Annotated in this window: 57 protein-coding genes (2 of these 57 only partly in view); 21 read left to right on the top strand and 36 right to left on the bottom strand. The window is 67.4% G+C overall.

Going from position 1 to position 54,878, the window contains the following annotated elements:
• A protein-coding gene (epmA, locus tag ACJ4V0_RS13715) for an EF-P lysine aminoacylase EpmA (protein ID WP_448300146.1) crosses the window boundary here: on the bottom strand, positions 1-232 show its beginning. 827 nt of this gene lie to the left of the window's left edge; 232 of the gene's 1,059 nt are visible here — the first part of the coding sequence; its start codon is at positions 230-232; the stop codon falls past the left edge of the window.
• A 104-nt stretch (positions 233-336) separates the two neighbouring features.
• Here epmA and ACJ4V0_RS13710 point away from each other — a divergent pair, with 104 nt between their 5' ends.
• Positions 337-1,161, top strand: a complete 825-nt coding sequence (locus ACJ4V0_RS13710) for an acyl-CoA thioesterase (RefSeq protein WP_448300145.1) — start codon at positions 337-339, stop codon at positions 1,159-1,161.
• Positions 1,162-1,254: 93 nt separating this feature from the next.
• Positions 1,255-1,824, top strand: coding sequence for an elongation factor P (efp, locus tag ACJ4V0_RS13705; RefSeq protein WP_448300144.1), 570 nt, complete (start codon positions 1,255-1,257; stop codon positions 1,822-1,824).
• Positions 1,825-1,947: 123 nt separating this feature from the next.
• On the opposite strand, the gene ACJ4V0_RS13700 is transcribed toward efp, so the two are convergent.
• From ACJ4V0_RS13700 to ACJ4V0_RS13665, 8 genes are all read right to left on the bottom strand, one after another.
• Complete coding sequence (locus tag ACJ4V0_RS13700; RefSeq protein WP_448300143.1) at positions 1,948-2,343, bottom strand: nuclear transport factor 2 family protein; 396 nt, start codon at positions 2,341-2,343, stop codon at positions 1,948-1,950.
• Between the two features lie 26 nt (positions 2,344-2,369).
• Complete coding sequence (locus tag ACJ4V0_RS13695; protein ID WP_448300142.1) at positions 2,370-3,056, bottom strand: zinc metallopeptidase; 687 nt, start codon at positions 3,054-3,056, stop codon at positions 2,370-2,372.
• 76 nt (positions 3,057-3,132) lie between these two features.
• The gene (locus ACJ4V0_RS13690) at positions 3,133-3,978 is read right to left on the bottom strand and encodes an ABC transporter ATP-binding protein (protein ID WP_448300141.1); all 846 of its coding nucleotides are present in this window, start codon (positions 3,976-3,978) and stop codon (positions 3,133-3,135) included.
• A gap of 105 nt (positions 3,979-4,083) precedes the next feature.
• Positions 4,084-5,421: an ABC transporter substrate-binding protein gene (locus ACJ4V0_RS13685; protein ID WP_448300140.1), complete on the bottom strand. Its 1,338-nt coding sequence runs from the start codon at positions 5,419-5,421 to the stop codon at positions 4,084-4,086.
• Positions 5,422-5,523: 102 nt separating this feature from the next.
• Positions 5,524-6,603 (bottom strand): branched-chain amino acid ABC transporter permease, encoded by a 1,080-nt coding sequence (locus ACJ4V0_RS13680; RefSeq protein ID WP_448300139.1) that lies wholly within the window; start codon positions 6,601-6,603, stop codon positions 5,524-5,526.
• 12 nt (positions 6,604-6,615) lie between these two features.
• Complete coding sequence (locus tag ACJ4V0_RS13675; RefSeq protein ID WP_448300241.1) at positions 6,616-7,554, bottom strand: branched-chain amino acid ABC transporter permease; 939 nt, start codon at positions 7,552-7,554, stop codon at positions 6,616-6,618.
• 178 nt (positions 7,555-7,732) lie between these two features.
• Complete coding sequence (locus tag ACJ4V0_RS13670; RefSeq protein ID WP_448300138.1) at positions 7,733-8,533, bottom strand: ABC transporter ATP-binding protein; 801 nt, start codon at positions 8,531-8,533, stop codon at positions 7,733-7,735.
• Positions 8,530-10,524 (bottom strand): AMP-binding protein, encoded by a 1,995-nt coding sequence (locus ACJ4V0_RS13665; protein WP_448300137.1) that lies wholly within the window; start codon positions 10,522-10,524, stop codon positions 8,530-8,532. The genes ACJ4V0_RS13670 and ACJ4V0_RS13665 overlap by 4 nt, the downstream gene beginning before the upstream one ends.
• Positions 10,525-10,827: 303 nt before the next feature.
• Here ACJ4V0_RS13665 and ACJ4V0_RS13660 point away from each other — a divergent pair, with 303 nt between their 5' ends.
• The 3 genes from ACJ4V0_RS13660 (at position 10,828) to ACJ4V0_RS13650 (ending at position 12,774) form a co-directional block, all read left to right on the top strand.
• On the top strand, positions 10,828-11,694 hold the full coding sequence (locus tag ACJ4V0_RS13660; RefSeq protein ID WP_448300136.1) for an AraC family ligand binding domain-containing protein: 867 nt from the start codon (positions 10,828-10,830) through the stop codon (positions 11,692-11,694).
• A 67-nt stretch (positions 11,695-11,761) separates the two neighbouring features.
• Positions 11,762-12,475 (top strand): AzlC family ABC transporter permease, encoded by a 714-nt coding sequence (locus tag ACJ4V0_RS13655; protein ID WP_448300135.1) that lies wholly within the window; start codon positions 11,762-11,764, stop codon positions 12,473-12,475.
• Complete coding sequence (locus ACJ4V0_RS13650; RefSeq protein ID WP_448300134.1) at positions 12,472-12,774, top strand: branched-chain amino acid transport AzlD family protein; 303 nt, start codon at positions 12,472-12,474, stop codon at positions 12,772-12,774. Before ACJ4V0_RS13655 ends, ACJ4V0_RS13650 begins: the two co-directional genes overlap by 4 nt.
• Here the strand turns inward: ACJ4V0_RS13650 and ACJ4V0_RS13645 are convergent.
• From ACJ4V0_RS13645 to ACJ4V0_RS13635, 3 genes are all read right to left on the bottom strand, one after another.
• Positions 12,740-13,405 carry an alpha/beta hydrolase family protein gene (locus tag ACJ4V0_RS13645; protein WP_448300133.1) on the bottom strand — a complete coding sequence of 222 codons (666 nt, stop codon included), beginning with the start codon at positions 13,403-13,405 and terminating at the stop codon, positions 12,740-12,742. The two genes, ACJ4V0_RS13650 and ACJ4V0_RS13645, sit on opposite strands and share 35 nt — an antisense overlap.
• Before the next feature lie 67 nt (positions 13,406-13,472).
• The gene (locus ACJ4V0_RS13640; RefSeq protein ID WP_448300132.1) at positions 13,473-14,351 is read right to left on the bottom strand and encodes a DMT family transporter; all 879 of its coding nucleotides are present in this window, start codon (positions 14,349-14,351) and stop codon (positions 13,473-13,475) included.
• Positions 14,348-15,331, bottom strand: a complete 984-nt coding sequence (locus ACJ4V0_RS13635) for a KpsF/GutQ family sugar-phosphate isomerase (RefSeq protein ID WP_448300131.1) — start codon at positions 15,329-15,331, stop codon at positions 14,348-14,350. The genes ACJ4V0_RS13640 and ACJ4V0_RS13635 overlap by 4 nt, the downstream gene beginning before the upstream one ends.
• Positions 15,332-15,514: 183 nt before the next feature.
• On the opposite strand from ACJ4V0_RS13635, the gene ACJ4V0_RS13630 reads away from it, so the two are divergent.
• On the top strand, positions 15,515-17,425 hold the full coding sequence (locus ACJ4V0_RS13630) for an outer membrane beta-barrel protein (RefSeq protein WP_448300130.1): 1,911 nt from the start codon (positions 15,515-15,517) through the stop codon (positions 17,423-17,425).
• A 3-nt stretch (positions 17,426-17,428) separates the two neighbouring features.
• Here ACJ4V0_RS13630 and ACJ4V0_RS13625 read toward each other — a convergent pair whose 3' ends face one another.
• The 5 genes from ACJ4V0_RS13625 to mdoH all read right to left on the bottom strand — a co-directional run bounded on the left by ACJ4V0_RS13625 (position 17,429) and on the right by mdoH (position 22,284).
• Positions 17,429-18,313: a UTP--glucose-1-phosphate uridylyltransferase gene (locus ACJ4V0_RS13625; RefSeq protein WP_448300129.1), complete on the bottom strand. Its 885-nt coding sequence runs from the start codon at positions 18,311-18,313 to the stop codon at positions 17,429-17,431.
• A gap of 85 nt (positions 18,314-18,398) precedes the next feature.
• Positions 18,399-18,767: a hypothetical protein gene (locus tag ACJ4V0_RS13620; RefSeq protein WP_448300128.1), complete on the bottom strand. Its 369-nt coding sequence runs from the start codon at positions 18,765-18,767 to the stop codon at positions 18,399-18,401.
• Positions 18,764-19,726 carry a hypothetical protein gene (locus ACJ4V0_RS13615; RefSeq protein WP_448300127.1) on the bottom strand — a complete coding sequence of 321 codons (963 nt, stop codon included), beginning with the start codon at positions 19,724-19,726 and terminating at the stop codon, positions 18,764-18,766. Before ACJ4V0_RS13615 ends, ACJ4V0_RS13620 begins: the two co-directional genes overlap by 4 nt.
• A 3-nt stretch (positions 19,727-19,729) precedes the next feature.
• Entirely contained in the window at positions 19,730-20,491 is a 762-nt protein-coding gene (locus ACJ4V0_RS13610) for an FkbM family methyltransferase (protein ID WP_448300126.1), read from the bottom strand.
• Entirely contained in the window at positions 20,488-22,284 is a 1,797-nt protein-coding gene (gene mdoH, locus ACJ4V0_RS13605; RefSeq protein ID WP_448300125.1) for a glucans biosynthesis glucosyltransferase MdoH, read from the bottom strand. The genes ACJ4V0_RS13610 and mdoH overlap by 4 nt, the downstream gene beginning before the upstream one ends.
• Positions 22,285-22,332: 48 nt before the next feature.
• Here mdoH and ACJ4V0_RS13600 point away from each other — a divergent pair, with 48 nt between their 5' ends.
• The 4 genes from ACJ4V0_RS13600 to ACJ4V0_RS13585 are packed head-to-tail and all read left to right on the top strand — an operon-like array spanning position 22,333 to position 25,681.
• Positions 22,333-23,310, top strand: coding sequence for a zinc-dependent alcohol dehydrogenase (locus ACJ4V0_RS13600; RefSeq protein WP_448300124.1), 978 nt, complete (start codon positions 22,333-22,335; stop codon positions 23,308-23,310).
• Positions 23,311-23,323: 13 nt separating this feature from the next.
• Positions 23,324-23,734 carry a 6-pyruvoyl trahydropterin synthase family protein gene (locus tag ACJ4V0_RS13595; protein ID WP_448300123.1) on the top strand — a complete coding sequence of 137 codons (411 nt, stop codon included), beginning with the start codon at positions 23,324-23,326 and terminating at the stop codon, positions 23,732-23,734.
• 25 nt (positions 23,735-23,759) lie between these two features.
• Positions 23,760-24,848: a glycosyltransferase family 4 protein gene (locus tag ACJ4V0_RS13590; RefSeq protein WP_448300122.1), complete on the top strand. Its 1,089-nt coding sequence runs from the start codon at positions 23,760-23,762 to the stop codon at positions 24,846-24,848.
• A complete protein-coding gene (locus ACJ4V0_RS13585) occupies positions 24,845-25,681 on the top strand; it encodes an SAM-dependent methyltransferase (RefSeq protein ID WP_448300121.1) in 837 nt (278 codons plus the stop codon). The genes ACJ4V0_RS13590 and ACJ4V0_RS13585 overlap by 4 nt, the downstream gene beginning before the upstream one ends.
• A gap of 89 nt (positions 25,682-25,770) precedes the next feature.
• On the opposite strand, the gene ACJ4V0_RS13580 is transcribed toward ACJ4V0_RS13585, so the two are convergent.
• From ACJ4V0_RS13580 to fabA, 4 genes are all read right to left on the bottom strand, one after another.
• Positions 25,771-26,031, bottom strand: coding sequence for a hypothetical protein (locus ACJ4V0_RS13580; protein ID WP_448300120.1), 261 nt, complete (start codon positions 26,029-26,031; stop codon positions 25,771-25,773).
• A 135-nt stretch (positions 26,032-26,166) separates the two neighbouring features.
• On the bottom strand, positions 26,167-27,024 hold the full coding sequence (gene fabI / locus ACJ4V0_RS13575; RefSeq protein ID WP_448300119.1) for an enoyl-ACP reductase FabI: 858 nt from the start codon (positions 27,022-27,024) through the stop codon (positions 26,167-26,169).
• 156 nt (positions 27,025-27,180) lie between these two features.
• Positions 27,181-28,407, bottom strand: a complete 1,227-nt coding sequence (gene fabB, locus ACJ4V0_RS13570) for a beta-ketoacyl-ACP synthase I (protein ID WP_448300118.1) — start codon at positions 28,405-28,407, stop codon at positions 27,181-27,183.
• Between the two features lie 59 nt (positions 28,408-28,466).
• Positions 28,467-28,979 carry a 3-hydroxyacyl-[acyl-carrier-protein] dehydratase FabA gene (fabA, locus tag ACJ4V0_RS13565; protein WP_448300117.1) on the bottom strand — a complete coding sequence of 171 codons (513 nt, stop codon included), beginning with the start codon at positions 28,977-28,979 and terminating at the stop codon, positions 28,467-28,469.
• A 208-nt stretch (positions 28,980-29,187) separates the two neighbouring features.
• Here fabA and irrA point away from each other — a divergent pair, with 208 nt between their 5' ends.
• Entirely contained in the window at positions 29,188-29,706 is a 519-nt protein-coding gene (gene irrA / locus ACJ4V0_RS13560) for an iron response transcriptional regulator IrrA (protein ID WP_448300116.1), read from the top strand.
• An 87-nt stretch (positions 29,707-29,793) separates the two neighbouring features.
• Here the strand turns inward: irrA and ACJ4V0_RS13555 are convergent, their stop codons facing one another.
• From ACJ4V0_RS13555 to ACJ4V0_RS13540, 4 genes are read right to left on the bottom strand one after another with little or no spacing between them, the layout of a single operon-like run.
• Positions 29,794-30,546 (bottom strand): hypothetical protein, encoded by a 753-nt coding sequence (locus tag ACJ4V0_RS13555; RefSeq protein WP_448300115.1) that lies wholly within the window; start codon positions 30,544-30,546, stop codon positions 29,794-29,796.
• Between the two features lie 40 nt (positions 30,547-30,586).
• Entirely contained in the window at positions 30,587-32,143 is a 1,557-nt protein-coding gene (locus ACJ4V0_RS13550) for an acetolactate synthase large subunit (protein ID WP_448300114.1), read from the bottom strand.
• 9 nt (positions 32,144-32,152) lie between these two features.
• Positions 32,153-32,467: an NIPSNAP family protein gene (locus tag ACJ4V0_RS13545; protein ID WP_448300113.1), complete on the bottom strand. Its 315-nt coding sequence runs from the start codon at positions 32,465-32,467 to the stop codon at positions 32,153-32,155.
• Between the two features lie 28 nt (positions 32,468-32,495).
• Positions 32,496-33,272 carry an SDR family NAD(P)-dependent oxidoreductase gene (locus tag ACJ4V0_RS13540; RefSeq protein WP_448300112.1) on the bottom strand — a complete coding sequence of 259 codons (777 nt, stop codon included), beginning with the start codon at positions 33,270-33,272 and terminating at the stop codon, positions 32,496-32,498.
• A gap of 190 nt (positions 33,273-33,462) precedes the next feature.
• Between ACJ4V0_RS13540 and ACJ4V0_RS13535 the strand changes: the two genes are divergently transcribed.
• Positions 33,463-35,061, top strand: coding sequence for an OpgD/OpgG family glucan biosynthesis protein (locus ACJ4V0_RS13535; RefSeq protein WP_448300111.1), 1,599 nt, complete (start codon positions 33,463-33,465; stop codon positions 35,059-35,061).
• A gap of 60 nt (positions 35,062-35,121) precedes the next feature.
• Here the strand turns inward: ACJ4V0_RS13535 and ACJ4V0_RS13530 are convergent, their stop codons facing one another.
• Positions 35,122-35,487 carry a DUF1236 domain-containing protein gene (locus ACJ4V0_RS13530; RefSeq protein WP_448300110.1) on the bottom strand — a complete coding sequence of 122 codons (366 nt, stop codon included), beginning with the start codon at positions 35,485-35,487 and terminating at the stop codon, positions 35,122-35,124.
• Positions 35,488-35,760: 273 nt separating this feature from the next.
• Between ACJ4V0_RS13530 and ACJ4V0_RS13525 the strand changes: the two genes are divergently transcribed.
• A complete protein-coding gene (locus ACJ4V0_RS13525) occupies positions 35,761-36,252 on the top strand; it encodes a hypothetical protein (RefSeq protein ID WP_448300109.1) in 492 nt (163 codons plus the stop codon).
• 39 nt (positions 36,253-36,291) lie between these two features.
• Here ACJ4V0_RS13525 and ACJ4V0_RS13520 read toward each other — a convergent pair whose 3' ends face one another.
• From ACJ4V0_RS13520 to ACJ4V0_RS13490, 7 genes are all read right to left on the bottom strand, one after another.
• Entirely contained in the window at positions 36,292-37,617 is a 1,326-nt protein-coding gene (locus tag ACJ4V0_RS13520) for a methyl-accepting chemotaxis protein (protein WP_448300240.1), read from the bottom strand.
• Positions 37,595-38,116 carry a PAS domain-containing protein gene (locus tag ACJ4V0_RS13515; RefSeq protein WP_448300108.1) on the bottom strand — a complete coding sequence of 174 codons (522 nt, stop codon included), beginning with the start codon at positions 38,114-38,116 and terminating at the stop codon, positions 37,595-37,597. The genes ACJ4V0_RS13520 and ACJ4V0_RS13515 overlap by 23 nt, the downstream gene beginning before the upstream one ends.
• Before the next feature lie 187 nt (positions 38,117-38,303).
• Entirely contained in the window at positions 38,304-39,431 is a 1,128-nt protein-coding gene (locus ACJ4V0_RS13510) for a CobW family GTP-binding protein (protein ID WP_448300107.1), read from the bottom strand.
• A gap of 63 nt (positions 39,432-39,494) precedes the next feature.
• On the bottom strand, positions 39,495-40,421 hold the full coding sequence (locus tag ACJ4V0_RS13505) for a metal ABC transporter solute-binding protein, Zn/Mn family (protein WP_448300106.1): 927 nt from the start codon (positions 40,419-40,421) through the stop codon (positions 39,495-39,497).
• Positions 40,422-40,445: 24 nt separating this feature from the next.
• Positions 40,446-41,312, bottom strand: a complete 867-nt coding sequence (locus ACJ4V0_RS13500) for a metal ABC transporter permease (RefSeq protein WP_448300105.1) — start codon at positions 41,310-41,312, stop codon at positions 40,446-40,448.
• A 12-nt stretch (positions 41,313-41,324) separates the two neighbouring features.
• Positions 41,325-42,062, bottom strand: a complete 738-nt coding sequence (gene aztA / locus ACJ4V0_RS13495; protein ID WP_448300104.1) for a zinc ABC transporter ATP-binding protein AztA — start codon at positions 42,060-42,062, stop codon at positions 41,325-41,327.
• Between the two features lie 8 nt (positions 42,063-42,070).
• The gene (locus tag ACJ4V0_RS13490) at positions 42,071-42,262 is read right to left on the bottom strand and encodes a hypothetical protein (protein ID WP_448300103.1); all 192 of its coding nucleotides are present in this window, start codon (positions 42,260-42,262) and stop codon (positions 42,071-42,073) included.
• 274 nt (positions 42,263-42,536) lie between these two features.
• Between ACJ4V0_RS13490 and ACJ4V0_RS13485 the strand changes: the two genes are divergently transcribed.
• Positions 42,537-43,412, top strand: a complete 876-nt coding sequence (locus ACJ4V0_RS13485) for an alpha/beta hydrolase (protein ID WP_448300102.1) — start codon at positions 42,537-42,539, stop codon at positions 43,410-43,412.
• Between the two features lie 64 nt (positions 43,413-43,476).
• On the top strand, positions 43,477-43,986 hold the full coding sequence (locus ACJ4V0_RS13480; protein ID WP_448300101.1) for a DUF992 domain-containing protein: 510 nt from the start codon (positions 43,477-43,479) through the stop codon (positions 43,984-43,986).
• 65 nt (positions 43,987-44,051) lie between these two features.
• On the opposite strand, the gene sciP is transcribed toward ACJ4V0_RS13480, so the two are convergent.
• The 3 genes from sciP to ACJ4V0_RS13465 form a co-directional block, all read right to left on the bottom strand.
• The gene (gene sciP, locus ACJ4V0_RS13475) at positions 44,052-44,327 is read right to left on the bottom strand and encodes a CtrA inhibitor SciP (protein WP_106749419.1); all 276 of its coding nucleotides are present in this window, start codon (positions 44,325-44,327) and stop codon (positions 44,052-44,054) included.
• A 191-nt stretch (positions 44,328-44,518) separates the two neighbouring features.
• Complete coding sequence (locus ACJ4V0_RS13470) at positions 44,519-45,172, bottom strand: flagellar hook assembly protein FlgD (RefSeq protein ID WP_448300100.1); 654 nt, start codon at positions 45,170-45,172, stop codon at positions 44,519-44,521.
• 14 nt (positions 45,173-45,186) lie between these two features.
• Entirely contained in the window at positions 45,187-46,575 is a 1,389-nt protein-coding gene (locus ACJ4V0_RS13465) for a flagellar hook-length control protein FliK (RefSeq protein WP_448300099.1), read from the bottom strand.
• 210 nt (positions 46,576-46,785) lie between these two features.
• On the opposite strand from ACJ4V0_RS13465, the gene otnK reads away from it, so the two are divergent.
• From otnK to ACJ4V0_RS13435, 6 genes are all read left to right on the top strand, one after another.
• On the top strand, positions 46,786-48,042 hold the full coding sequence (gene otnK, locus ACJ4V0_RS13460; RefSeq protein ID WP_448300098.1) for a 3-oxo-tetronate kinase: 1,257 nt from the start codon (positions 46,786-46,788) through the stop codon (positions 48,040-48,042).
• Positions 48,039-48,683: a 3-oxo-tetronate 4-phosphate decarboxylase gene (otnC, locus tag ACJ4V0_RS13455; RefSeq protein WP_448300097.1), complete on the top strand. Its 645-nt coding sequence runs from the start codon at positions 48,039-48,041 to the stop codon at positions 48,681-48,683. The genes otnK and otnC overlap by 4 nt, the downstream gene beginning before the upstream one ends.
• An 8-nt stretch (positions 48,684-48,691) precedes the next feature.
• Entirely contained in the window at positions 48,692-49,477 is a 786-nt protein-coding gene (locus ACJ4V0_RS13450; RefSeq protein WP_448300096.1) for a hydroxypyruvate isomerase family protein, read from the top strand.
• Between the two features lie 225 nt (positions 49,478-49,702).
• A complete protein-coding gene (locus tag ACJ4V0_RS13445; RefSeq protein ID WP_448300095.1) occupies positions 49,703-53,233 on the top strand; it encodes an indolepyruvate ferredoxin oxidoreductase family protein in 3,531 nt (1,176 codons plus the stop codon).
• A gap of 381 nt (positions 53,234-53,614) precedes the next feature.
• Positions 53,615-54,739, top strand: coding sequence for a serine hydrolase domain-containing protein (locus ACJ4V0_RS13440; RefSeq protein ID WP_448300094.1), 1,125 nt, complete (start codon positions 53,615-53,617; stop codon positions 54,737-54,739).
• Between the two features lie 102 nt (positions 54,740-54,841).
• On the top strand, positions 54,842-54,878 hold the 5' end (the start) of the coding sequence (locus ACJ4V0_RS13435) for a hypothetical protein (protein ID WP_448300093.1). 197 nt of this gene lie beyond the right edge of the window; the window shows 37 of its 234 coding nt (coding positions 1-37); the start codon lies at positions 54,842-54,844; its stop codon lies beyond the right edge, outside the window.

Genomic DNA, 54,878 nt, shown 5'->3' with positions numbered 1-54,878 from the left:
GGAGAAAGAGCGGCGCCCGCCGTCCGTCGATCGTTACCGCCTCCGTGGCGAAGGCGTGCAGGTGAGCCTCGTTGCCAGGCGAGACCTGCAGGATGCCGGCCTCGACCTCGGTGAAGTGCCGTTCCGCGAACCAGCCGCGCAAAGCTACCTTGATCCGCCCGCGCGCCGTCAGGAAAGGCCGGCGGTCGGCGTGGCGGTGAATGTCCCACCAGGGCGATGGCTGCTGGCTCATGCTCGTCCGGTCCCCTGATCGACCCATGACTTTCGGCGTCATTGCGGACGCGCCCTCCCCCTCATAGGCTCCGCCGCGATCAACGCAACCGCCCCCGAGCCCGCATGTCCGACACCGCCGCCCCCCACCCACTCGACGCCGCGATGGTCTTCCGCCGCGAGGCCGACGGCACGCTCGCAGGCCACACCTCGCCCGCCTACTGGAACATGGTGGGCCCCTTCGGTGGCATCACCGCGGCACAGTTGCTGAAGGCGGCGATGGATCATCCCGTGCGCATCGGCGAACCGGTGGCGCAGACGGTGAATTTCTGCGCTCCCATTGCGGAAGGAGCCTTCGCCATCACCGTGAAGGAGGTTCGGTCGGGCCGCTCGGTCCAGCACTTCTATGCCGAGTTGGTCCAGGGCGAGACGATCGCCGCCAATGCGACCATGGTCTTTGCCCGCCGCTCCGAGACCTGGCGCCATCATGCGTCACCCATGCCTGTGGCCCCGCCGGCCGACGCCGTTCCGGTCCTTGCGAAGAAGCCGCCGCTCGCCTGGCTGAACGCCTACGAGTTCCGCTATGTCTCCGGCCTGCCGATCCTCAAGAGCGAGGCCCATGAAACGCCGCAGAGTGCGACCTCGCTGCTCTGGGTCGCCGACCAGCCTCCGCGGCCGCTGGACCACGTCGCGCTCGCCTCCCTCTGCGACATCTTCATCGTCCGCGTCTTTCAGGTTCGCGGCCTCAGGACGCCGGCCGGCACGGTGTCGATGACGTCCTATTTTCATGCGAGTGCCGAGGAGCTGGCCGAGCAGGGGACGAAGCCCGTGCTCGCCAAGGCGGATTCGGTGCGTTTCGGCGACCAGTTCCACGACCAACAGGCCGAGCTCTGGTCGCAGTCGGGACAGCTTCTGGCCACCACCGCGCAGGTCGTGTGGTTCCGCGAATAGCGCCGCAGGGGTGGCGCTTTGCCGCGACTTCGTCTATGCGACGGCGCGACAGATCATGCGGGAACTGACCCGCCAATCCCAAGGACCGCACCCGTGCCGAAGGTCATCGCCTCCTCCGTCCGCAAGGGCAATATTCTCGAAGTCGACGGCAAGCTCTACCTGATCGTCTCCGCCCAGAACATCCACCCCGGCAAGGGCACGCCGGTGACGCAGGTCGACATGCGCCGCCTCTCCGACGGCGTGAAGGTGTCCGAGCGCTGGCGCACCACCGAGATGGTCGAGCGCGCCTATGTCGAGGACCGTCCGCACACCTATCTCTACTCGGATGGCGACGGCAACCACTTCATGAACAAGGAGAACTACGACCAGATCTCCGTGCCCGACGACATCCTCGGCGACGCCAAGCCCTATCTCCAGAGCGAGATGGAAGTGAAGCTGTCTGTTTACGAGGGCAATGCGGTCGGCATCGAACTGCCGCAGCGCGTGACGCTGGACGTGGTCGAGACCGAGCCGGTGACCAAGGGCCAGACGGCGTCCTCCTCCTACAAGCCGGCCATCCTGTCGAACGGCGTGCGCACGCTCGTCCCGCCGCATATCGGCGTCGGCACGCGCATCGTCGTGATGACCGAGGACGGCTCCTATTCCGAACGCGCCAAGGACTGATCCTCCGCGCCGTCAGCGTTTCCGATCCAAAGGCCGGGCCGAAAGCCCGGCCTTTTTCGTGGGAGGGGATCCAGAGGCAGGTACATGCACGACTTCGGGCGAAGGTCCGCAGCCCACAGGCGCTCACGCCTTGGCCAGTGCCTTGGCGAAGGAGTAGCTGTCTGGATAGACCTCGTAGGAGACGACACGATCACCCTCGAAGCGGAAGACGTTGGCGGCGCGAACCTTGAGCTCCTCGCCGCTGGCGCGCACCCGCCAATGCCCCTCGAGGATGGTGACGATGCCGGCATCAGCCTCGATGCGGTTGACGGTGTCGATCGAGACGATCTCCAGATGCTCGGCGACGCGCTTGAAGAAGGTCAGCACCTTGGTGCGCCCCTCCCAGAGCCCCGCCCAGGGAACGATCCCCGGCGGGCCGTTCCAGCGCACGGTGACGTCATCGGTGGTCACCGCGGCGAGCGCTGCGGCGTCACCGGCCTTGAGGGCCGCATACCAGCGGTCGAGAACGGTTTGGCTCATGCCGTCTTCATGCCGGGCTGGAGGCGTCAGCGCAAGACACGGATGATGCGGGTGAGGTCTAGCAGGGTGACGAGCGCCGAGGCGACATAGGTCAGCGCCGCCGCCCGCAGGACGGAGCGCGCCGCCGGAACGTCGTTCTCATGCAGGTAGCCGCCTTTCGACAGCACCGGCAGCGCCTTGCCGAAACTTGCGTCGAACTCCATCGGAAGGGTGACGAGATGCATGGCGAGCCGCGAGCCGAGGAGCGCCAGCGCCACCACGATCTGGAGCACCACGATGACCGGCGACCGGACGAAGACCAGCACGAGCGGCGCCGTGGCGAAGAGCACCGCCGCGGCGATCTCCAGCTTTTGCGCCGCCTCCGCCATCCGGATGCGCCAGAGGAACAGCCGGTCGCCGTCCCGGTGCTGCACGGCATGGCCGACCTCGTGGGCGGCGACCGCCACCGCCGTCACCGAGCGGCCGTCATGAACGTCGTGCGAGAGCCGGACGACCCGGCCGATCGGATCGTAGTGGTCCCCGGCATCGGTCCGCTCGACCTTGACGTCGGCGAGGCCGGCCTGTTCCAGAAGGTGCCCGGCGAGTTCGCCGCCGGTTCCGGGGAAGTCCTCGCGCGCGGCGCCGTGACGCGTCATCTGCGCCTTCACCCACCATTGCGGGCCGAAGATCAGGGCGACGAGGGCGATGACGCCGAGGAGAATGAGAAAGGGCATGACGCCCCTTAAGTCGTCATGCCCTGCCGCGAAGTTCAAGGGGCCGCGGACGAACCGCGACCGATGGCCCCACCCGTCACGCCAGCCAGCGCTTGCGCCGCTTGTAGCTCTTCACGTCCCGGAAGCTCCGCTTGTCGCCCTCGGAAACGCCGAGATAGAATTCCTTGACGTCCTCGTTCTCGCGCAGCGACTTGGCATCGCCGTCCATCACGATACGGCCCGTTTCCATGATGTAGCCGAAGGTGGCATAGCGCAGCGCCATGTTGGTGTTCTGCTCGGCGACGAGGAAGGACACGCCCTCGCGCCCGTTGATGTCGCGGACGATCTCGAAGATCTGCTCGACGATCTGCGGCGCGAGGCCCATCGAAGGCTCGTCGAGGAGGATCATCTTCGGCCGGCTCATCAGCGCCCGCCCGATGGCGCACATCTGCTGCTCGCCGCCCGAGGTGTAGCCGGACATGGAATGGCGGCGATCCTTCAGCCTTGGGAAATAGGCGTAGATTTTCTCGATGTCGTCGCGGATCGCGGCCTTGCCATCGCGGCGCGTGAAGGCGCCGGTGAGCAGGTTCTCCTCGATGGTGAGATGGCCGAAACAGTGCCGGCCCTCCATCACCTGGATGCAGCCGCGCCGCACCAGTTCGTTAGGGGACAAGGCCTGCACCTCCTCGCCCTCGAAGACGATGTGGCCCTTGGTCACCTCGCCGCGTTCGGCGTGCAGGAGATTGGAAATCGCCTTCAGCGTGGTCGTCTTGCCGGCCCCGTTGGCGCCGAGGATCGCGACGATGCCGCCGCGCGGCACGACGAGGGAGACGCCCTTCAGCACCAGGATGACGTGGTCGTAGATGACCTCGATGTTGCTGACGTCGAGGATCAGGTCCTGGGCAGGCGCGGTGGCGATGGTGGCGCTCGTCTGGGCGGTCATGAATCCATCCGGTTACCGGAAAGGCGGAAGGGACCTGCCGCAGGAGACCTTGCGATGCAGGTCGGGAGCCGCGGCTGACCGCGGCCCCCGATGTCGTTCACAGGCTTACGACCGCTGGTCGCAGGCCTCGGTGCGGCGCGGCCAGCCGGCATTGGCTTCCGCGTACTTCTTCGCCGCATCCTCGATCAGCGGGCGGACCAGGTCGCGGATCGGCGCGATCCAGTCGCTGTCGCGCACGTAGCGGGTGCCGTCCCAGCGGGCCACGAAGACGTTGTTGTGGCCGTTATGGTCCGCGCAGGTAATCCGCACGGGCGCCGCGAAGCCCTCCATGCCGATCTCCTTCAACCGCGCCTCGGTGATGTTGAGCGACTCGAAGCCGCGACGCACATCCTCGCCGGTCACCACCTTCTTGCCGGTGAGCTGCTGGGCGGTGCGGATCGCCTCGACCATCAGCATCGAGTTGTAGACACCGCGGTTGTAGAGGTTCTCGCCCACGCGCGAGCGCGCATCGACTCGCGACAGGTTCTTGTCGACCACGTGCTTCAGGATGTCCTGGATCACGGGGAAGTCCGTGCCGGCCTGATGGAAGTTCAGGATGCGGTAGCCGGCCGCCTGGGCGCCACCGGCGCGGGCGTCGTCATCACCGCCGGCCCACCAGACGCCGACGAGGCGGTCGATGGGGAAGTTGTTGCGGATCGCCTCACGCACCGCGGTCGGGTTCATGGCGCCCCAGCCCTGGTTGTAGAGGTAGGTGGGGCGGTCGCGGCGGATGTTGAGCCAGATCGCGCTCTGGTTCTGCATATCGGCGGCGGCCACCGGATAGAGCCTCAGTGTGAAGCCGTATTTCTCGGCCATGGCCTGGAGAACCGGGATCGGCTCCTTGCCATAGGGCGCATCGAGATGGATCAGGCCGAGCGTCTTGCCGCGCAGCTTGTCGAAGCCGCCTTCGCGCTGGGCCATGTAGGAGACCATGACCGAGGCGCCGTCCCAGTAGGTGGCCGGCGGGTTGAAGATCCACGGGAAGGTGTTGCCGTCAGCCGAGGCCGACAGGCCATAGGCCATGGACAGCATCGGCACCTTGTCGACGGCGGCGCGCGGAATGAGCTGCAGCGTGATGCCGGTCGAATAGGGGTTCACGACCACCGGATTGCGCGAGCGCAGCGAGTCGTAGCATTCGACGCCCTTCTTGGTGTCGTAGCCGGTCTCGCATTCCTCGATGACGATCTTGACGCCGTTGATGCCGCCATCGCGCTGGTTGATCATCTCCAGGTAGTCGCGCATGCCGTTGGCGATCGGAATGCCCGACGAGGCGAAGGGTCCCGTGCGGTAGCTGAGCAGCGGGATGAAGATGGTGTCCTGGGCCTGGGCGCTCGCCGGCTGGGGCGCCGCCGAGGCGAGCCCTGCGGCGAAGGCGACGGCCATCGTCCACTTGAAGCCATTCATGGAAGTTCCTCCTTGGAAGTCCGGACGCTTCTGCCCGGGTTGGTCCTGTTGTTCTTGCCCGCCTTGCCGGAGGGTCTCTCGGGTTTGGGCGCTGCCGGCCATTCAGTAGGGGAACGGCCAGACGCGCAGTTTCTGCTTGGCGATCTGCCACAATCGCGCGAGCCCGTGCGGCTCGACGATGAGGAAGATGATGATGAGCGCGCCGACCATGATGTGGGTCAGGTGCTCGGCGACCGCACCCGTCAGCGGGATGCCGATGGCCGGCACGCCGAACTTCAGGATGGTCGGCAGGGTCGAGATGAAGAAGGCGCCGAAGAACGAGCCGATCAGGCTGCCGAGGCCGCCGATGATGACCATGAACAGCACGATGAAGCTCTGGTTGACGTTGAAGGCGTCGTTCGCCTCGCCGCCGCCGTACCACAGGAACATCATGCAGGCCCCGGCGACGCCGCAATAGAAGGACGACACGGCGAAGGCGAGAAGCTTGGTCGGCAGGAGCTTGATGCCCATCAGCTCGGCGGCGATGTCCATGTCGCGCACCGCCATCCAGGAGCGGCCGATGCGGCCATGCACGAGGTTCGAGGCGATCCAGGTGAGGAAGACCACGATGCACAGCAGCACGAGATAGCGCACCTCGGGAGCAGACCTGGCGCCGGTGATGGCGATGCCGAAGAGGGTTCGCTCCGGCACCTCGATCGCGCCCGAGGCGTTGTAGTTGTAGAGCCACGGGATGCGCACGAAGCACCATTGCAGGAAGAACTGCGCGGCAAGCGTCGCGACCGCCAGGTAGAAGCCCTTGATGCGCAGGCTCGGCAGGCCGAAGACGACGCCGATGGCGGCGGAGAAGAAGCCGGACACGATGATCCAGACGATGATGTTCACGCCCGGAAAGATCGTCGTCAGCTTGTAGCAGGCATAGGCGCCGACCCCCATGAAGGCGCCAGTGCCGAGCGAGATCAGGCCGGTATAGCCGGTGAGGATGTTGAGCCCGATCGCGGCGAGCGCGAAGACCAGGAAGGGCACCATCACCGACAGGATGATGAACTCCGAGGCGAACAGCGGTACCGCGATGAAGGCGATGGCGAGGATGGCGATGATGCCGATGCGGTCCTGCAGCAGCGGGAACACCGACATGTCGGCCTTGTAGGAGGTCTTGTACTGGCCGGCTTCACGATAGAACACGGGTGACGCTCCTCAGATCCGCTCGATGATCTTGTCGCCGAACAGGCCCTGCGGCCGGAACATCAGGAAGGCGAGTGCGATGACGTAGGCGAGCCAGCTCTCGATGCCGCTGCCGAACAACGGGCCCCAGTAGAACTCGCCGATCTTCTCGCCGATGCCGATGATGAGGCCGCCGACGATGGCCCCGGGCACCGAGGTGAAGCCGCCGAGGATCAGCACCGGCAGGGCCTTCAGCGCGATGGTCTGCAGGCCGAAGGACACGTCGGAACGCGCGCCCCACATGATGCCCGTGAGCAGCGCGACGATGCCCGCGGTGAACCAGACGATGATCCAGATCTGGTTCAGCGAGATGCCAACCGACAGTGCCGCCTTGTGGCTGTCGGCCACCGCGCGCAGCGCCCGGCCGATGCGGGTGTACTGGAAGAAGAAGGCGAGCACCGCGATCATGAGAATGGCGATGACGGCGGCCGCGATATCGAGCTTCTGAAGGCTGACGCGCCCGCCGAGGATGTTGAGATCGATGGCCCCTGACGGCAGGCCGAGCTGTTCGGCGATCATCACCTTTGGCGAACCGCCGAAGATGGTCTCGCCCAGCCCGATGAGCAGGTAGGTGAGGCCGAAGGTCGCCATGAACAGGATGATGTCGGGCTGGTTGACAAGCGGGCGCAGCACGACGCGCTCCACCGCCACGGCCAGGAGAAACATGACGGCGAGCGCGACGACCAGGGCCGTGTAGGCCGCCAGCATTCCCGTGAAGCCGAAGGCGGCGAACTTCTCGTAGACGCCGACGAGGGTGAGGCCGGCGAAGACGACCATGATGCCCTGGGCGAAGTTGAAGACGCCGGAAGCCTTGAAGATCAGCACGAACCCCAGCGCGATGAGGGCGTAGAGAACGCCGCCGACGAAGCCCTCCCAGATGGTCTGCAAGAAGAGGTCCGGAATGGTCACCATCTCGACGAAAGGACCGATGAGGATGCGATAGGCGATCGAACCCTCGGGGATGAGGCCCGTCACCCCGCCAATCACGATCAGGACGAGGGCCACGGCGGCCGCGCCCCAGCCGATCAGGTCCTTGCGGAGGGGTTTCTCGATCGGCGCGGAAAGAGTGGCGTCTGTCATCGCTTCGTCCTCAATGCGCCACGCCGAGATAGGCGTCGATGACCCGCTGGTCGCGCTTCACCTCGTCCGGCGTCCCGTCGGCGATCTTGCGGCCGTACTCGAGCACGACGACGCGGTCGGACAGGTCCATGACGACCCCCATGTCGTGCTCGATCAGCGCGATCGTCGTGCCGTACTGGTTCGAGACGTCGAGGACGAAGCGGCACATGTCCTCCTTTTCCTCGAGGTTCATGCCGGCCATCGGCTCGTCGAGCAGCAGCACGTCGGGTTGCATGGCGAGCGCCCGGCCGAGCTCAACGCGCTTCTGCAGGCCGTAGGGAAGCTTGCCGACGGGCGTCTTGCGGATGTGCTGGATCTCGAGGAAGTCGATGATCTCCTCGACGAACTTGCGGTGCTCGATTTCCTCGTCCATCGCCGGGCCGTGGCGGAGCACCTGCCAGAAGAAGCTGCGGTTCATCTTCAGCGTGCGGCCCGCCATGATATTGTCGAGCGTCGACATGCCCTTGAACAGCGCGACGTTCTGGAAGGTGCGGGCGATGCCGCCTGCCGCCGCCTCGTGCGGGCGCATCTTCGGCCGGGTCTTGCCCTTGAAGGTGATGCGTCCTTCCGTCGGGTGGTAGAAGCCGTTGATGCAGTTCAGCATCGAGGTCTTGCCGGCGCCGTTCGGGCCGATGATGGCGCGCACCTCGCCCTTCTTGATGTCGAATGAGACATCGGTCAGCGCCTTCACGCCGCCGAAGGCGAGCGAGACGTTCTCGACAGCGAGGATCACCTCGCCGGCTGCGATGTCGGTCGGTGACGGAGCCCTCATTCCGCGGCCTCCCTGTAGGCGGGACCGGCGGCCGGATAGACGGTCATGTCGATGATCTCCACGTCGCCCTCGATGACGCCCTTCCGTCCGTCCTCGAAAGTCACCTCGGTCCTGATGCGCCCGCGCTTCGAACCGTCGTAGAGCGCATCGACCAGCGGCAGGTAGCGCTCGGCGATGAAGCTGCGGCGCACCTTCTGGGTCCGCGTCAGTTCGCCGTCGTCGGCATCGAGTTCCTTGTGCAGCACAAGGAAGCGATGGATCTGCGCGCCGGCCATCAGCGGCTCCTCGGAGAGCGACCGGTTCACCTCGTCGACATGGGCGGCAAGCGTCTTCAGCACGTCCTTGTGGCCCGCCAGTTCCTGGTAGGAGCCGTAGGAGACGTTGTTGCGCTCGGCCCATGAGCCGACCGCGGTCAGGTCGATATTGATGAAGCAGGTGACGAAGTCGCGGTCCTGCCCGAAGGCGACGACCTCCTTGATGTTCGGATAGAACTTGAGCTTGTTCTCGATGTATTTCGGCGCGAACAGCGCGCCCGAGCGCAGCTTGCCGACATCCTTGGCACGGTCGATGATCTTCAGGTGGCCGGTCTTGGGGTCGAAGAACCCCGCATCGCCGGAGCGCACCCAGCCGTCGGGCGTCTTGGTCTCGGCGGTCTTTTCCGGGTCCTTGAAGTAGCCGAGGAAGACGCCGGGCGAGCGGTAGAGCACCTCGCCGTTGTCGTCGATCTTCAGCTCGACATCGATGTTGGGCTTGCCGACCGTGTCGGCATAGATCTCCCCGTCCGGCTGTGCCGTGATGTAGACGCTGGCTTCCGTCTGCCCGTAGAGCTGCTTGAGGTTGATGCCGAGCGAGCGGAAGAACTTGAAGATCTCCGGGCCGATCGCCTCGCCCGCCGTATAGCCGACGCGGATGTTGGTCAGGCCGAAGCGGTTCTTCAGGGGGCCGTAGACCAGCACCTCGCCGAGGGCATATTTCAGCCGGGCAAGGAAAGGCACAGGCTCCTTGTTGAGGATCTTCTCGCCCCATTCCTTGGCGACGCCGAGGAAGTAGTGGAACATCTTCTTCTTGAAGGGGCCGGCATCCTCCATGCGCACCATGGTCTGGGTCAGCATGTTCTCGTAGACGCGCGGCGGCGCGAAGGCATAGGACGTCCCTATCTCGCGGCGATCCTCCACCACGGTCTCGGCACTTTCCGGACAGTTCACGCAGAAGCCGAGGACATAGGACTGGGCGTAGGAGAAGATGTTGTCGCCGACCCAGGCGAGCGGCAGATAGGCGATCGTCTCCTCGGTCTCGGTCAGGTGGTCGAAAAGCCCGCCGTTCCTCGCCGAGACGATGACGTTGTCGTTCGACAGCATGACGCCCTTGGGGCGGCCGGTGGTGCCGGACGTGTAGAGCATGATGGCAAGGTCCGCCCCCTTGCCGAGGGCGATCGCCTCGTCGAGGGCCTTGACCTTGGCGCCGTCCGCGCCGGCCTTGCGGCCGATCTCCTGCACCTCCTCGAAGGAGTGCATGTGCGAATGGTCGTAGTCCCTGAGGCCGCGCGGCTCGTCGTAGATCACATGCGAGAGGTGCGGCAGGCGTTCGGACACGGACAGGAGCTTGTCGACCTGCTCCTGGTCCTCGACCATGGCCATCGAGGCCTCGGCATGCTCCAGGACATAGGCCATCTCGTCGGCGACCGAGTCGGAATAGACCGGGACCGGCACGCCGCCCCAGGACTGGATCGCCGCCATCGACCAGTAGAGCTTCGGCCGGTTACGCCCGACGATGGCAACCTTGTCGCCGCGCTTCAGCCCGAGTTCCCCGAGGCCGAGGGCGAAGTCGCGCACTTCTCGCGCCACGTCCGCCCAGGTCCAGGTGCGCCAGATGCCGAGATCCTTGTGGCGCATGGCGGGGCGCGTCGCGAAACGCGTCGCGTTCAGCGCGAGCAGCTTCGGAAATGTGTCGTGGGCGCCTGATGCGGCGCGCGCGTCGGCGTGGTTGGCCACGGCCGGCGTCCTCCCTGTTTTCCTCGTCCGGTTGGTCCCGAAGGACCCGCCGGCATTCCCTCTCACGACCCTTTGTCGGGTTCTGTAGTGCTCTGGCCGTCCCGCGCGAGGGGACCGGTCGAAGTCGAGCGGATAGTTGAACGCGCGGTCGATGAAATCAAGGGGACCAATGGCTAAGGTCGGCTCGGCCGGACGACGGATGGCATAGGAACACGCCGTGAAGGCGGCGCCAGCGGGAGACAAGGGCGCTTCCATGCCGATTTCCTTCAAGAATCCCTCAGCCGGCATGCTAGGTGGGAAGCCATGACGGGCTCCCCCTCCAAGGCCGCCACCATGGGCATCGCCCCGCTCGCGCGCGGCGAGAGAACCCATTTCTTCGCAGCCAGCCGCTTTGGCGGCATCGACTGCCTCAGCGCCACCTTCCGCACCCACGTCTATCCGCCGCACAGCCACGACACCTATGTCGTCGGCACCATCGAGACAGGAGCCGACGCGGTCTCCGCGCGTGGCTTCAAGGGGCATGCGGGCCCGGGGGATCTCGTCTTCATCATGCCGCAGGACGTCCACGACGGAGCGCCCGTGGAGGGTGGCTACTCCTATCGCATGAGCTATCCGGGCGAGGACTTCATGCGAATGGTCGCCGAGGCGGTGGGACGCAAGCCGGTCAGCGGCGCGCCCTTCTTCCGGGCGCCGGTCGTCCACGACCCTGAGGGCGCGCGGCTCTTCTCGGAGGCGCATCGTGTGCTCGAGGCAGGACAGGATGGCCTCGCCGGCGAGGAACTCCTTCTGCGCGCCTATGCGCGGGCGCTCGTGCTCCATGCCGGCCTCGCCGAAGCGGATGCGGGGGACGAGGCCCGGCCGGTGCGGCGCGTGCGCGCGATGATCGAGGCGCGCTATGCCGACGACCTCAGCCTGACGGAGCTCGCAGGGGAAGCGGGCTACTCGACCCATCACCTCATCCGGACCTTCCGCCGCGACGTCGGCATCACGCCGCATGCCTACCTGATCGACGTCAGGGTGCGCCGCGCGCAGGAGCGGCTGCGGGCCGGCTGGGCTCCGGCGCGGGTCGCGGCCGATGTCGGCTTTGCCGATCAGGCCCATTTGACCCGGGCCTTCCGGGCGCGGATCGGTGTGCCACCTGCCACCTATCGCCGGGCGGTGATGGTCTGATCACAAGCGGCAGCACAATGCCGATTTCGTTCAAGAACCATCCTCGCCGCTCTGCGATTCTGTGGTCATGAGCCGCACTGCCCCCTCCCCCCTGTCCGAGTTTCGCGACGGCGTTCTCGAACTCCTGCCCGCCATGGTCGCCGCCGCGCCGATCGCACTGCTCTATGGCGCCATCGCCACGACCAAGGGGCTGTCGCCTCTCGAGGTCACGCTGTCGTCGGGCCTGATCTTCGCCGGCGGCGCGCAGCTCGCCGCCATCGAGTTGTGGACGACGCCGGTGCCGCTGGCCGCCCTCGTCCTCTCCACCTTCCTCATCAATGCGCGCTATGTGCTGATGAGCGCTTCGCTCGCCCCCAAGGTTGCCCATCTGTCTTTTCCGGGCCGCCTCCTCGGTTTCCACGTGCTCGCCGACGAGAACTGGGCCTTGGCGGAACGGCGCGCCCTGCGCGGCCCGATCACCGCCGCCTATTTCTTCGGCTCGGGGGCCGTGTTCTGGGTGAACTGGGTGGCCTGGTCCTGGGCCGGCACCATTCTCGGCCCCCTGCTCGGCGATCCGCGCCGCTTCGGTGCGGACTTCGCCTTCACGGCGATCTTCATCGGCCTTGTGGCCGGGTTCGTCACCACCACCCGCGCCGGCATTGTCGTCGTCACCAGTGCCGTGGCCGCGACCGCAGCCTTCATCGCGTTTGGCTCACCCTGGCATGTGCTCGCCGGTGCGCTGGCGGGCATGGCGGCGGCGGTGCTCGCCTGGCGGCCCGATGCTGCAGAGGCCGGCGCATGAGCCTCGACCCTGTGACACTCGCCGCCATTCTCGGCATGGCGCTCGCGACCTATGGCTGCCGGCTGGCAGGACTGCTGCTGGGAGGGCGGCTGGCCCTCTCGGGCCGGGCGCAAGCGGCCATGGATGCGATTCCCCCGGCCGTTCTGACCGCCGTCATCGCTCCCACCCTGCTCGCAACCGGCTGGCCCGAGACCGTCGCGGGCGCCCTGACGATCCTCGCGGCCATGCGCCTGCCGCTGCTCGCGGTGATCGGGATCGGCGTCGTCAGCGTCGTGGCCTTGCGGGCGCTGGCGGGCTGACGGAACGATCCTCCGCAGAAGCCTGCGCCACCCAGCCCAGGACGCGACGGTGCAGCGCGCCGCTCTTGTCGATGTTCAGGTGATTGATGCCGGCCATGTCGCGCAGGTCCTGGTTCTCCAGGAGCCCTGCGAAGGCAGGTCCACGGTTCACCGGAACGGCCCATCCGTTGTTCGACTGGAACAGGTTGATGACCCGCTTTGCGCCGCCCCGCAGTTCCTGACGGGACGTCGGATCGAAGGTGACGACCAGTGAAACGGGGGCAGCGCCGGCCGCCTGCACCCGGTTGGCGATGCGGATGGCCGCGTCGGCCCCCAGCGAGTGCCCGATCAGCACGACCGTCTCGCCGGGAGCGGCCAGCCGGCGCGCGATGATCTCCGCCGTCAGGGCGTCCGCACTGGCCGGGCCATAGACGCGGGCGGCGTGCCCGTCGCGGCGCAGATGACTGCCGAGACGATCCATTCCGAGGGAAAAGACCTCGAAGAGGCCGCGGATCAGGAAGATGCGGGCCGGTTGCCTCTCCTGCGCGGTGGCCGGGGCAACCGCGGCGCGTTGGGCCAAAGCCGGTGCCGCAAGGCCGCAGAGGCCGCTTGCCAGAGCGGCGGCGGCAAGGCGCGTGACGATCCGGTTCATGCTCTTCCCCGCGAGACAGTGATTCCGCGAAGCCTTCGGCGATGCAGGCTGAACGCGAGCTGAACCCTCAGCCCCGCGGACGTCCGAGCCCCGCTGCGATTGCGATGCCCGAGGCCACGATGAGACCTATACCGGCGAAGGTGAGGACATCCGGACGCTCGGCGAAGAAGATCATGCCGATGATGAGGGCGAAGGCCGTCTTGGTGTAGTTGAAAGGTCCGACCTGCGAGACGGGCGCGAGGCGGAACGCCGTGATGATCGCAGCCTGGCCGCCCGCCAGCAGCAGGCCCGCGAGCCCGATCATCAGCGTCTGCTGCACGCCCATCGGCGCGAGACCCTGGATCACCGCCAGCGCCAGGGCCGCAACCATGACCACGCTGACGGTCGAGAAGGTGACCGTCGCCGAGGAGATGTGGGCGGGCAGGAACTTGACCGTGATGTCGCGGAAGACGAAGCAGACCGTGGTGGCGAGGACGAGTCCGATGGCCGGATCGAAGCCGGTCGAGAACGGCCGGGCGATGAGCACGATGCCGGCGAAGCCGCAGATGACCACCATCCACTGGACCGGCGTCACCTTCTCGCCGAGGACCAGAACCGCGATGGGCAGCAGGAACAGCGGCATGGACTGCGAGACGGCCGTGACGTCGCCGATCGGCATGCGCCACAGCGCCTGGAACAGGAAAAAGACGGCGAGGCCTTCCGCCAGCGACCGGCCGACGACAAGCGGGTGCCAGTAGCCGCGCAGCGACAGGCGCGCGCCGGAGAGGACATACCAGGCGGCCACCCCGAGCGTGGCGAAGATGCCGCGCACGCCGAGCGACTGCGCCACCGTCATCGATCCCATATGGGCCTTCACGATGGCGTCGTTGGTGGCGAAGAGCAGCATGGCGAGCGTCATCAGCCCCATGCCGAGACGCAGGTTGCGCGGATCGGAGGGTGAACTCACGCGACGCCCGCCCGCAGCAGGTCATGCACATGCAGGATGCCGACAGGGCGGCCGTCCTCGACCGCAAAGAGTGCGGTGATCTTCAGCCGGTTGACGAGGTCGAGGACCTCGCTGGCGAGCTGGTCGGGCCGCGCCGTCTTCGGCCCGCGCGTCATCACCTGCTCGACGGGAAGGGCGAGAAGGTCGGCCTTCATGTGGCGGCGCAGGTCGCCGTCGGTAACGATCCCGGCGAGGCGCCCCCCGGCATCGACGATGCCGCAGCAGCCGAAGCCCTTGGCGGTCATCTCGATCAGCACCTCGCTCATCGGCGTGCCGAGGGCCTTCAGCGGCAACGCCTCACCCGCATGCATGACGTCTCTCACCTGCGCGAGCACAGCGCCCAGCTTGCCGCCGGGGTGGAAGGTGCGGAAGTCGGCGGCGGTGAAGCCGCGCTCCTCGAGCAGGGCGATGGCGAGGGCGTCGCCGATGGCGAGTTGCATCAGCGTCGAGGTAGTGGGGGCGAGACCGTTCGGACAGGCCTCCTCGGCCCGCGGCAGGTCGAGCACCACGTCGGCCGCCTTGCCGAGCGCCGACTCGCCGGCTGCGGTGATGGCGACGAGGCCGACGCCGAAGCGGCGGGAGAAGGCGACGAGGTCGCGCAGTTCCACCGTCTCGCCCGACCAGGACAGCGCCAGAATCGCATCGTCGGCGGTCACCATGCCGAGATCGCCGTGGCTCGCTTCGCCCGGATGGACGAAAAAGGCCGGCGTACCGGTGGAGGCCAGCGTCGCGGCGATCTTGCGGCCTACATGGCCGGACTTGCCCATACCCGTGACGATGACGCGGCCGCGCACCTTCATCAGCAGGGCGACCGCGGCGGCGAAGGGTTCGCCGAGGCCGTTGGAGAGCGCGGCCTGGAGGGCGGCAAGGCCCGCAGCCTCCACCGAGAGGGTGCGAAGCGCCGAATCAAGGGCTGTCGAAAAGTGTGACTGCGATTCCATGGGTGCCTGACGGGCCGGACGGACGGCGAAGACCCCTGCCGGGACGGCGGCAGGAGGGCGGCACCGTCTAGCATGATGCGGCGCGGTACGCATCCTCGCTACCCGAGCACCTGTCCCGTCAACCGCGCGTTAACCACGGCCGTTTACCTCTCGTTGAGGAAATCCGCGGGGGACAGTCGCGTCTTGGGTCATACCGCCCGCCTGCTCTTGGGTGTCAGCGCCTTGGCGCTCGTCCTCGCCGGGACGGGCATGCCGGCGTTTACGCAGCGCCTGCGGACCACGGCGCCGCCGGCGAGCGTCGGCGACGCAGCCTCCGACCAGGGCTGGCAGGGGCTCGGCCCCGTCGAGCCGCCGACATCCGATGCAACGACCGGCACCCGAAGCGATGCGGAGGCGGCCGGCCTGCGCACGGACCCGCCCCCGCCCGCGCCGGGCGAATCGCGCACCATCGCGGCCCAGCGCGAACGCCAGCGCGCCGAGGCCCGTCGCGCACCGTGGCTGAATCGGCCGACGCGCCCGTCGGCCCTGCCGCCCGATCCAGGGGTCGCCGCGCCCGCGCCGGTCACCACGCCCGCCCCCCGACAGACATCTCGCCCGGCTCCGATGGCCAACCGGCGGACCGGTCGCATACCGCCGCGTCCGGCCGCCCCGGCGGCAGCCGCCGGGCAAACCGGACTGCGCACGCTGACTGCGGTCCCGCCCTCGGCCCGCGCCGCCAGCACTCTTGCGCCGAGCCGGGAGGACTCGCGCGCGCTCGACCGCGGCCTGCGTGGCGTCGCCCCGCCGCGGCAGCCCCGCCGGCCTGTCGATGTACCCATCGTCACCGAGCGCACGCAGCAACCATCGGGCCGGGTGCTTCCCAATGCCAATCCGCTCGGCCGCAACGTCGTCATCGACCCGCGAACCGGCGAGGTCATCTCCTACGACCGGCGCTCGCAGGCCGAGGCCGATCCCTTCGCACCGACCGGCATCCGGCTCGGCAGTTTCGTCGTGACACCGACCGTGGATGCGACGCTCGGTTATGATTCCAACCCGCGCCGACTCCCCTCCGGCGGCTCTGGATCGCTCTTCACCCAATCCTACGGCGAACTGCAGGCACGTTCCGACTGGTCCCGCCACGAGCTGACGGCCCGCATCCGTGGCACCTACTCCGCCTTCTTCTCCGATCCCGGCGTCAACCGGCCCGAGGTCAGCGCAACGGCCACCGGCCGCATCGACGTGACGCGCGACACACGCCTCGAGGGCGAAGCCCGCTACGTCCTGAACACCAACTCGCCGGGCTCCTCGAACCTGCCGTCATCGCCGGACGGGCTGCGCAACCTGCCGCTCATCCACCAGTACGGCGCGACGGCGGGCGTCGTTCACGACATCGGCCGCCTGCAGCTCTCGCTGCGCGGCACCTTCGACCGCTTCACCTACGACGATGCCGTGACCAACGCGGGCGTGGTGATCCCGCAGGCCGAACGCGACTACAACGCCTATGGCGGCCGCCTGAGGGCCTCCTACGAACTGTCGCCGGGCCTGCGGCCCTTCGTCGAGGTGGGGCTGGAGCAGCGCCGCTTCGACCGGCTCGTCTCGTCCGGCGGCACGCTGCAGGGCTCCACATCCACCACCTGGCGCATCGGCTCGACCTTCGAACTCACCCGGCTGCTGACCGGCGAGGTTTCTGCCGGCTATCTCGTCCGCGACAATCTGGAACCGACCTTCGGCGACATCGGCTTGCCGGTCTTCGACGCCTCACTGGTCTGGACCGCGACGGCGCTGACCACGGTTCGCCTGACTGCGAAATCGATGATCGACGAGAGCTTCACCACCGGCGCGTCCGGCATCGAGAAGCGCGACGTCTCGATCGAACTCGAACATGCCTTCCGGCGCTGGCTCACCGGCACGGCGCGGCTCGCCTACGGCCACGACAATTATCGCGGCACCGCCCGCGTCGACCAGCGCATGGTGGCCTCCCTCGGCCTCGTCTATCGGGCCTCGCGCAACCTGCAGATCCGCGGCGAGGTCCGACGCGAAACCCTTCAGTCCAATACGGCGAACCAGAGCTACTCGGCGAACGTCGTCCTGTTCGGGCTGAGGCTTCAGCGCTGAGCCTCAGCCCTTCAGGCGAGCGATCTCGGCCCTGAGCGGCCCCGCCAGATCGGTCCGGCGCAGCGCATAGGCGAGGTTGGCGGTGAGGAACCCCAGCTTGGTGCCGGTGTCGTGGATTTCGCCATCGAAGGTGAAGCCGAAAAAGGCCTGGCGCTCCTTCAGCTTCAGCATGCCGTCGGTCAACTGGATCTCGCCGCCGGCGCCGCGCTCCTGCGTCTCCAGGATGCGGAAGATCTCGGGCTGCAGGATGTAGCGGCCGGAAATGGCGACGTTGGAGGGCGCTGTGCCCTTCGGCGGCTTCTCCACCATCTCGCCGATCTCGTAGCCGCCGCCGGCGGCCGGCTTGCCCTTGCCGATGATGCCGTACTGGTGCGTCTCGCTGTCGGGAACCTCGTATCCGGCGACATAGTTGCCGCCGGTCGCGTTGTAGGCCTCGATCATCGCGGCGATGCAGCCCTTCGAGCCCGGCTTCGCCAGGTGCAGCATGTCGGGCAGCAGCAGTGCGAAGGGCTCGTCGCCGACGATGTCGCGGGCGCACCAGACGGCGTGGCCGAGCCCCAGAGGTTCCTGCTGGCGGGTGAAGGAGGTCGCTCCCGCCGCCGGAAGGTCGCGCTTGAGCTCCTCGATCTGCGCCGTCTTGGCGCGCGCGGCGAGCGTGGTGTCGAGTTCGAAGGCCTTGTCGAAATGATCCTCGATCACATGCTTGTTGCGGCCGGTGACAAAGACGAAATGCTCGATGCCGGCCTCGCGGGCCTCGTCGACCACGTGCTGGATCACCGGCCGGTCGACGACGGTGAGCATCTCCTTCGGGATCGCCTTGGTGGCGGGCAGGAAGCGCGTGCCGAGCCCGGCAACGGGGAACACGGCCTTGCGGATGCGACGAACCATGAAGCAGACCTCGTGAGGAGGAACAAGAAAGGCGCGCTCTCATAGCGCAGCAAAGCTGAACGCCCGGTGAGCGTCGAGGTTCCCGTCAGACCGCTGGAAGTCCGCGGGCGAGACGCCAGCCGCTCCACACGACGATCGCTACCAGGGCGAACCCGCAGAGCCCGTACCAGGCCATGTTGAACCAGTAGGAGACCGGCTGCTCATCTCTGTGGACGGATCGCCGCCACACCGCGAACATGCCGGTCCGCCAGCCCTCGAGAACCAGCCAGAAGCAAAGGCCGGCGAGGGGTGCCGCCAACAGGAGCGCCAGGATGAAGGGCGTCGCGGGATGGCCCGATGCGGCCGCAGCACCCGCATAGAGCGCAAGGCCGAGGCTGCCCGCCAGAAGGCCGGTCAGGGCGACACGGCGGAGGATGTCGCCGAGGCCCTCCGGCATGTGCGGCGGTCGGCTCATCTGTCGATGGCCGGCGCTGCGAGTTGCGGCGGATCGGCCTGGAAGGCGTTGAACACCATGTCAGGCGCCGAGGTGTTGTGCCGCGAGGCCGAGAGACGGCCGGCCCAGAGGTCGGTGGCATGGGCACGACGGAACGGCATGATCGCCTCCTCGCGCCAGCCCGGCGCATCCTTTTCGCGCACGGCGATGCGCGCGACGTCGGCGTTGAACTCGGTGACATACATTGAGCGCAGCGCCGCGAAGGGCGTTCCGGCGATGGGCAGCGCGAAAGCGACGTCAAGGCCGATGAGTTCCTGGTTGAGCGTCGACAGGCGCACCGTCGCGCTGTTGCCGTCCGGAAAGGTCAGGGTGAAGGTCTTGGTCTCCGGATCGAAGGCGACTTCCCTGATCTTCACAATGGGGCGGCCCTCGACCACGACGGGGCCGACGAGGAAGGACGAGCCATAGGCCGTCCAGCGCAGGTTGGAGGGAGGCAGCGGCCGGGCGCGCCAGTAGCCGTCGGTCGGATAGAGGACCAGCACCTCCTCGGCGCGGTCCTTGTAGCGGTACCAGAGCTGGACGAGGTGGATATCGCGCTCGACCCGGTCGCCGACCTTCACCGTGGTATCAGAGGCGCGCCAGAAGCGCTGTTCGCGATAGCCGATGACCTGCCATTCGACCGTCTCGTAGAGGGTGATGCGCTGCGGCATCGGCTGGGCGAGGGCCTCCTCCTTCATCGGGCAGGCGGTCCAGTCGGGGGCGAAGCGATCGACCGTCAGCGAGCCGATATAGGCGGGATGGGCCGCCTCGACGCGGAAGGCGCGCACCTGCGGATTGGTCAGGTTGAGGGTGACGTTGTCCTTCTCGGCGCAGAGCACCGGCTCGGAGGCGTTGGTGATCTCCACCGGCAACCCGTCGAGGGAGGCGGCATGTGCAGCTGTTACGAACAGCAGGATGGCGGCAACAACGGCAAGGCGCATCGATCAGTCCTTCACGATCACCGCATAGACATCGCCGGAATTGGCCTCGTGGGGAAGGCCGGCAATGTGGCGCGCCATGTCGGCGGCCGACACGGGGGCATCGAAGGTCATGCACTGGCTCTCGCCGAGTGCCACGTTGAACCGATAGGCCCCGAGCGCCGCCAGCCGGTCGAGACAGGCCTGGGCGACGTCCCGCTGGATCGTCGTGAACTCGAAGGACAGCGCCGGCAGGGGCCGGGTCAGGCCCGCCAGCACGTCATCCTCGAAGCCCTCGACGTCGACCTTCACGAAGTCCGGTACCCCATGGTCGGCAATGAGCCGGTCGAGGGTCAGGCAGGGCACGGTGATCTCGCGGTCCCAGACCTGTCCCTCCCAGCCGCCTGCTCCCGCCGCCGAAGCGACAAAGGCGGTGGAGGCCGTGGTGACCGTCGGATTGGCGGTGTTCACCTTCAGCGTCAATTCGCCTTCGGCGGCCCCGCAAGCCGCGCGCAACAGGGTGACGTCAGGGTCGCCCTCGAAGATCTGGCCGATGACGCCGGCAGGGCCGGGCTGGGGTTCCAGCGCCACCACGCGCGCACCGAGCCGGCGGAAGCTCGCGACCCGATCCCCGACATGGGAGCCGATGTCGAAGGCAAGGCCACCGGGTCCGACGAAACCCGCATAGAGCGCGTCCATGGCGGCGTTCTTGGCGGGGTCGCCGTGGTAGGTGACGACCGATCTCGCCACCGCGAGAACTTCAGCGATGCGCCGCTCGAGTTCGCTCATGACTGACGCGCCCGGGCGATCTCGTCCGGCATGGCGAATTCCTCCGGAATGCCGCAGAGGCGATGGCTGACGAAGAAGCGGCCGAGCGCCGGCGAGGCCGTGAGCACGGCGAAGGGAACCGCGATCAGGAACCCGGCGGTCAGCGGCAACGACCACAACGCCGCGGCCGGCGAGGCGAGCCACAGAAGCCCGAACACCGCCCAGCCGAAGGCCATCTGCGGCCAGAAGGCCTCCCAGGCCTCGCGCCACGACAGCGCCATGGCGTCACGCTGCTGGCCGCCCCAGGTGACCGATTTGCCGAAGGCGAGGCCGATCATGAAGATGGTGATGCGGAACGAGGTGAGCGCGCCGAGCAGGAAGGAGAACACGAGTTCGGTTGCCGCCGCTCCGAGGAAGTGCGCCCGCCCGCCATAGCGCTCCGTGCCGCCCTCGCTGAGGAGGATGTGCGTGAAGCCGGCAATCTTCGGCATCAGGTACATGAGGAAGAAGATCACGTAGACGGTAGCGGCAAAGCCGACGGGGAAGGCGTCGCGGCTCGGCCCGTGCCAGGCGAGAAAGGGCGAAAGCGCGATCATCAGCGTCCAGGCCGGCACGCCAACGAACATCAGGATCGCCCAGAGGAGCTGGAAACGGCTGATGAGCTTCAGGCCCGGCTGATCCAGCAGCTTCACATACTGCATGTTGCCCTGGCACCAGCGCACGTCGCGCCGCGAGAATTCGAGGATTGTCGGCGGGTTTTCTTCCCACGAACCTTCCTCCTCCGGGAGCACGCGCACCTCGTAGCCGGCGCGGCGCATGAAGGTCGCCTCCACCTGGTCGTGCGACAGCACATGGCCACCGAGCGGGGGGCCGCCGGAGAGCACCGGCAGATGGCAGTGGTCCATGAAGGGGCGGATGCGCACCAGCGCGTTGTGCCCCCAGAAGGGGCCGCAATCGCCCACCCACCAGGCCTGGCCCATGGTGTAGGAGCGCATGCCCTGCCGCATGCCGAACTGGAAGATGCGGGCGAAGGCCGATGACGACGGCATGCCGACGACGAGGCTCTGCAGGATGCCGAGCTTCGGATAGGCCTGCATCATGCGCACATGCTTCACGATGGTGGCGCCGGCCATCAGGCTGTCTGCATCGAGCGGCAGCATCAGTTCGTAGCGGGCGCCCCAGCGGTCGAGGAAGTCGCGGACGTTGCCGGCCTTGAACGCCGTGTTGTCGGTGCGCCGGCGGTAAACGACGCGGCCCTCCCCGGCTTCCGCTGCGAAAGCGGCCGCGGCCTTCTCCTCGCGCTCACCGATGGCGGTGTTATTGGTGTCGGACAGGATGAAGTAGTCGAACTGGGTGCCCTCGCCCGTTGCGTCGATGCTCTGCTTGACGATCTTGAGCCGTGCGATGGCCCGCTCGGGATCCTCGTTGCGCAGCGTCATGAACACCGCCGTGCGGATGGTCACCGGAACACGCTCGTCACCGGCCCGGGCGAAGGGTGCGACCTCCATCATCGCGTCCCCCTCGCGGTGGAGGAGCCAGAGGCCGATCAGCGCGTTCCAGAAGCCGAGCACCGTCCAGGGCGTGGCGATAGCGAAAGCGATCGCCAGCACGATGTCGACGATCGTCCAGCCGCCGGACCCCAGCACCGACCAGGCGGCGGCGTTGAGCAGGAACCACGTTGCGACGTTCAGCCCCAGCACGATCCAGCGCCGTCTGCTCAACTCTGCCGTGGACTGGATACCCGCCGGCGTCGTAGAGCCGTCCTGCGGTGGCGAGCCGCCGGTCGCGGCCGGGAACGGCGAGAGATCGTTCATCGTTGAGCCTCCGTCACCCTCGCGGGCGGCGACACGGGAGAATGCAGCATGGCGGCGACCGCCCGAGCCCTCTGGTACGCCTCACGCCGGACAGTGGACCTGCGTGATGCAACGCTGGATGAACGCGGACCGGCCGACGCCGAGATCCGCATGCTCTATAGCGGGGTCAGCCGCGGCACGGAAAGGCTCGTCTTCAACGGCCTCGTCGCGGCCCCCGAGCGCGAGCGCATGCGGTGCCCGCTGCAGGAGGGCGATTTCCCCTTCCCGGTGAAGTACGGCTACTGCGCCGTCGGCACCGTCGAGGCCGGCCCCGAGGCCCTGGTGGGACGGACGGTGTTCACGCTGGGGCCGCACCAGACGCGCTTCCTCGCCCCGACCGACAGGGTGTCCGTCGTCCCGGTCCCGGACGATGTGCCGGCCCGTCGCGCCATCCTCGCCGCCAACATGGAGACGGCGCTGAATGCGGTGTGGGACTCCGGCGTCGGCCCCGGCGACCGCATCGTCGTGGTGGGTGGCGGCGTTCTCGGCCTCCTCGTCACCTTCCTCGTTTCGAAGATCCCGGGAACCGAGGTCACCCTCGTCGATCCCGAGCCCTCGCGCCGCGACTTTGCGAAACTCTTCGGCGTGAAGTTCCAGAAGCCTCTCGACGGCCCCTCGGACTGCGACGTCGCCTTCCACGCCTCGGCGACCTCGGCCGGCCTTGCCTGTGCCCTCGCCTGCTGCGGCGACGAGGCGACGGTGGTAGAACTCTCCTGGTTCGGCGACCAGGATCCAGCCGTGCCGCTTGGCGCCGGCTTCCACTCGAAGCGCCTGAAGCTGATCTCCTCGCAGGTCGGCATGGTCGCGACATCCAGGCGGCCGCGCTGGTCGTATCAACGCCGTCTCGAGAAGGCGGTCAGCCTGCTCGCCGACGACCGCCTCGACCAGTTCATCACGGCGGAGGTCGCCTTTGACGACCTGCCCGCCGCCCTGCCCCGCATCCTCGAACCCGGCGCGCATGGTCTTATGACCGCCGTGAAATACTGATCAGGAGAGGTCCATGTATTCCGTCGAAGTCCGCGACCGCATCATGATCGCCCATTCCCTGCCCGATCCCTTCTTCGGGCCGGCGCAGGGCAAGCATGGCGCGAGCTTCGTCGTCGATGTCGCCTTCTACCGCGAGACGCTCACCCCCCAGAACGTCGTGGTTGATATCGGCGCGGCGCTGGAGGTGCTCGGCAAGACGCTGAAGCGCCTCGCCTATCAGGATCTCGACACGCTGCCCGAATTCGCCGGAAAGCTGACGACCACCGAGTTCCTCTGCAAGTATGTCTTCGACCGCATGGCGGAGGCCGCCGCCTCCGGCGCCCTTGGCGCCGACGCATCCGGGCTGGCGAAGCTCCGCGTCACCCTTCACGAGCACGATCTCGCCCGCGCCACCTTCGAGGCCGCTCTGCCGGGCATCGCGTGACCGTGCCGGACGGCGGGTCCTCCTCATGAACAGGGCGGTGTTCGCCATTCCCGGGGATCTCACGACCCCGACAGGCGGCTATCGCTATGACCGCGAGGTGCTGGCGCGGGCCGGCTCGGCGGGCATCGCGCTCATGCATCTCGCCCTGCCCGGCGCCTATCCCTACCCCGCGCCCGACGATCTCCTCAGGGCCGCCGGCACGCTCGTATCGCTCCCTGCCGACGACGTGCTGCTGGTCGACGGCCTCGCCTATGGCGCCCTGCCGGAGAGCATCTGCCTGTCCATCAAGGCCCCGATCGTGGCGCTGGTCCATCATCCTCTCGCGTTGGAGAGTGGCCTTTCGCCCGAGGCCGCCGCCCGCTTCCGCACCAGCGAGAGGGCGGCGCTCGCCCATGCCCGGTGGGTCATCGTCACCAGCAGCTCGACGGCCCGCATTCTCCGCGAGGACTATGACGTGCCGGCCGACCGCATCACGGTCGCCGAGCCGGGCACCGACCCTGTTCCGCGCGCGCGCGGGTCAGGTGAGTCCGTGCCCGTCATCCTCGCGGTCGGGGCGCTGTCGCAGCGCAAGGGCTATGACGTGCTCGTCGAGGCCCTGGCAAGGCTCGGAGGCGAGACCTGGCGCCTCGTCATCGCGGGCGCGACGGATCGCAATCCCGAGACCCATGCGGCCCTGCGCGCCGCCATCGCCCGCCACGGCATCGAACGCCGCGTCACTGTGGCCGGCGCGGTCAGCGATGACGAACTGCACCGTCTTTATGACGGAGCCGACATCTTTGTCATGCCCTCCCTCTACGAAGGCTACGGCATGGTGCTGGCCGAGGCCATGGCTCGTGGCCTTCCCATCGTCACCACCACCGGTGGCGCGGCCGCCGAGACGGTTCCCGAGGGTGCCGCCATCAAGGTGGCGCCCGGCGACCCGGCCGGCCTCGCCGCAGGCCTGTCGCGCCTGATCGGCAATCCAGGTCTCAGGGCAGAACTCGCCCATCGCGCCTTCGTCGCAGGCCAAGCCCTGCCCGGCTGGGACGATACGGCCCGCATCGTCGCCGGCGTGCTGGCGCGGGCCGGCTCAGCCCAGACGCCGTCCGCCTGCGAGCAAGGATCCGTCCCATGAGCTTTTCTCCCGAATGGCTGGGGCTACGCGAGCCGGCCGATCATGCGGCCCGCTCGGCCCACCTGCTGGCGCAGGTCCGCAGTCATTTCGACGGCAGGGACAACATCAGCGTCGTCGATCTCGGCTGCGGGGCGGGCTCCAACCTGCGCGGAACCTTCGCCGCTCTGCCCGACCGCCAGAACTGGCGACTGGTCGACTACGACCCGAAGCTGCTGGCCGCCGCGCGCAAACGGCTTGCCGCCTGGGCCGACGTTGCGGCGCCTGACGGTGAAGGCCTCGTGATCGAGAAGGACGGCAAGGCGATCGCCGTCGCCTTCCACAAGGCCGACCTCAACCTCGCCCTCGACACCGCCCTTCCCGTCGATGCGGACCTCGTCACCGCAGCCGCCCTCTTCGACCTGGTCTCGCCCGCCTGGATCAACCGCTTCGTCGGTATCCTCGCACGACGCCGCCTGCCGCTCTACACGGTGCTGACCTATGACGGCACCGAGCGCTGGGAGCCGCCGCATCCCGCCGATGGCGCCATGCTCGCGGCTTTCCACGCCCATCAGGGGACGGACAAGGGCTTCGGCCCGGCCGCCGGCCCGCAGGCCACGGACCTGATGGCAAGCGCCTTCGTCGCCGCCGGCTATGATGTTCGGCGCGCCCCGAGTCCTTGGCGCCTCGGTGCGGACTTCGCCGTTCTCGCTCGCGAACTGGTCACGGGATTTGCGGCGGCCGTTCGTGAGACGGGCCAAGTGCCCGAGACCGTGATCGACGCCTGGCTCGACGCCCGCCTTGCCAGCGTCACCTGCGTGGTCGGTCACGAGGATCTTTTCGCCGTTCCACGCTGACCCCAGACAGGCAGAAGCCCCGGTGCATGGCCGGGGCTTCGCCTGGAGGTCTTGGAGGGTCGTGGAGGTCTGGCAGGCAGGCGTTGCGATCACTCGCAGACGCGAATGGTGCGGCGCTCCGGGCCGTAGGGGCCATCGACCCAGCGGCGGGTCAGGTAGCACTCGGAGGCGTAGGCGCGGGACTGGCTGGCGGCGATGGCGCCGCCGACGATGAGGCCGGTGGCGAGGGCGCCGACGCCGAAGCCGATGTGGCGGCGATGCCAGGGGCCGGCTTCGGCCTGCGAGGAGACGCCGACCGACAGGGTGGCGACGGCGAGGGCGGCGATGGCGAGGGTCTTGAAGCGGTTCATGGCGGGGTCCCCTTGGGTTCTCGTGGGGCTCCAGCGCCCCTGATACCCATGGGTCGCACCGATCCTGAAAAAGGTTCGGACCCGCTGCGAAATTTTTCGCGGACGGGCCCGAAACTTCGATCGGAATGGACGGGGCTATTCGGCCGCCTCGCCCGACCGCCGCTTCGCGGCGTCCTCGACCGCCTGCTCGGCGGCGTCGAGCGTCTTCAGCGCATCCGGATGGGGCATGGACATGATGTTGTAGCCCGAATCGACGTGATGCACCTCGCCGGTCACACCTCCCGACAGGTCGGACAGGAGATAGAGCGCCGAGCCGCCGATATCGTCGAGCGACACATTGCGGCGCAGTGGCGCATGGCGCTTCTGGAAGTTGAACATGAGTCGCGCATCCGCGATGCCTGCACCCGCCAGCGTGCGCACCGGCCCGGGCGACAACGCGTTCACGCGGATGCCGAGCGGGCCATAGTCGGCCGCGAGGTAACGCACCGAGGCCTCGAGCGCCGCCTTGGCAACGCCCATGACGTTGTAGTTCGGCATGACCCGCGTCGAGCCGCCATAGGTCAGCGTGAGCAGGGTGCCGCCGGGCTGCATCAGGGCCGCGGCGCGCTTGGTGATCTCGGTGAAGGAAAAGCAGGAGATGACCATCGTCCGCGAGAAGTTGTCGCGGGTCGTGTCGGCGTAGCGGCCCTTGAGCTCGTTCTTGTCGGAGAAGCCGATGGCGTGGACGACGAAGTCGAGCCCACCCCAGGCCTCCGCGAGACGGGCGAAGGTCGCATCGACGCTGGCGATGTCCTCGACGTCGCAGGGGATGACGAGCGGCGTGCCGAGGCTCTCGGCCAGCGGCCTCACGCGCTTGCCGAGCGCCTCGCCCTGATAGGTGAATGCGAGTTCCGCGCCGTGGGCGGCAAGCGTGCGGGCGATGCCCCAGGCGATGGAATGGTCGTTGGCCACTCCCATGATTAGGCCGCGGCGGCCCTTCATCAATGCGGTCACGCGCGAACTCCTCGCTGTACTTTCGGCACGCGGGTCGCGGCTGACGACCCGGAGATGGGGATGCGCAAACCGGTCGGTCCACATGGGCGTTCACTGCGAGGTGACGGACCTGCGACCCTTGCCATTCTTCTGCGACTGCCCGGTGACGGGATCACCTCACGCATCGACATGCTTGAGGACGATGGTGGCGTTGGTGCCGCCGAAGCCGAAGGAATTCGACACGACGCAGCCGAGTTTGGCGTCGTCGATGCGCTTGCGGACGATCGGCATGTCGGAGAGCTCCGGATCGAGCTCCTCGATATGGGCGCTCTCGCAGATGAAGCCGTTGTTCATCATCAAGAGCGAGTAGATCGCCTCCTGAACGCCGGTGGCGCCCAGCGAATGGCCGGTGAGCGACTTGGTCGCCGAGATCGGCGGGCTCTTGTCGGCGCCGCCGAAGACCTCGCGGATGGCCTCGATCTCCTTGAGATCGCCGACCGGAGTCGAGGTGCCGTGCGGGTTGATGTAGTCGACCTTCGGACCGACGCCCTGAAGCGCCATCTTCATGCAGCGCACTGCGCCCTCGCCCGAGGGCGCCACCATGTCGTAGCCGTCGGATGTCGCGCCATAGCCGGCGATTTCGGCATAGATCTTCGCGCCGCGCGCCTTGGCGTGCTCATATTCCTCCAGCACCACCACGCCCGCGCCGCCGGCGATGACGAAGCCGTCGCGGTTGGCGTCATAGGCGCGCGAGGCGGTCGAGGGCCTCTCGTTGAACTTCGACGACATGGCGCCCATGGCGTCGAAGAGCACGGACAGCGTCCAGTCAAGTTCCTCGCAGCCGCCGGCGAAGACCATGTCCTGCTTGCCCCACTGGATCATCTCGTAGGCATTGCCGATGCAGTGGTTGGACGTCGCACAGGCCGACGAGATGGAGTAGTTCACGCCCTTGATCTTGAACCAGGTGGCGAGCGTCGCCGAGGCGGTCGACGACATCGCCTTCGGCACGGCGAAGGGTCCGACACGCTTGGAATTGCCGCTTTCCTTGGCCTTCTCGTAGGCATCGATCAGCGCGCGGGTCGAGGGTCCACCGGAACCCATGATGATGCCGGTGCGCTCGTTGGAGATGTCGCCGGCCTCAAGCCCGGCATCGAGGATCGCCTGGTCCATCGCCACGTGGTTCCAGGCCGAGCCGCCACCGTGGAAGCGCATGGCGCGGCGGTCGAGGATCGTCGTCGGGTCGAGGGTCGGCGCGCCTGATACCTGCGAGCGGAAGCCATGCTCGACGAAGGCCGGATCGAGCGCGATGCCGCTCTTCGCCTCGCGCAGGGAGGCCAGAACCTCGTTCGTGCTGTTGCCGATGGACGAGACGATACCCATTCCGGTGACGACGACGCGGCGCATGAGGACCTCTTGGGTTGCAGGCCGCGGCGGGCGCGGCCGGAATGGGGCGATTCAGGAGATCAGGCAGCCGAGCCGAACAGCCCGACGCGCATATCCTTGACCTCATATATGCGCTTGCCGTCGGCCTCCAACCAGCCATCGGCGATTCCGAGCACGAGCCTGGACTTGAAGATGCGCTTGAAGTCGACGCCATAGACCACCTTCTTCGTGGTCGGCAGCACCTGCTCGGAGAACTTGACTTCACCGACGCCGAGCGCCCGGCCGCGCCCCGGAAGGCCGAGCCAGCCGAGATGGAAGCCGGTCAGTTGCCACAGCGCGTCGAGGCCGAGGCAGCCCGGCATGACCGGGTCGCCCTTGAAATGGCAAGGGAAGAACCAGAGATCGGGCTTGATGTCGAATTCGGCGACCACGTGACCCTTGTTGTGCGCGCCGCCATCCTCGCCGATCGAGGTAATGCGGTCGAACATCAGCATGGGCGGCAGGGGCAGCTGCGCATTGCCGGGACCGAACAGCTCGCCGCGCCCGCAGGCGAGCAATTCCTCGTAGGTGAAACTCGACTTGCGCTCGCTCATGCCTGCAGGGTCCGCCTCTGGTCTGCCGGAATCCCGGCCACGATCGGGCTGCTCTCTAACACAGGGGTCCCGGAGGGGCAAAAGGCCGGCCGGCGAATTGCGATGACGGTGGAGAACCCCTGCCGTCAGCGCTGGCCCGGATCGCGCGGAACGGCGCGGCTATTGCGAATGCCTTGCAGATGAACCCGCTTCTACCTAGAATAACGGGATGACCGTTCGTACTCTCATCGACCTGACCTATCAGGATTCTGCGCCGCCGGGCGACAGCAAGCTGTCGACCCACGATCGCGTCAGCCTGCTGCAGAAGACGGGCTGTCCGATCCACGACGTCCGCAGCATGTTGCGCGAGGTCGGCCTCCGGCCGACGCGCCAGCGCATGGCGCTCGGCTGGATCCTGTTCGCCAAGGGCGACCGGCACGTCACCGCCGAGATGCTCTATGACGAGGCGACCAAGGCGCGCGTGCCGGTGTCGCTGGCCACCGTCTACAACACCCTGCACCAGTTTACCGAGGCGGGCCTGCTGCGTGAGATCGCGGTGGACGGCTCGAAGGCTTATTTCGACACCAACCTCTCCGATCACCACCACTTCATCGTCGAAGGCGAGACCACGGTGTTCGATATTCCCGGTCCCCACGTGGCCGTGGACAAGCTCCCCGCCGCCCCAGAGGGCTATGAGGTGGCGCGCGTGGACGTCGTGGTGCGCCTGCGCCGCAAGGACGGCCGCTGACGCTGCTTGCGGCAATGACTCGGCGAATCTGGCCACGGCCGTTGCGGCGCGTGGCCTTTTTCATGCCGGGCTGACGCGGGTAGCCCCTCAGGCGTCGGCGGCGATCGCCGCCGCCCCGACCGACAGCGGCACCGTCGCCGCGAGATAGCCGGCGGCCTTGGCCAGCACGGCCGCGATGATGACCGGCCCGACCTCGGCCACGCCGGACAGTCGGGTGCCGAGAAAAACCGTCACCGTACCGGCGAGGATTGCCGTGCAAACGATCCCGGTCGTGCGCTCCGAGCGACGGAACAGATGGCGCGCCGCGGCCGCGAACCCGATCGACTGGCCGAAGGTCGAGGCTGAGAGGGCGGTGCCGCCGGCGAGCAGCACAATCATCAACGACAGGGCCGCGAGCGTCACGATCGCCCGCAGCAGTATCGAAGGCCATCGCGCCGCAGCGGCCGGCTGGGTCCCGAGGATGGCGAGATCGAGAGCGCCGACGAGCGCCAGGGCGGCGACCAGACAGATGACGGCGATCGTCGCGCTTTCCAGCGAGATCCGCCCGGCCATGGCGAAAAGATGCCGGACGGGCCCGGGTTCGACGCCGCTGCGCCGGGCGAGGCGGAGGGTCGCGACATGCGCGCCCAGCAGCACGGCAAGGTGCAGGCTGGCGAGCAGCAGCAGAACCAGAGGAAGCTTCCAGCCGAGGCTGAGCCGCAGCCGCACCGCCGCCTCCGTGATCGCCCCGGCGGCAAGGGCATAGGGCAGCACGTGGAGCACGATGCGCCAGCCCGCATCCCCCAGAAGCTGAAGGAAGCGGGCCGCGAAGGCCTGCGGTCGTGGAGAGGTCCCGGTCACGCGATCATCATGAACGAGACCATCGCCACAGGCGAGCCGATCAGATCACCACCTCGATGAGGAACGGTCCCTTGCGCTTGTTGGCGCTGGCAAAGGCATCGGCAAAGGCCTCGGCGGTCTCGACGCGGGTCGCCGCGACGCCCATGCCGCCGGCAAGCTTCACCCAGTCGAGGTTCGGATCGCCGAGAGACAGCATGTCGTGCGCCTTCCGGCCCGGATTTTCCGCACCGACATTGGCGAGTTCGCCCTTGAGGATCGCGTAGGAGCGGTTCGCCCAGATGCAGACCGTGACGTCGAGGCGCTCGCGCGCCATGGTCCACAGGGCCTGCAGCGAATACATGCCCGAGCCGTCAGCCTGAAGGGCGATCACCTTGCGGTCGGGGCAGGCCACGGCCGCGCCAACGGCGAGCGGCAGGCCTTCGCCGATGGCGCCGCCGGTCAGCGACAGCCAGTCGTGCGGTGCAGCCCCGTGCGTGTCCTTGAAGAAGTTCCGGCCGGTGGTGACCGATTCGTCGGTGACGATGGCGTTCTCGGGCAGCAGATGTCCGAGCACCGCCGCGATCGAATCCTGGTTGAGATGGCCCTTCGGCAGGTCGGGACGCTTCGGCGTGTTCAGCACCGGCGTCGCCTTGTCGGCGCCGAGGCGCTCGGCGAGGCGGGCGAGCGCATCCTCCGCATCCTCGTGAAAATGCGCCAGCGTCACGACCTCGGCCTCCGGCGGATAGAGGATCGAAGGCTTGCCGGGATAGGCGAAGAAGGCGACCGGCGCCTTGGCGCCGACGAGGATGAGGTGCGTCACGCCCTTGGTGGCGGCCAGCGCCACGTCCACCGGATAGGGCACCCGCTCCAGCGCCATGCGGCCGACGCCGCGCTCGATGCGACCGTTCGAGCCCTCGGCGCGAATCTGCGCGCCGGTCTTGGCGACGATCTTCGCGGCGTGGACCATCGGCCTCTCGCGGACAGCCCAGGTGCCCATGACGATCAGCGGCTTGCCGCCGGCCTCGATCGCACGTGCCGCGGCCTCGACCGCATCTTCCGATACTTTGGCGGGAGCGGCGACCGGAGCCGTGCTGGCGGGACCGGTGCCCTCGGTCCAGGCGGTATCGGCGGGAAGGATGAGGGTGGCGATCTTGCCCGGCGTCTGCATGGCGACGTTGATGGCCTCGGCGCCGTCGGCCGCGACGTCCTTCGACGACATCGAGGTCTTCACCCAGTGCGACATGGTGGCGGCAATGCCCTCGATGTCCGAGGTAAGCGGCGCATCGAACTCACGATGGTAGGTCGCATGCTCGCCCACGATGTTGACCACACCCGAGCGCGCGCGCTTCAGGTTGTGCAGGTTGGCGAGCGAATTGCCGAGGCCGGGACCGAGGTGGAGAAGGGTCGAGGCCGGCTTGTTGGTCATCCGCCAGTAGCCGTCCGCCGCGCCGGTCGTCACGGTCTCGTGCAGGCACAGCACGCAGCGCATGCCATCGACCCGGTCGAGGGCGGCCACGAAGTGCATTTCGGACGTGCCGGGATTCGTGAAGGCCACCGTCACGTCGCCGGCAACGAGGGTGCGCACGAGGCTCTCGGCCCCGTTCATAGGCTTGGTCATCAGTCTGGATCACTTCATCGGAGAGAAGGCGGTGGGAACCAGGATCCGGTTTTCCATCCGCAGGAGAAACGGCGTCGCCGCGTCGAGATAGTCGCCCCAGTTCGGAGCGACGGCCAGCTTGGCGCGGCGCTGTTCGCGATCGGCCATGCTGTCGTATTTCCACAGGTGCACGACCTGGTTGAGGGTGCCGATCTCGGTCACGAAGAAGCCGATTGGCTCACCCAGGATCGGCCACTGGATCGGCTTGGCGAGGCGCTCATAGACGTCGAGAAAGGACTTCACCTTGCCCGGGTGGCACGTATAGCTGCGCTCGTCGATGATCATGGCTGTTCCCTTCCTGTCATGGGCGCGTTCAGGAGCCGCGCAGGCCGATGCGCTGGCCGCCGTCCACGGTGATGGTGGTGCCGGTCATGAAGGCGCCGGCCTCCGACAGCAGCAGCAGCAGCGCGCCGTCGAGGTCCTCCTCCCGGCCGAAGCGGCCGACGGGGATATCCTTGGTCATCTCCGCGCCCTTGCCGGTGAGATAGTCCCGATTGATGTCGGTAACGACATAGCCCGGCGCGATGGCGTTCACGCGGATGCCCTTGAAGGCCCACTCCAGCGCCAGCGCCTGGGTCATCTGGATCACGGCGGCCTTGGAGACGGCATAGGAGGCGTTGCCCTTGCCGACCCCGTAGCCGAGGATCGAGGCGATGTTGACGATGGCGCCGTGCTTCCCCGCCTTGAGCAGGCGCTGGGCCGCCTCGCGGGCGGTGTAGAACACACCGTCGAGATTGGTGGCCATGGTCTTGCGCCAGTCCTCGTCGGAGATCTCGGCGGCGCGGCCCGGCACCGCGATGCCGGCATTGGCGACGACCGCATCCACCGTGCCGAAAGCCTTCTCCGCAGCCTCGAACGCCGACTTGATGGAAGCTGACTCGGTGACGTCGCCGGATACGGCGATCGCCTGGCCACCGGCCTTGCGGATGGCCTCCGCGACGCCTTCCACCTTCTCGGCCCGGCGGGCGACAGCGACGACGGCGGCGCCATGCTCGGCCAGCGCCATGCAGAAGCGGGCGCCGAGGCCGGTGCCCGCACCGGTCACCAGCGCCACGCGGCCGGTCATGTCCAGAAGGTCCCTCGGCGCCATGCGCGCGTCTCCCGTTGATGGCGGCGCACACTGGCAAGGTGCCGCGGCCCCCGCAAGCCGGCCACGCGGTGGACAGCGATGCGTTGCCGGATTCGACGGGCGCAGGCGCCCTCTTGACGGCGCGCGCCGGAAGGCCGCATGTCGCCTCATCTGCCCTGTAGCAGTGTGTATCGAAGTAGCCAGAGGCATCATGCGCCTGCCGACATTCGCCCGCCGCGACGCCCTGAAGCTGATCGCCGCAGCCGGCCTTTCCTGGCCGGCAATGGCGCAGGCGCAGCAACCGCAGAACGGCCAGCAGCCGGCCCAGCCCACGACGCCGCAGCCCCAGTCCCGCTTCGCCTTCGAAGATGTCGTGCGCCGCGCCCGCGATCTGGCCGGCCTGCCCTACGAGGCGCCGCGCCCCGACCTGCCGGCGGTTCTGACGGGCATGAACTTCGACCAGTACCGGGACCTGCGGTTCCGTGCGGAACGCTCGCTTCTGCAGCAGGGTGGTAGCCCCTTCCGCATGCAGATGTTCCATCTGGGCTTCATCTACCGCACGCCTGTGGTGGTGAACGTCATCCGCGAGGGCATCGCCACCCCCATCCCCTACGCCGCAGCCCTGTTCGACTACGGCCGCAACCGCTTCGAGCGACCGCTTCCCGTCGATCTCGGCTTTGCCGGTTTCCGCATCCATCACCCGCTGAACGATCCGCGCGTCCACGACGAACTGATCTCCTTCCTCGGCGCCAGCTATTTCCGGTTCCTCGGCCGCGGCCAGAAATACGGTCTGTCGGCGCGCGGCATCGCCATCAACACGGCGGGGCCCGGGCAGGAGGAGTTCCCGGTCTTTCGCGAGTTCTGGGTCGAAACGCCGCAGGCCGAGGCCCAGTCCTGCCGGATCCACGCGCTGCTGGATGGCGAGAGCCTGACGGGGGCGTTCCAGTTCACGGTCTTCCCGGCGCAGGAGACCGTGGTCGACATCCGCTGCACGCTTTTCCCGCGGCGCGCCATCCCGAAGCTCGGCGTCGCGCCACTGACCTCGATGTTCTTCTATGCGGAGAACGACCGGCGCGACTTCGGCGACTACCGGCCGGAACTGCACGATTCCGATGGACTTCTCATCCATTCCGACACCGGCGAGTGGCTGTGGCGCCCCTTGCGCAATCCGCGCCAGGTGGAGGTGTCGCAGTTCGCCGACCGCCAGGTGCGCGGCTTCGGCCTGATGCAGCGCGATCGCATCTTCGAGCACTACCAGGACATCGATCTGTCCTACGAACTGAGGCCGAGCTACTGGGTCGAACCACGCGAGGGATTCACCGACGGGCGCGTCGAACTCGTCGAACTGCCGACCTCCGACGAGACGAACGACAACATCGTCGCCTACTGGGTGCCGAACCGTCCGATCGAACAGGGCCAGACGCTGACCTTCGCCTATCGCCTCGTCTCAACGATGAACGAGGCGCGGCTTCATCCCGGCGGCTTCGCCCTCAACACCTACCGCACCAAGCCCGTCGCGCTCGGCTCGGGCGAGCAGGCGCCGGCCAATTCGACGCGGTTTATCATCGATTTCGTCGGCGGCGAACTCGACTATCACTTTCCCCAGCCGGATACGGTCCAGGTTGTGCCCTCGGCGACCAACGCCCGCATCACCCGCACCTTCCTCGTGCCAAACCCGCAGACCCGCGGCTTCCGTGCCGGGATCGACGTGGTGGGCGAAGCCGGCCAGACCGCCGATCTCAGGGCCTTCCTGCGCACCGGCACCAAGGCGCTCACCGAGACCTGGACCTTCCCCTGGAAGGTGGAGTGACCCGCAAGAAAACGCCCGGCACAAGGCCGGGCGCTGTCCTTTGTTGCAGGAACGGGACGATTACTGGATGACCTGCACGTCGCGACGGTCGGACGGGCTCACCAGATAGAGATTCTCGCCGACCACGATGTAGCGGTACTCGGTCATGCCAACATCGGCCGGGAAGGCGCGCAGTTCAATGTCCTGCGGCAGGGCGGTTCCGCGCGACACGACCATGCCGTTCGGCAGGACTGTCGCCGCCGGGCGCTGCGACTGCCAGTGGGTGCGGATCACGCGCTGCTGTTCCATGTTCACAGCGTTGATGTTGCCGGTGTTGCGCGGCGCGTTGGCGTCGGGACGACCGCCCGGCGCGCTGCCGCCGGTCTGGGCATAGGCGGCGGTGCTGGCGGCAAGGGCGATGGCCGAAGCCATGAGAATCGTCTTCATCGGATCGTCTCCGTGCCGGGGCCACAGGATCTCTTGAATCCCGCGGCCTTTCTTGGAGGGAATGCGGCGCTTGTCCTTTCAGGGGAGAGTGGAACTGGCCGTCGTGTGAACAACGTGAGGAGGTTGGGCCTGTTCCGGAATGAACTGTGACCATTCAGGGGCAGCCGTATCGCCGATGCTCGCCCTCGATCGCCGGCGGCTTCCCGGGCGCGATCGGGCCTGTATGCTTTCCGGGTGGCGCCGACATTGAGGCCCCAGGCGGGAGGAATGACAATGCGGACAAGGCCAGTCTTCCTGGCGCTCGCGCTGGCGATCGCCGTATCGGGCGCGCATGCGCAGGACCTGGGGCAACCGGGCGACGCTCCGGCCGAGGCGTCCATCGTCGGCCCCTGGGTTGGCACCTATACCTGCGGCCAGGGCCTGACCGGCATTTCGCTGACCATCACCGAGGTGGGCGATGGACGCGCCGAGGCGCTGTTCCACTTCTATGCAGTGCCTGAAAACCCTGGCGTGCCCACCGGCTGCTTCCTGCAGACCGGCTCCTACAATCCGGCAACGCGCCGCGTCACCCTGCGCGGCGGACAGTGGCTCCTTCAGCCGCCGGACTATGTCACCGTCGGATTCTCGGGCCAGTTCGACCGTTCGGGACAGCGGCTCACCGGAAAGGTCATCGGCCCGCGCGGCTGCACCACCTTCCGCATGGAGCGGCGGGAGGAATCGACGCCTGTTCCTGCCCGCTGCAGGCCGCAGGTGGCCGCGCGCTGATCAGGCCAACCGGCCACGCGCGTCACATGTGGCCTTGCCTCAGGCGGCGTCGCGCCGGTGGTCCATGGGGCCGCGGCGCAGGGTGCCGACGAAATCATGCACTTCGGCGGCGAGGCGTCCCGCCTGGTCCGACAGACCGGCCGAGGCCTGCTGGGTGGTCTCGGCGAGTTGCCCGGTCTCGGCGGCATTGCGGGTGACACCCTCGATGTCGATCCCGATGCCACGGATGCCATCCACAGCCTGTTCGATGTGGACGGCGATGCCCTGGGTGGCGCGCGTCTGCGCCTCGACGGAGGCAGCGACGTCGCGGGTGATCTCATCGACCTCGGCGATGATCCGGCCGACCTCTGAGATCACCTCGACGGCGGCGCGCGTCGCCCCCTGCACGTCGGCGATATGGGCGGATATCTGGCTGGTGGCCTCGGCCGTCTGGCTCGCCAGCGACTTGACCTCCGAAGCGACGACGGCGAAGCCCCGTCCCGCCTCCCCGGCCCGTGCGGCCTCGATGGTCGCGTTGAGGGCAAGGAGGTTGGTCTGGGCCGCGATTGATGTGATCAGTTCGACGACCTCGCCGATCCGCTCGCCCGCCTGGCTCATATGGCTGATGGTCTCGGTCGCCTGCGAGGCCTTGTCGACCGCGATCCTGGCGATTTCCGCCGACCTGCCGACCTGATCGCCGACGCTGCGGGCCGATTCGGTCAGTTCCGAGGTCGCCGTCACCACCTTTTCCATGGTGTCGGTCGCCGCTTGCGACACGCCGGCAACCGACACGGCGCGCTCGCGCGTCTCGCCGGCCCCCTGGCTCAGCCGCCCGGCCGTCTCGCCCATGGCGTTGGACGCAGCCGAGACGTTGTTGACGATGGAGGCGATCATCGTCTCGAACTTGCCGGTCTCGACGGCAAAGCCCCCGACCCTCGCCTGAATGGCCACCATCGCCTCGTTGATGGTGCGCGCCGCCAGCAGCAGGGCGCCATGCAGCCCCTCCTCGCGGATATGGCGGAAGTACTTGTTGGACCGGACCGCCTGCATGGCGGCCGCGGATTCGCGGACATAGGCGTCGCAGCGGTCGATCATCCGGTTGGCCGCGTGCATCAGCGTGCCGACCGCGCCGCGGTCGTTGATGTGCAGGATGCGCGCCTCGAAGTCGCCCATGGCGACGGCGTTCATCACCGTGCTGGCGCGGCGGATGTCACGATTGAGCGCGGCAAGGAACCAGCCTGCCCCGGCAAGGCCCGCGAGAGCGACGAGGTTCGCGATGCGCGCGGCCGATCCCGCACCGAGCCAATCCAGAGCGAGGCCGCCGATGACGGCAGCGCCGGCGAAACCGGCCGAGGCGGAAGCCTTAGAGAGCGAGGACAAGTTCATCATAGCCCAGGTTCTTCGAGGTGACGAAGTCAGCCAGCGCCTTGGAACTGGCGGCCAGCGCCTCCTTGCCGTTGCGATGGCTCGCTTCGAGGCGCAGGAGATCGGCATAGATCGGCGTGATCGTGTCGATGACCGAGCGCCTGGGCACCCGACGGTTCGAATGGAAGGCGACCAACTGCCCGCTCGCATCGTATGAGGGCGTCACATGGGCGAAGACCCAGTAGTGGTCGCCGTTCTTCGCCATGTTCTTCACGTAGGCGAAGACCTCGTGCCCCTGGGCCAGCATGTCCCAGAGCAGCTTGAACACAGCCCGCGGCATGTCGGGGTGGCGGATGATGCTGTGCGGCTCGCCGAGAAGTTCCTTCTCGGAATAGCCCGCGATGGCGAGAAAGACATCGTTGGCGTAGGTGATCCGTCCCTTCGTGTCCGTCTTGGACACGATGATGTCGGCCGGATCAAAGAAAACCTCGCGTCCGGTCGGACGTATGACCCTGGCCATGGACTATCTCTCCATTGAGATGACCACAGCTAAGCGGGGAATGGTGAACAGGGGGTTAGCGGAGCACCCCTGCCCTATGAAAAACGCTGCAACCACATGCGTTTTGCGGGACATCAAGTGACACGAGGCCAACCCGACGGCCGCGCGGGATCGGGTTGACCTCGGAAGCGCAGCCGGCAGCCCGGCGTCAGGCGGTCACCTTGTCGAAACCGCTGCGGATCTTCTCGATCGGCAGGTCCCGACCGATGAAGACGAGGCGGCTCTCGCGCTTCTCGTCGTCCTTCCAGGCGCGCTGGTGATCGCCGTCGAGGATCATGTGGACGCCCTGGAAGACGAAGCGTTCGGGGTCGTCCTTGAAGGCCACGATGCCCTTGCAGCGCAGGATCTTCGGGCCCTCGACCTGGGTCAGGTCCTGGATCCACGGGAAGAACTTGTCGGGGTCGAGCGCCTTGTCGGTGCGCAGCGACACCGACTGCATGTGCTCGTCGTGATAGTGCTTCAGGCCGCCATGGCTCGGGTGGTCGCAATCCGCGCCGCAGGCATGGTCGTGATCGTGATCGTGATCGTGATCGTGAGAATGGCCATGGTCATGATGGTGGTCGTGGTCATGGCCGTGATGATGGTGGTGGCCGTCGTCCTTCTGCAGGAAGGCCGGCTCGATCTCAAGGATGCGCTCCAGATCGAAGGCGCCGCGACCGAGCACGGCCTCCAGCGGCACTGCGCACTTCTGCGTCTTGTGCAGCACCGCATAGGGGTTGATCGCGCGGATGCGCGCCTCGACCTCGCGCAGTTGCGCGGGCGAGACGAGATCGGTCTTGTTGAGCAGGATCACGTCGGCGAAGGCGATCTGGTTCTTCGCCTCCGGCGCGTCCTTCAGGCGGTCGAGCAGCCACTTGGCGTCAGCCACCGTGACGACGGCGTCGAGTGCGGTCCTGGCGCCCACTTCCTCGTCGACGAAGAAGGTCTGCGCCACCGGCGCGGGATCGGCGAGGCCGGTCGTCTCGACAATGATCGCGTCGAACTTGCCCTTGCGCCGCAGGAGCCCCTCGATGATGCGGATGAGATCGCCGCGCACGGTGCAGCAGATGCAGCCGTTGTTCATCTCGAAGACTTCCTCGTCGGCGCCGACGACGAGGTCGTTGTCGATGCCGATCTCGCCGAACTCGTTGACGATGACCGCGAAGCGCTTGCCGTGGTTCTCGGTGAGAATGCGGTTGAGCAGCGTCGTCTTGCCGGCACCGAGATAGCCGGTCAGCACGGTAACCGGGATCTTCTGGAGAGCGGCGGTAGTGGGCGAGGCGTCGGTCATGGTCATTCCATCAGCCTGGAAAGGATCAGGGCTCATATAGGCGGGCAGCGGGCGGGGCGAAATAGGCGATCAGCCCTGCGCCAGAGCCCCCGCGATCTGCAGGGCGTTGTGCCGCATCATGTCGACATAGGTCGCTGCCGGGCCGCCGGCCTCCGACAGCGCGTCGGAATAGAGCTTGCCGCCAATCCGCGCACCCGTCTCCGCCGAAATACGCTGGATGGAGCGCGGATCGGAGATGTTCTCCATGAACAGCGCCGTGACCTTGCCCTGGCGGATCTGCCGGACAAGGGCGGCAATCTCGCGGGCCGAGGGTTCCGATTCCGAGGACACGCCGCGCACCGCGAGGAAGTCCACCTCATAGGCCCTGGCGAAATAGCGGAAGGCATCATGCGTGGTCAGGAGCCTGCGCTTCTCGCGGGGAATGGCCCCGATGGCCGCACGGATCTCCCTGTCGAGCGCCTCCAGCATCGCGTCATAGGTCGCTGCATTGCGCACGAAGGCCTCCGCATGGGCTGCGTCCGCCTGCGACAGGCCAGCCACGATCACCTTCACGTAGAGCCGGACATTGGCGACATCCTGCCAGGCGTGCGGATCGTTCGCGCCGTGGGAGTGGCCGTGCGTGTGCCCATGGGTATCGCCCCCGGCGGCCTTCAGCGCCGTGACACCGGTCGACGCCGTCACGACCGCCGCGCGGGTGCCCGACGAGCGCACGAGCCTGCTCATCCAGCCTTCGAATCCGAGGCCGTTGACGACCACCACCTTTGCGGCAGCCAGAGCACGCGCATCCGCCGGTGTCGGGGCGTAGGAATGAGCGTCGCCGTCCGGGCCGACGAGGCTGGTCACTGCGACATGCTCGCCCCCCACCTGCCGGACGAGGTCAGTGAGGATGGAGAAGGTGGCAACGACCGGCAGGGGCGTCGTCGCCTGTGCCAGGGTGCGATGGCTCAGGAGCGGGGCGGAGAGAAGGGCCGAAACGGCGTGGCGGCGCGTGAACATGCGAAACGTCCTCTGGTCGGGACTTCAGGCCTCGCGGTGCCGGGCCGGCCAGTAGGTGGGAACAAGACCACCATGAGGACCGAAGACGAGCGACACCAGGTAAATCACCCCCGCCATGAGGACGATCGAAGGACCCGAAGGTGTCGACATGTTATAAGATAACACAAGCCCTGCATAGCCCGATATGATCCCGAAACCGATGGCGATGGCCGCCAGAGCCGTGACATTGCGACCCCAGAACTGGGCGGCGATGGCCGGGAGCATCATGAGGCCGACGGCCAGCAGTGTGCCGAGGGCATGAAACCCGGCCACCAGATTGAGCACGACCAGCGCCAGGAAGACGAGGTGCGATGGCGCGCCCGCGCGCGAGACCGAGCGCAGGAAGCCGGGATCGACGCAGTCGAGAACCAGCGGCCGCCACAACACGGCGAGCGCCAGAAGGGTCACCGTCGTGATTGTCGCCAGCAGGATGAGGGTCGGATCATCGAGCGCCAGAACGGAGCCGAACAGCACCCGGAACAGGTCGACGTTCGAGCCGCGCATCGACACGATGATGACCCCGAGGGCCAGCGACATGAGGTAGAAGGCCGCCAGCGAGGCATCCTCCTTCAATGCCGTGAAACGGGCGACGAGGCCGGCTGTCAGCGCGACGGCGAAACCGGCGACGATGCCGCCCACCGTCATCGGCACCAGCGCCAGCCCGAACAGCAGATAACCGACCGCGGCCCCCGGGAGGATGGCGTGGGCCATGGCATCGCCCATCAGCGACATGCGGCGCAACATGAGGAAGACGCCGACCGGCGCGCCGCCCAGCGACAGGGCGATGGCGCCGGCCAGCGCACGGCGCATGAACTCGAACTCGACGAAGGGGCCGATCAGGGCGTCATACATAGAGAGCAGCCTTCACGCCGCTTCGGCGCAGATGCCGGCGTGATCGTCGAAGGCTTCCGTCATGCGGCGCGCCGCGAGCAGGTTCTCGGGCGTCAGCACCTCGTCGGTCGGACCCCAGGCGATGGCGCGGCGCGCCAGCAGGAGCGATTGCGGGAAGGCCTGGCGCACGGTCTCCATGTCGTGCAGCACGGCAACGACCGTGCGGTGCTCCGCATTCCACCGTCGAACCAGATCGAGGAGGTCGGCGGAAGTTTTCGCGTCGATCGCCGTAAAGGGTTCGTCGAGCAGGATGAGCTGGGCGTCCTGGACGAGGAGGCGCGCGAACAGCATGCGCTGGAGCTGCCCGCCTGACAGCGTGCCGATCGCCCGCGCCTCGAAGCCGGTCATGCCGACAGCTGCGAGGGCCTGTTCGACCGCCCGGGTGTCCGCCTTCGACAGGCCGCCGAACAGGCCCGTGCGCCGCCACAGGCCCATAGCCACCATCTCCATGACCGTGATCGGAAACGTCCTGTCGATCTCGGCGGCCTGCGGCAGATAGGCGATGGCGCGGCGGTCGGTGGCGGCCATCTCGACGGCGCCGCTGAGCGGGCTGATCGCACCCGCAAGTCCCTTGAGCAGGGTCGACTTGCCGGCCCCATTGGGGCCGACGACGGCCAGCAGGGCTCCCGCCTCGATCGTCCCGTCGACGTGATGGACGGCCGGGTGGCGATCATAGCCGAGAGTCAGGTTGCGGATGCGGATGGCGGACATCGACGGCCTCAGCCCATGGCCCAGAGGACAAGCACCCAGAGCACCGCGGCAAGGCTGCCCGCAATGATCAGGCGTCCGGCGACGGACATGGTGAGCGCCGACACGGTGGCGGAGGGTCGCGCGCGGCGATGCGCGTGACCCTCGTCATGATGATGGCCGGTGTGATCGTGCTCACCGGCGGACGAAGCGTGGGCAGCCAAGGTGCAGTGTCCAATTTAGTGAAGGGTAAGTTATATAGTATCAGAGCAGCGACGTCCAACCGCGTCCTCGCGATCCGCCTGTGACGGTGAACGATGTCTCTCACGTGCATCGACCGCATCGCAGCCCGGCTGCGACGCCTGCCAATCCTGAATTGTGCCGACGCCTTGCGTCCCGGAGACCACCACGACCTGACTGGAAGCCGCGCCTGATATCCTCGACGGCGACTGGCTCGCCTGGACGCTGCCGCTCTCTCCCGACGGCGGCGAGGAGGTCGTGGCGACGCTGGTCCAGCGGCGCGGAGTACCGCGGTCGCGGCGCGCGGTCCTCTATGTCCATGGCTACTGCGACTACTTCTTCCAGACGCATCTCGCGGAACGCTGGGAGACGCTGGGCTTCGATTTCCACACCCTCGATCTGCGCCGGTATGGACGCGCCATGCGGACTTGGCAGATCCCGAACTTCTGCACCGACCTCGCGGTCTATGACGAGGAGCTCGACGCCGCCGTCGGCATCCTTCGGCAGGAGTTGGGCTACGACCGGCTTGTGGTCATGGCCCATTCAACCGGCGGGCTCATCACGGCGCTCTGGGCCAACAGGAGGCACGGACGCGGGTCCATCGACGCCATGGTGATGAACAGCCCGTGGTTCGATCTCGCCGGCGGCTGGCTGCTGCGCGGGCCCGTCACCGCGGCCATCGACGTGATCGGCGCCGTCTCTCCGTCCGTGGTGGTCAGTGGCCTCGGACCGCACTACGGCCGCAGCATTCACCGATCCGGCGCTGGCGAGTGGGACTATGACCTGAGCTGGAAACCCATCGACGGCTTTCCCGTTCGCACCGGATGGTTTCGCGCCGTCCGCCGCGGCCATGCCGAACTGGCGGCCGGCCTCGCCATCGGTGTCCCCGTCCTCGTGTGCTGTTCCACGGCGAGCGGTCCGAACGACCGCTGGCACGACGCGATCATGTCCACTGACAGTGTCCTCGACATCGCACAGATCGTCGCGAGGGCCCCGCGCCTCGGACCCGACGTCACGGTCGCGCAGATTCGGGACGGCATTCACGACCTGACCCTCTCTCCGGAACCAGCCCGATCACGCTTTTTCGAAACCATGGCGAACTGGATCGGCGCTCGCGTCCCGCCTTCCTTGTGAGGCAGGGCAACCTTCCGGGCGATGGCGCGTTGAACAGGAGACAGACACACCATCGGAGCACGCCATGACCCATCGATCCTTCCAATTTCGAAATCTTGCCCTCGCCGGCACCGCCCTTCTGGCGGCCGGCCTCGCCCTGCCATCCACGGCCGAAGCCCAGCAGCGGCCCGTGCGCGTCGGCGTTCTGACATGCAACGTGGCGCCGGCGGTCGGCTTCATCGTGGGATCGCGGCGCGAGATGAGCTGCCTTTTCCGGCCGGACGGCCGCGGCAGGCGTGAAGCCTACGCGGGGGCATTCAGCCGCGTCGGCCTCGACATCGGCGTGACCGGACGCGGCGTTCTGGCGTGGACGGTCTTCGCCCCGACCCGGCGTCTGGCTCCCGCACAGCTGGCCGGCAACTATTCGGGCGCGAGTGCGCAGGCCACCGTCGCCGTCGGCCTCGGCGCCAACGCCCTCGTCGGCGGCTCGCGCGACACGGTCGCGCTGCAGCCGCTGTCGGTGCAGGCCCAGACAGGCCTCAACCTCGCGCTCGGCGTCGGCACCCTCAGTCTCCGCCGCGCATCGCTGCGCTGACGCGATCCATCACGCATGAAAACGCCGGCTCCACTGGGGCCGGCGTTGTCATGCGAAGTCGCTGATTACTGGCGGTATTGCTGGATTCGCGTCGTGCGCAGGCCGGCCAGCCCGTGGCGGTCGATCGAGGCCTGCCAGTTGAGGAATTCTTCGACGGTGAGCGTGTAGCGCTTGCACGCCTCTTCGAGGCTCAGGAGCCCGCCGCGCACGGCAGCGACCACTTCGGCTTTGCGCCGGATCACCCAGCGATGGGTGTCGGGCGGGGGCAGATCAGCGATCGTCAGCGGACTGCCGTCCGGTCCGATCACATATTTCACCCTGGGACGCATGGGCTCGGTCATACTTACTCTCACACAACGCACGCGACTGACCACGTCATGGGAAGAGAATACCGGCAGGTTGTTAAATTTGGCCTAAATGAGAAACGACAAAGAAATTCAACTTGACGGGCGATCGATTCACGGCGGGGCAGCTTCGGTCCCGCATCAGTCGTCTCTGGTCCGGTGAGGGTCATCGGCCGGATCCGTGGCTGTCAGAGTGCGATGCCGAGAATGCGGGCGAGCGGGATGTTGAGGCTGCCGACCGTGACGCGCGGCGTTCCGGTGGACATGTCGACGGCGCTGACCTGGCCCTTGTGGGTCACCGCGACCTGCGTCGTCGCCGTGCCGGTCCCGCTGTAGAGTTCCATCGTGTAGGGCTGGCTGCCCATGGACTGGCCGTCCGAGCGCTTGCCGTCCCACTGGTATTCGCTCGACTGGTTTGCCGTCAGCGAAACCTTCTTCTCCTGGACGACCACGCCGCTGGAGTCGCGGATGCGCACCGTATACTCGCCGCTCTGCGCCGGCGTGAAGGTCCAGGTCGCACCGGTGGAGGTCGGCGACACCGTGCTCGCGTCATAGGTGACGGTCTTGCCGAGATAGCCGAGCGAGGTCGTCGTCTGGTTGCCCGTAAAGGCGGCGATCATGTTGTCGAGCTTGGAATTGGTCGCGATCTGCTGCTCGACCTGCGAATATTGCACCAGCTGCTGCGTGAACTGGTTCGCATCCATCGGCTGGGTCGGGTCCTGGTTCTTCAGCTGCGTGGTCAGCAGTTGCAGGAACGTGTCGAAATTGTTCGACAGACGCGACTGGGCCGTGCCGGTCGCCGACGTGGTCGTTGTGTTCGAGACCGACGAGGTGGTGGCCATCTCGCGCCTTCCTTTCAGATCCGGATGTCGACGCCGCCGCGCATGGCGGCGGCTCGGGCATAGGTGGCGGCGCTCGCCTGAAGGGCGGCGACGGTGTCGGGGTCTTCGATGACGACCTGCCGGGGATGGGACCCATCCTCGGCCTGGCGATCACGGGCATTCTGGCTGCCCTGGTCCTTCAGGGAGAATTCGAGGCTGTTGTCCCCGGTCTGCACGCCTGCCTGCGACAGGGCGCGTTCGAGGTTGCGCTGGTCGCGCTGCAGGAGGTCGAGCGTCTCCTGCTTTTCCACCACGAGTTTCGATTTGACCCGGCCCTCGCGGTCGATGGTCAACTGGACGTCGATGCGGCCGAGTTCCGCGGGATCGAGGCGGATGTCGAAGCGGGTGGTTCCGGCATTGGCGCGGGCCGCGATAGTGACGGCAAGCGCGTGAACCGGGACAACCGAGCCGGCCGAGCTGGTCTGGGCGGCAACCTTCTGCGCCACTTCAGCGGCAAAGGATGTCGGGCTCGCGGCGGCCGTCGGGGTCTGCGGCGTCGATGGCTGCGTCGCAGGCTGCGCCTGCGCGGTCTCCGCTGCGGCGGGACGGGCAGCAGATTCGGACGAGGCGGCGGCGCCTGGCTCGGCAGATCGCACATCTGCCTTGGCGGCGACCTTGTCGGCCACTTCGGTCTTCGCCGAGGGCGGCGCGACCGGCTCTGCGGAGGCTTCCTTAGCGGCGGGTTTGTCCGCATCCACCGCCGCGGATTGAGCCGGCAGGGCGGCGGCCGCCTTGCTTGCATCGGGCTTGGCATCGGGCTTGGCACCGGTCTCCGGCACGGGCGCGACATCGGCCACCGATGCATCGGTGGCCGCCTGCGGCGACGCGGTTCTGGCGTCGGGTCCATCCGCGGCATCAATGGCCACGATGCCCTCCGGCGACGCCGCGGCGGCAGATTCGGCAACCGCCGGGGCAGGTGCCTGCACCGGAACGGCCGCTGGCTCCGCCTGCATTGTTTGTGCGGCGACTTCCGCCACCTGGGCTTCGACTGTCACGGTCGGCTCGGCCGGCTTCTCGCCGGCAGCGGTCTCGCCCTGTGCAGCCTCACCCGAACCCTCGCCTGCAGGCTTCGCGGTCTCCTTCATCTTGTCGTCCGGCTCCTTCACCGGCTGGCCGGAGACGGTCTGCGGACGGGCTGCCTCGATGGCGGTGTTCGTCTCTCCAGCATCGGCGGCAGGCCGGCGCTGCTGGCGCGCCCGCGACACGCGGCTGTCCCGCTCGGGCTCGCCCAACTGGCGCTCCTGGGCCTCCAGTGCCTCGGCGAAGGAGGTGGCTGGCTGCGACTGGCGCGATGGCTGGCTAGCGCGCGCGACCGCAGCGCCCTGCTGAACCTTGCTGATGGGGGAAGCTGATGGTGCCGCCACGACATGCCTCATGCGACCGAAAACGATCCATGATCATCGTCAGCAAGGGACGGGCCACGACAGCCGGCGCGAAAAGCCATGCAATATCAGCCGCCGAGCGGGATCGACGGCGCGCCGCAGGCGGGAAAAGCCTGCCGTGCGCGGCAAGAATTGCCGGGCCGGTTTCAAACGGTTAGACCAGTCGCAAGGACAAGAACCAGGGCGGGCCCCATGCTTCTCGGCTGCATAGCGGACGATTTCACAGGCGCGAGCGACCTCGCCAACACCCTGGCCAAGGGCGGCATGGCGACCATGCAGTTCGTCAGCATCCCCGAAGGACCCGCCCCGACCGGATGCGAGGCCGGCGTCGTCGCACTGAAGAGCCGCACCATTCCGGTCGCCGAGGCCGTCGCCCAATCGCTCGCCGCCTGCGAATGGCTGCTGGCCCAGGGCGCGACGCAGATCCTGTTCAAGTACTGCTCGACCTTCGATTCCACAAAGGAAGGCAACATCGGTCCCGTGGCCGAGGCCCTGGCCGAGCGTCTCGGCGCCGATGTCGCCGTCGTCTGCCCGGTCTTTCCGGCGACGGGACGGACGCTGTTCAACGGCCATCTCTTCGTCAACGGCGTCCTGCTAAGCGAGAGCGGCATGCAGAACCATCCGCTCACCCCGATGACGGACCCGGACATCCGCCGCTGGCTCTCCCACCAGACGCAGGGGGAGGTCGGTCTCGTGCCCTTCTCGGTGGTGCGTCAGGGCTTCGACGCCATCCAGATCGCCCTCGCGGAGGAAGCCCAGGCGGGCCGCCGGCTCGCCGTGGTAGACGCGGTGGCCGACGAGGACCTTCTCGCCATCGGCGGGGCCATCGGCGGGGCGAAGCTCGTCACCGGCGGCTCGGGCATCGCCCTCGGCCTGCCCGACAACTTCCGCAAGCACGGCCTGCTCTCCGGCCACGGCACCGGCTTCACGCCGGGACGCGGCGGCGCGGCCGTTCTCTCCGGCTCCTGCTCCGGCCAGTCACGCGCGCAGGTGAAGGCCTACACGGCGAAACATCCGGGCCTTGCCGTGATGCCCGACGACGTGATGAGCGGTGTGATGACCGCCCGCAAGGCTTTCGATCATGTGATGGAACGCATCGGCCACGCCCCCATGGTCTATTCCTCCGCCGATCCGAGCGACGTGAAGGCAGCGCAGGAGCGCTACGGCAAGGATGCCGTTGCCGAGGCCATCGAGGGCTTCTTCGGCGAACTCGCGGTCATGCTGGCCGATGCCGGCATCGCCCGCCTGGTCGTCGGCGGCGGCGAGACATCCGGAGCCGTGGTCACGGCCCTCGAGGTGGATCGCTTCCACATCGGTCCCGAGATCGATCCCGGCGTGCCGGCGCTGGCGGCAGAAGGCCCACGCCCCATCCGCCTCGCCCTCAAGAGCGGCAACTTCGGCGCGCTCGACTTCTACGACAAGGCGCTCGCCGCGCTCGGTGACGCATGAGCGAGGAAGAACAAAAGGCCCGCGATGGGCTGGTGCGCTGGGGGAAGTCGCTGTTCGACCGCGGCCTCACCCCGGGCTCCTCCGGCAATCTCAGTGTTCGGCTGGCCGACGGCTATCTCTTCACGCCGACGAATTCCTGCCTCGGCTTCCTCGACGCTGAGCGCCTGTCGAAACTCGACGCGAACGGCAAGCACGTCGACGGCGACCCGCCGACCAAGGAACTGCCGCTGCATTTCGCCTTCTATGAATCGCGGCCCTCGGCGCGCGCCGTCGTCCATCTCCATTCGACCCACGCAACCGCCCTCTCCTGCCTCGCCGACACCGATCCGGACGATGCCATCCCGCCGATCACGCCCTATGTGGTGATGCGGGTCGGCAAGGTTCCCGTGGTGCCCTACACGCGACCGGGCTCGGCTGATGTCGCACCGCTGATCCGCGCCAAGGCGCCGGACCATCCGGCCATCCTCCTCGCCAATCACGGACCGGTCGTCGCTGGCGCCAGCCTGGAGAGCGCCGTCTTCGCCATGGAGGAACTGGAGGAGACGGCCCGCTTGGTGCTGCTGACGCGCGGCATGGCCGTGCGCCACCTCGCACCACAAGAGATCGCCGACCTTGAGGCGACGTTCAAACTCAGGGGATAGGACACGCCATGCCGCGCTTTTCCGCCAATCTCGGATTCCTTTGGCAGGGCTTGCCGCTCCTCGACCAGATCGAGGCGGCCGCGAAGGCCGGCTTCCGCGCCATCGAGATGCACTGGCCCTACGACACCGACCCGAAGGCCGTGCGAGCCGCCTGCGACCGGCTCGGCCTCGTCGTGCTCGGCGTCAACACGGTGAGGGGCGACACGGCGAAGGGAGAGAACGGCCTCGGCGCGCTCCCTGGCCGGGAGGCGGAGTTCCAGGCCGCCATCGACCAGGCTATTGCCTGGCAGGTCGCAGCCGGCGGCACGTCCATCCATGCTATGGCCGGCATGGTGAAGCCGGCCGACCGGCCGACCGCCACCGGCGTGCTGGTGGAAAACCTGTCGCTGGCCGCCGACAAGGCCGCAGAGCACGGCATCACCCTGCTGCTCGAGCCGCTCAGCCCGCGCGCCGCCCCCGGCTACTTCTATTCGACCCTGCGCGGCGCAGGCGAGATCATCGCCCGCGTCGGCAAGCCAAACGTGAAGATCATGTTCGACGTCTTCCATGTCGGCTGCACCGAAGGTGACGTTCTGACCAACCTGTCGGCCTGGTGGCCCCACATCGGCCACGTGCAGATCGCCGCAGTACCGAGCCGCGCCGAGCCGGACGAGGGCGAGATCAACTTCCGCGCCATCTTCGACGCCCTCGATGCCAAAGGCTATGCGGGCTGGGTCGGTGCCGAGTATCGCCCGCGCGGCGACACGGATGCCGGCCTCGGCTGGGTGAAGACGCTGGGTGTCAGCCTGGGTTGAGGCGCCCTGCGCATCTCGCAGGCGCGAACGATCGTTGTGCATCGCAGCAAATTTGACAGTGAGCTCAAGCTGTTACGCAATCTCCTTGCGCCCGGTCTGCAGAGAACGAAATCGACAGAACGATTCCAATGTGACAGCGTTCTTGACCTAAGGACGCCGGCATCTTGACGGCGGCCCTATCCGGTTCCGGGGTGGTCAGCCCCAAGAGGTCCAGAGGACAGCGCGATGGCGAAGCTCCCCCCCGCATCGGCCGATCTCGCCAATGACATCCGCTTCGACGACGTGTCGCTTGACGACAAGTACGACCTGACGAAGGAGCGCATCTTCCTCACCGGCGTGCAGGCGCTGGTGCGCCTCACGCTGATGCAGAAGGAGCGCGACCGGCGCGCTGGCCTCAACACGGCCGGCTTCGTCTCCGGTTATCGCGGCTCTCCGCTCGGCGGTCTCGACCAGGCTTTTTTCAAGGCCCAGCGCAACCTTCTCGCCAGCGATGTCGTCTTCACACCCGGCCTCAACGAGGATCTTGCCGCAACCGCCGTCTGGGGCACCCAGCAGGCCGAGATGCGCGGCGAGGGCAGGTTCGATGGCGTCTTCGGCGTCTGGTACGGCAAGGGCCCGGGCGTCGACCGCTCGGGCGACGTCTTCCGCCACGCCAACCTTGCGGGAACCTCACCCCATGGCGGCGTCCTGGCGCTCATGGGCGACGACCACACGGCCGAATCCTCCACTGTCGCGCACCAGTCGGAGTTCCACTTCGTCGACGTGATGATGCCGATCCTCAATCCGGCCGGTGCCCAGGAGATCCTCGACTACGGCCTCTACGGCTGGGCCATGTCGCGCTTCGCCGGCGTCTGGACGGCCCTCAAGTGCATGAAGGACACGGTCGAATCGACCGGTGTCGTCGACGGCTCCGTCGATCGGGTGAAGATCATCCTGCCCGGCGACGACGACTTCCAGATGCCGCCCGACGGCGTCTCCATCCGTCCGAACGACGATCGGCACGAGCAGGAGATGCGCCTGCACGTCTACAAGCGCGCCGCCGCCCTCGCCTTCATCAAGGCCAACAAGCTCAACCGCATCATCACCTCGGGCGGCCGTCAGCCGAAGATCGGCATCATCACCACCGGCAAGAGCTATCTCGACGTCCGGCAGGCCTTCGACGAACTCGGCATCGACGAGGTGAAGGCCAACGACCTCGGCCTGCGCCTGTTCAAGATCGCCTGCCCCTGGCCGCTCGATCCCGCCGAACTGAGGTCCTTCGTCACCGGGCTCGATCTGGTCATCGTGGTGGAGGAGAAGCGCTCGCTCATCGAGGTCCAGGTCCGCGAAGAGCTCTACGGCAACGCACACCAGCCGATCGTCATCGGCAAGAAGGACGAGAGTGGCGACTGGCTCTTCCCGGTCCACGGCGCCCTCGACCCCAACGATGTCGCCATCTGCATCGGCGAGCGCGTGCTGAAGCATGTCGGCCACCACGAGCAGGTCGCCGCCAATGTCGCGCGCCTGAAGAGCGCCCAGGAGGTGCTGAAGACGACGCCGGTCATCGCCACGCGCATCCCCTATTTCTGCTCCGGCTGCCCGCACAACACCTCGACCGTCGTTCCCGACGGCATGCGCGCCTATGCCGGCATCGGCTGCCACTACATGGCGCTGTGGATGGACCGGAACACCGAGGGCTTCACCCAGATGGGCGGCGAGGGCGCCAACTGGGTCGGCGAAGCGCCGTTCTCGAAGCGCGGCCACGTGTTCCAGAACCTCGGTGACGGCACCTACAACCACTCGGGCTCGTTGGCGGTCCGCTTCGCCGTCGCCGCGAAGGTCAACATCACCTACAAGATCCTGTTCAACGACGCTGTCGCCATGACCGGCGGCCAGCGCCACGAGGGCGGCCTGACCATGCCGGCGATCGCCGCGCAGATGCGGGCGGAAGGCGTCGAGCGCATCGCCATCGTCACCGACGAGCCGACGAAATATGCCGGCCTTGGCATCGCCTTCCCGACCGGAACGAGCATCGACCACCGCGACGACCTCGATCAGGTGCAGAGGGAACTGGCGGGCGTTCCGGGCGTCTCCGTGCTGATCTACGACCAGACCTGCGCCGCCGAGAAGCGCCGCCGCCGCAAGCGCGGCACCTTCCCCGACCCGGTGAAGCGCGTCATCATCAACGAAGCCGTCTGCGAGGGCTGCGGCGATTGCGGCGTCGTCTCCAATTGCGTCTCCGTCCAGCCGCTGGACACCGAGTTCGGCCGCAAGCGCACCATCGACCAGTCGTCCTGCAACAAGGACTTCTCCTGCGTGAAGGGCTTCTGCCCGAGCTTCGTCACGGTGCACGGCGCCGAGCCGAAGAAGGGCCGCGCCATGGCGGCGGAGGCCGACATCTCCGGACTTCCCGAGCCGGTGATCCCGACCATCGAGCACACCTACAACGTGATGATCGCGGGTGTCGGCGGCACGGGCATCGTCACCGTCGGCGCCATCCTCGGCATGGCCTGCCACCTCGAGAAGAAGGGCGTCGGCCTCATCGACATGGCGGGCCTTGCCCAGAAGGGCGGCGAGGTCTTCTCCCACATGCGCATCGCCCGCGTGCCGGAGGACATCCACTCCATTCGCGTTCATGCGGGCTCCGCCGATCTCGTCCTTTCGGGCGACATCGTCATCGCCGGCGGGAAGAAGTCGCTGGCCGGCATGAAGCCGACGACCAAAGTGGTCGTGAACACGGTGGAGACCCTGCCGGGCCAGTTCACACGCGACGCCAACTTCTCCTTGCCCTCCGAACGGCTGAAGCGGGCGATCATCTCCCATGCCAGCCGCGAGACCACGCATCTGGTCGACGCCCAGCGCCTCGCCACCGCCCTCATGGGCAATTCGATCGCCACCAATCTCTTCCTCGTCGGCTACGCTTGGCAGATCGGCGGTCTGCCGCTGACGTCCGCGGCCATCGAGCGGGCGATCGAGCTCAACGGCGAGGCGGTGAAGATGAACATCACCGCCTTCCGCTGGGGCCGTCTCTGCGCCCACGACCGCGCGGCTGTCGAGAAGTTGGTCGCCCCGATCACGGCACCGAGTGGCGTCGAGCGGCTGTCCTCCTCGTTGGAGGAGATCATCGCCCGCCGCGTGGAACAGCTCACCCGCTACCAGAACGCCGCCTATGCCGAGCGCTACCGCCGCCTCGTCGAGGCCACGCGCAAGGCCGAGGCCGACAAGGCCCCCGGCAAGCAGGGCCTGACCGAGGCCGTCGCCCGCTACCTCTACAAGCTGATGGCCTACAAGGACGAATACGAGGTCGCCCGGCTCTACACGGATGGAAACTTCCTCAAGCAGGTGGCGAAGACCTTCGACGGGCAGGACCTCAGGTTCGAGTTCCACCTTGCCCCGCCGCTGCTGGCGAAAGCCGATCCTGCCACCGGCGTGCCGCGCAAGATGAGCTTCGGCCCCTGGATGATGACGGCCTACAAGGTGCTGGCTGGCCTGAAGGGCCTGCGCGGAACCGCGTTCGACATCTTCGGCTACACCCATGAGCGGAAGATCGAGCGGCGGTTGATCGGGGAGTACGAGGCGCTCGTCGCCGAGATCGTCGCGAAACTCACCCCCGAAAACCATGCGCTCGCCGTCGGCCTCGCTAGCATTCCCGAGAAGATCCGCGGGTTTGGCCATGTGAAGGCGCGTCATCTCGACGTCGCGAAGAAGGAAGAGGCCGCGCTCCTCGCCGAGTTCAGCGCCGGCCCGAAGCCTGAGGTGAAGCTGGCGGCGGAGTGAAACGACCTGGATCGCCCGGGATCCCGTAGGCGGTGGGCTGCATCGACGACGTGCGTCCTTCGAGGCTCGCTACCGCTCGCACCTCAGGATGAGGGGGTTGAACACTGCACCAGGGTCATCGGCAGCCGATACCTTCGAAGCTTCTCCGGGCCCGATGCAGCACTCCACTCCCCTCATCCTGAGGTGCGAGCTCCGGCGATGCGCAAGCATCGTCCGGAGGCGAGCCTCGAAGGACGCACTGGCGTCGTGCAGGCCATTGCGGAGCACGCCGGAGCCGGATGTGCCCGCCGACGCAGGCGGCCCTGCCGCTCAGCGCCTACCTCGCTTCCCTGTTTCATGGCAGAGACAAGGCATCGCTTTGCCGGCAGCTCGGACCCCCTCATGACATCGCCCTTCATCCCCTCCCCTGTCGCCGCCGGCTGGGAGCGCATCGCGCCCGCCGCGGCCGGCTTTGATGCCGCAAGGCTTGCCGCCGCCACCGCATTCGCTGAGAAGGCCGAGAGCCCCTGGCCGATCAGCCTCTACTATCCCGACGGCCGTTATGTCGGCATCGTCGAATGGAACGAGACGGGTCCGTGGAGCGCGATCGTCGGCCCGGTGATGCCGCGCGGCAAGCCGGCAGGCGTGATCGTCAAGGGTGGGAAGATTGTCGCCGAATGGGGCGACGTGTCCCGCGTCGACATGACTTTCTCCATCGCCAAGAGCTATCTCGCCATCCTCGCCGGCATCGCGGTCGACGACGGCCTCATCCACCTCGACGAGCCGGTGTCGAAGACGGTGGACGGACCGCATTTCGCCAGCCCCCACAACGCGCAGATCACCTGGCGACACCTCCTGCAGCAGTCGAGCGAGTGGGAAGGCGTCATCTTCGACAAGTCCGACCAGGTCGACCACAACCGCCAGATCGGCGCCGGCGCCGATAACAGCCGGAAGGGCGAGAAGCGCGAATTGAAGGCGCCCGGAACCTTTTACGAATATAACGATGTCAGGGTGAACGTGCTCTCCTACGCCCTGTTGCGCCGCTTCGGCCGCGCCCTGCCGGAGGTGCTGAAGGAGCGGATCATGGATCCGATCGGCGCTTCCGATACCTGGAAATGGCACGGCTACGAGACCTCCTGGGTCGATCTCGGCGACCGCAAGGTGCAGTCGGTGCCCGGCGGCGCTCACTGGGGCGGCGGCATCTTCATCTCGGCGCTCGATCATGCCCGGCTCGGGCTCCTCATCGGCCGCAGGGGCGAATGGGACGGCCGACAACTGCTGTCGAAGACCTATATTGCCGAGATGCTCACCCCCTCGCGCACCAATCCGGACTACGGCTTCCTGTGGTGGCTGAACCGCGGCCGCTCGCGCTTTCCGAACGCCACGGAGGGCAGCCATTTCGCCCTTGGTGCGGGCTCGAACATCATCTGGATCGAGCCGGAGAACGACATGGTCATTGTGGCCCGCTGGGCGGACCAGACGCAGTTCAACGCCCTGTTCGGCCATGTGATGGGGTCGCTCGCCTGAGCAGAGGCTTCCTGTCGGGGCTTTCGAGCGCGATGCACTTGATCCCGTCATCGTTTGGCGTCACAACATGCGACGTATGAACGCGCGTCGATAGGACACCTGATGGCCGCCGCCGGAACGACCAACTGGACCAACGTCA

The sequence above is a fragment of the Phreatobacter aquiterrae genome (assembly GCF_053471285.1).
Note: the sequence above shows the minus strand (reverse complement) of the source record. Positions and strands in the feature narration are given on the sequence as shown.

Bases quoted from the DNA above. Each gene is read 5' to 3' on its own strand.
- ACJ4V0_RS13530 (WP_448300110.1), bottom strand. From the start codon at position 35,487: ATGAAGACGATTCTCATGGCTTCGGCCATCGCCCTTGCCGCCAGCACC.
- fabA (WP_448300117.1), bottom strand. From the start codon at position 28,979: ATGAGCGAGCGCAAGTCGAGTTTCACCTACGAGGAATTGCTCGCCTGC.
- ACJ4V0_RS13615 (WP_448300127.1), bottom strand. From the start codon at position 19,726: ATGCGCCTTGCCGTTGTTGCCGCCATCCTGCTGTTCGTAACAGCTGCA.
- ACJ4V0_RS13540 (WP_448300112.1), bottom strand. From the start codon at position 33,272: ATGGCGCCGAGGGACCTTCTGGACATGACCGGCCGCGTGGCGCTGGTG.
- ACJ4V0_RS13655 (WP_448300135.1), top strand. From the start codon at position 11,762: ATGAGCCGCACTGCCCCCTCCCCCCTGTCCGAGTTTCGCGACGGCGTT.
- mdoH (WP_448300125.1), bottom strand. From the start codon at position 22,284: ATGAACGATCTCTCGCCGTTCCCGGCCGCGACCGGCGGCTCGCCACCG.
- ACJ4V0_RS13500 (WP_448300105.1), bottom strand. From the start codon at position 41,312: ATGTATGACGCCCTGATCGGCCCCTTCGTCGAGTTCGAGTTCATGCGC.
- ACJ4V0_RS13600 (WP_448300124.1), top strand. From the start codon at position 22,333: ATGGCGGCGACCGCCCGAGCCCTCTGGTACGCCTCACGCCGGACAGTG.
- ACJ4V0_RS13550 (WP_448300114.1), bottom strand. From the start codon at position 32,143: ATGACCAAGCCTATGAACGGGGCCGAGAGCCTCGTGCGCACCCTCGTT.
- ACJ4V0_RS13445 (WP_448300095.1), top strand. From the start codon at position 49,703: ATGGCGAAGCTCCCCCCCGCATCGGCCGATCTCGCCAATGACATCCGC.
- ACJ4V0_RS13670 (WP_448300138.1), bottom strand. From the start codon at position 8,533: ATGAGGGCTCCGTCACCGACCGACATCGCAGCCGGCGAGGTGATCCTC.
- ACJ4V0_RS13470 (WP_448300100.1), bottom strand. From the start codon at position 45,172: ATGGCCACCACCTCGTCGGTCTCGAACACAACGACCACGTCGGCGACC.
- ACJ4V0_RS13510 (WP_448300107.1), bottom strand. From the start codon at position 39,431: ATGACCATGACCGACGCCTCGCCCACTACCGCCGCTCTCCAGAAGATC.
- ACJ4V0_RS13625 (WP_448300129.1), bottom strand. From the start codon at position 18,313: ATGGTTCGTCGCATCCGCAAGGCCGTGTTCCCCGTTGCCGGGCTCGGC.
- ACJ4V0_RS13610 (WP_448300126.1), bottom strand. From the start codon at position 20,491: ATGAGCGAACTCGAGCGGCGCATCGCTGAAGTTCTCGCGGTGGCGAGA.
- ACJ4V0_RS13620 (WP_448300128.1), bottom strand. From the start codon at position 18,767: ATGAGCCGACCGCCGCACATGCCGGAGGGCCTCGGCGACATCCTCCGC.
- ACJ4V0_RS13660 (WP_448300136.1), top strand. From the start codon at position 10,828: ATGACGGGCTCCCCCTCCAAGGCCGCCACCATGGGCATCGCCCCGCTC.
- ACJ4V0_RS13595 (WP_448300123.1), top strand. From the start codon at position 23,324: ATGTATTCCGTCGAAGTCCGCGACCGCATCATGATCGCCCATTCCCTG.
- ACJ4V0_RS13525 (WP_448300109.1), top strand. From the start codon at position 35,761: ATGCGGACAAGGCCAGTCTTCCTGGCGCTCGCGCTGGCGATCGCCGTA.
- ACJ4V0_RS13695 (WP_448300142.1), bottom strand. From the start codon at position 3,056: ATGCCCTTTCTCATTCTCCTCGGCGTCATCGCCCTCGTCGCCCTGATC.
- ACJ4V0_RS13590 (WP_448300122.1), top strand. From the start codon at position 23,760: ATGAACAGGGCGGTGTTCGCCATTCCCGGGGATCTCACGACCCCGACA.
- ACJ4V0_RS13585 (WP_448300121.1), top strand. From the start codon at position 24,845: ATGAGCTTTTCTCCCGAATGGCTGGGGCTACGCGAGCCGGCCGATCAT.
- fabB (WP_448300118.1), bottom strand. From the start codon at position 28,407: ATGCGCCGCGTCGTCGTCACCGGAATGGGTATCGTCTCGTCCATCGGC.
- ACJ4V0_RS13580 (WP_448300120.1), bottom strand. From the start codon at position 26,031: ATGAACCGCTTCAAGACCCTCGCCATCGCCGCCCTCGCCGTCGCCACC.
- ACJ4V0_RS13545 (WP_448300113.1), bottom strand. From the start codon at position 32,467: ATGATCATCGACGAGCGCAGCTATACGTGCCACCCGGGCAAGGTGAAG.
- ACJ4V0_RS13685 (WP_448300140.1), bottom strand. From the start codon at position 5,421: ATGAATGGCTTCAAGTGGACGATGGCCGTCGCCTTCGCCGCAGGGCTC.
- ACJ4V0_RS13635 (WP_448300131.1), bottom strand. From the start codon at position 15,331: ATGGAATCGCAGTCACACTTTTCGACAGCCCTTGATTCGGCGCTTCGC.
- otnC (WP_448300097.1), top strand. From the start codon at position 48,039: ATGAGCGAGGAAGAACAAAAGGCCCGCGATGGGCTGGTGCGCTGGGGG.
- ACJ4V0_RS13440 (WP_448300094.1), top strand. From the start codon at position 53,615: ATGACATCGCCCTTCATCCCCTCCCCTGTCGCCGCCGGCTGGGAGCGC.
- ACJ4V0_RS13645 (WP_448300133.1), bottom strand. From the start codon at position 13,405: ATGAACCGGATCGTCACGCGCCTTGCCGCCGCCGCTCTGGCAAGCGGC.
- ACJ4V0_RS13480 (WP_448300101.1), top strand. From the start codon at position 43,477: ATGACCCATCGATCCTTCCAATTTCGAAATCTTGCCCTCGCCGGCACC.
- ACJ4V0_RS13690 (WP_448300141.1), bottom strand. From the start codon at position 3,978: ATGACCGCCCAGACGAGCGCCACCATCGCCACCGCGCCTGCCCAGGAC.
- ACJ4V0_RS13520 (WP_448300240.1), bottom strand. From the start codon at position 37,617: ATGAACTTGTCCTCGCTCTCTAAGGCTTCCGCCTCGGCCGGTTTCGCC.
- ACJ4V0_RS13505 (WP_448300106.1), bottom strand. From the start codon at position 40,421: ATGTTCACGCGCCGCCACGCCGTTTCGGCCCTTCTCTCCGCCCCGCTC.
- ACJ4V0_RS13515 (WP_448300108.1), bottom strand. From the start codon at position 38,116: ATGGCCAGGGTCATACGTCCGACCGGACGCGAGGTTTTCTTTGATCCG.
- irrA (WP_448300116.1), top strand. From the start codon at position 29,188: ATGACCGTTCGTACTCTCATCGACCTGACCTATCAGGATTCTGCGCCG.
- ACJ4V0_RS13700 (WP_448300143.1), bottom strand. From the start codon at position 2,343: ATGAGCCAAACCGTTCTCGACCGCTGGTATGCGGCCCTCAAGGCCGGT.
- sciP (WP_106749419.1), bottom strand. From the start codon at position 44,327: ATGACCGAGCCCATGCGTCCCAGGGTGAAATATGTGATCGGACCGGAC.
- otnK (WP_448300098.1), top strand. From the start codon at position 46,786: ATGCTTCTCGGCTGCATAGCGGACGATTTCACAGGCGCGAGCGACCTC.
- ACJ4V0_RS13650 (WP_448300134.1), top strand. From the start codon at position 12,472: ATGAGCCTCGACCCTGTGACACTCGCCGCCATTCTCGGCATGGCGCTC.
- ACJ4V0_RS13710 (WP_448300145.1), top strand. From the start codon at position 337: ATGTCCGACACCGCCGCCCCCCACCCACTCGACGCCGCGATGGTCTTC.
- ACJ4V0_RS13675 (WP_448300241.1), bottom strand. From the start codon at position 7,554: ATGGTGACCATTCCGGACCTCTTCTTGCAGACCATCTGGGAGGGCTTC.
- aztA (WP_448300104.1), bottom strand. From the start codon at position 42,062: ATGTCCGCCATCCGCATCCGCAACCTGACTCTCGGCTATGATCGCCAC.
- ACJ4V0_RS13535 (WP_448300111.1), top strand. From the start codon at position 33,463: ATGCGCCTGCCGACATTCGCCCGCCGCGACGCCCTGAAGCTGATCGCC.
- ACJ4V0_RS13450 (WP_448300096.1), top strand. From the start codon at position 48,692: ATGCCGCGCTTTTCCGCCAATCTCGGATTCCTTTGGCAGGGCTTGCCG.